The sequence below is a fragment of the Phenylobacterium sp. genome, assembly GCF_004299445.1.
GTDB lineage: Bacteria > Pseudomonadota > Alphaproteobacteria > Caulobacterales > Caulobacteraceae > Phenylobacterium.
Genome location: NZ_SCTC01000069.1, coordinates 108121 through 162125 on the forward strand (window position 1 = coordinate 108121; position 54005 = coordinate 162125).

Sequence of the window (54005 nt, forward strand, 5' to 3'; positions counted from 1 at the left end):
ACCTCGAGTCGGTCCCTAGGGGGAGCGAGCATCTGCTCGCCGGGCGCCAGACGGCTCTCGTCGTCTCAGCCGAGGAACACGCGGCCACAAACCCGCCGCGGCAGCGCCCGCGGGGTTGACCGGGTGGGCGACGTGCAGCACTCCCCGGCCATGGCGGTCTACACCGACATCACCGACGACGAGCTCGCGGCCCTGCTGGCCGATTTCGAGCTGGGCGAGGCGTTGTCGTTCAAGGGGATCGCCGAGGGCGTCTCGAACTCCAACTTCCTGCTGGAGACCGAGGGCGGGCGGTTCATCCTGACGGTGTACGAGGCGCGGACGAACCCCGACGACCTGCCGTTCTTCCTCGAACTGATGCGGTGGCTGGCCCGGCACGGCTATCCGTCGGCCGAGCCGATGGCCGACCGGGAGGGGCGGCTGATCAAGCATGTGCGCGGCAAGCCCTGCGCGATCACCGGGTTCCTGAACGGGCTGTCGGTGCGCCGCCCGACGGCGGCCCACTGCCGCGAGGCGGGCGGGGGGCTGGCGGCGCTGCACCTCGCCGGCCACGGCTTCCCGATGACCCGGGAGAACGACCTGGGCCAGGCGGCCTGGGCGGGAATGTTCCAAGGCCTCGAGGGCGCGGCCGATGGGCTGAAGCCGGGCCTGGCCAAGACCATCGCCGACGATCTGGCGCTGTTGGCCAGCCGCTGGCCCAAGGGTCTGCCGACCGGGGTCTGCCACGCGGACTTCTTCCCCGACAACGTGTTCTTCACCGGCGGTGAGTTCTCGGGCGCGATCGACTTCTATTTCGCCTGCACCGAGGCCTTCGCCTACGACGTGGCGGTGGCGCTGAACGCCTGGTGCTTCGAGGCCGACGGCAGCTTCAACATCACTTCGGCGCGGCAGCTGGTGGCGGGGTATGAGGCGGTGCGGCCGTTGTCGGACGCCGAGCGCTCGGCGCTGCCGATCCTGGCGCACGGGGCGGCGATGCGGTTCTTCCTGTCGCGCCTGCAGGACTGGGGCTCCACGCCGGCGGGCGCCCTGGTGAAGCCCAAGGATCCGCTGGAGTACGAGCGCAAGCTGGCGGTTCACCGCAGCTCGCCCGACCTGGTGCTGTTCGGGACGCCCGCCTCGAGATGACCCCGGGCGTGACGATCTACACGGACGGCGCGTGCTCGGGGAATCCCGGGCCCGGCGGCTGGGGCGCGATCCTGATGCACGGGACGACCGAGAAGGAGCTCTCGGGCGGCGAGCTTCAGACCACCAACAATCGCATGGAGCTGATGGCCGCCATCCAGGCGCTGGAAGCGCTGAAGAAGCCTTGCCAGGTGGAGCTGCACACCGACAGCCAGTACGTCCAGAAGGGCATCCATGAGTGGATCCACTCGTGGAAGCGGCGGGGCTGGAAGACCGCTGACGGCAAGCCCGTGAAGAACGATGATTTATGGCGGCGCCTTGACGAAGCCCGGGCGCGTCACGACGTGACGTGGCGGTGGGTGAAGGGCCACGCGGGCCACGAGCTGAACGAGCGGGCGGATGCGCTGGCGCGGAAAGGCTTGCGGGAGACCGTCGAGGCTGCGTCGAATTGATCATTCAACTTTGAACGTTCAAGGTTGAATGATTACGCTTCTCCTGCCTGAGTTGGAGGAGCTGGGCCCATGGCCGTCGTCATCGAGGAACATCCCGAAGTTCAGGTCTTCGACGAGATCAGCCTGATCGAGCACGGCGTGCGCATGGCGATCTCGCGGGCGCTGCCGGTGGGCCTGAGCTATCCCCAGTACGAGGTGCTGAACCTGATCGCGCGCCGCGGCGACGATCTGACGCCGGCGGCGATCTCGGAGGCGCTACGCATGACGCCGGGGGCGATCACCAATACCCTGCAGCGGCTGGAGGCCACGCAGCTGGTCTCGGTCGAGCCCTGCATGGCCGACCGGCGCAAGAAGCGCGTGCGGATGACCGACAAGGGCCGTGAGGCCTACAACCGCTCCATGGCCGCCATCCGGCCCAAGGTGGAGAAGCTGCGCGAGGGCTTCACCCAGAAGGAGTTCCGCGAGGCCCTGCCGTTCCTGCGGGCGCTTCGGGTCTGGATGAGCGACCTGCACTGATCGCCGAGCGCGCGGGGGTCAGAAGGCGCGCGTCAGGTTCACGCCGAACTGGCGATCGTCGTCGGCGTAACCGGCGCCGGTGGCCGTGTGGCGGCGTCGAAGGCCGCGTCCACCGACCAGCCCTTGCTGCGCCCCCAGGGGCAGAGACCTGAGCGGATCGGCCGGACGCGGACGCCCGGCCGACCGCAGCAGGTCAGTTCACGATCTTGAGGTTCTGCAGGAGGCGGCTGCTGATCAGCGTGGCGTACTCGCTCCGCTTGGCGCCGGCGGCCGCCGCCTTCTCCAGCGAGCCGTAGACGGCGATCGCCGTCTGATCCGCGCGCTCGAACGAGCGATCGTACGAGGCGAGGTCCTTGAAGGTGATGATCAGGTAGAGGTTGGGCTCACCCGGACGACGCGTGATCGGCTGGGACACCCCGTATCCGAGGATGCCGCCCACCTTCTTGCCGATCTCGAACGAGGCGCGCTGGTTGGTGGCGTAGTCCTGCATGAAAGTGTTGAACTTGCCGGGCGCGATTTGGAACTCCTGCACCAGGGTCACGGACTCCTTGTCGTAATTGCGGGGTGCGGGTTGGGCCATGGCGGACGCGGCCGTGAGCAGCATCGCGCCGAGCGCGATCACGAAGGATTTCATCATGTCTGAGGTCCCCGGAGCGCGGCGGCTCGGGTGAGCGCCCGCCTCCGCTCACACAACGCCGATACTTGCGGCCGGAGCGCCATGGACCTGCGATTGAGCGCGGCCCAACCTGCAGCCGCGCTCAGGCCCGGCCGGCGGCTTGCGGCGCGAGGCCTATTCGGCCAGCGGAGCGTAGCCGATGTAGCCGCGCTCGACCATGCGGCGCAGGCCGTCGTAGGCGGTGGCCAACTCGTCGTAGGTGGTTCGCAGGTGGGTGAGGCCGGCCACCTGTTCGCGGGTGGGCGCCGCCCCGGACTCGCTGATGGCCAGGGCCGCCACGACCCATCGCGTGCGGGCCAGCGCCGCGGCGGTCGCGAGCTTCTGCACCCGGTCGCCCTCGATGGCGCCCACCGCGCCCGACAGCAGCTTCTTGTTGGCGGCGTAGGCGGCGTAGTCGATCTGTTCCAGGTGGCCCCGCAAGGCGCGTTGCGCCTTGGGATCGACGTCGTCGTCAGGCTCGAAGTGGTCGCTGGAGGCGCGGCGCGTTCCGATCAGCTTGCCCATGGGAAGTCCTCTGCGGGCGAGCAGCTTCGGGTAAAACACCTAACATTCCATTCCGATCGAGCCCGAGAACGGCGATGGCGGCCGTGGGGATTCAGTGGAAGGCGCTGCGACGGCCCGTGGACTCCGGCGAGAGTTCGGGAAGGGATTCCGCCTCGCCGGGCGCGAGCTGGAGATGATCCCAGCAGCCGTGGCGCCGCAGCAAGGGTTCCAGGTCGGCCGCCCCCTCCGCGAGGGCGCGGGCGAGCGCCACCTTCAGCCAGCCCAGGCAGAGCTCTCGGTAACTGTTGGCGCGGGCTATCAGCGGCAGGCCGCGAAGCGTGATCTCGACCGTCGGACGATCGGCCCGCACGGCCGCGGCATTGGCGGTCATGTACGGCAGGAAGACCTGCCCGATCAGGGCGAGGAGGTTCTCGACCCCCGGTCCCAGGGCCTGGGAGGGCTCTCTCCAGGCTCCCTCGATCCCGGAGGCGTCGTACATGTCCTGCACCCACTGGAAGGTGCGGATGGCGTCGCGGCGCATGATTGCGGAGGCGGTGGGGTCGATGGCGAGCTGCGAGAGCTGGCCGAAGAGTCCGATGTCGCCGATGGACGGGCGTCCGCCGAACAGGAAGCGACTGACGCCCAGCTGGGCCTCGATGGCAGCCAGCACCTCGGGATAGGTCGAGCGCAAGAGGGGCCGGTTGACCTCGCGCTCGCCCATGCGGGACAGGACCCCCGTCTGGCGTTCCCGAAAGCGCGCGACGATCGCGTCGAACTCAGGTCCGGGCATGGCGCCCAGCCAGCCCGCCATCTGACGACGGGCGCAGAAGGCCTGGTCCGCCTCGGCGTCCCACCGGTAGTCGAACAGCGGCAGGACGAGCCATTCGTCAGCGAAGTCCTCGATCAACAAGGCGAGGAAGCGGTCGCTGGGATTGTCGGGCAGCAGGCTGCGCACGCCGGGGTGGCGCTGTTCCAGCGCCAGGATCATGGGCGTGGAGTCGCACCAGTAGCGGCCGTCCGGCAACTGCATGACCGGGATCATGCCCTTGTCGGCGGCCTTCAGTTCGCCGCCGTCGCCGAGGTAGCCCTGCGGGACGATCCAGTTGTGCGGGATGCGCCGGTAGCGGAGCGCGGCGCGCAGCTTCAGCGAATAGGGCGAGCCGGGTCCGCCCAGGATGCGGTACCGACCTTCGCCGCCGGCCACGTCATTCATTTCCAGATCCTCTCCTCAGCGCAGTCCGGCGCCGTCGGTGGGGCGCGTCTTCCGTCTGGCGCGGGCCCGGTCGCCTGAAGGCCCTAGAGGCCCTTTGCCTTCGCCAGATTGGGCTTTGGTATCGCGTGTTCGAAGGCCCCGCCCATCTTGGCCTTCTCGGACGCCGTGTCGGCCCAGGCGCTGACGAAGGCGGTCGGCGTCGGGGCCGTGGGATCCCCGACGGCGAGCGTCCAGGCGCGACCGTCGAGCGCCTTGGTCAGCGCCGCGCGCAGGTCCAGGTCGTCGGTCGGCGGGTCGGCCGGGGGCTTCAGCAAGGCGTGCAGGACCAGGGCGTCGGGGCGGGCCGCGACGACCGCGAGCGGCGCGCCCGCCGGCACATCCTTCAACGCGGAAAGGAACCCGGCCAGCGCCATGCGGGCGCGCGTCGTGCGGCGGTCGCCGCCGGCGCGGCCGACCGGCTCGGCGTCGGCCCGCACGAACGCCCAGCCGCCGTTGCGGTGGACGGCGTCGTGGCTGGCGGCGATCCAGATGCGGGTGGCGGCCACCTAGTCCTTCTGCTCGGCGTAGATCTTGACCAGGCGGTAGCTGAACTCGCGGGCCTCCATCAGCGACGAGACGCCGATGCGCTCGTTCAGGCCGTGCAGGCGGCCCAGGTCAGGGTCGTAGAAGAGGCCCGAGACGCCGTAGGTGGGGATGCCCACCGCGATCAGCGCCGGGGCGTCGGTGCCGCCGGCCTGCAGCACCGGCACGACCGGCACGCCGGGCCACATCGCCTGCGACACCTTCTCGATCGGGCCCACCACCGCGGGCGTCAGCGGCGGCGCGGCCTTGGGATCGACGCGGTCGATGGCCACGTTCGAGCCCACGGTGACCTTCGCGTCGCCGACGACCTTGGCCAGGGTGTCGCGCACCTGGGCCGGGGTCTCTCCCGGGAAGATCCGACAGTTGACGGTGACCGTCGCGCGCTGGGGCAGGGCGTTCTGGGCGTGGCCGCCCTGGATCATGGTCGGGATGCAGGTGGTGCCGAGGATGGCGTTGTTATTGGCGTCGCGGCTGAGGACGGCGCGGGCCGCCTTGTCGTTCGGGTTGGCCACGATGGCGGTCATGGCCGCGCCCTGCTCGCCGCCCACGATCGGCGCCATGCGGGTGAAGAAGGCCCGGGTGGTGTCGTTCATCTGCACCGGGAACTCGTAGGCCTGGACGCGGCCGATGGCCTTGGCGAGCTCATAGATCGCGTTGTCCGGCACGGGACGCGAGGAGTGGCCGCCGGGGTTGGTGGCTTCGATCTTGAAGCTGAACGAGCTCTTCTCGCCGGCCTGGATGGTGTGGGCGATGCGGTTGCCCTTGTCGTCGAGATTGCCGCCCGCGCCCTCGTTCAGGGCGAACGCGGCGTCGATCAGATCGCGCTTGTTCTGGGCCAGCCAGCGGGCGCCGTTGACGTGGCCGCCGCCTTCCTCGCCGCAGGTGAGCGCCACCTTGACTGTGCGGCGCGGCGTGTAGCCCTCGCGCTTGAAGCGGATGATCAGGTCGGTCCAGATCGAGGCCTGGGCTTTGTCGTCACTGGCGCCGCGGGCGTAGAAGTAGCCGTTCTCCTCGACCAGCTTGAAGGGGTCGCGCTCCCAGTCCTCGCGCTTGGCCTCGACCACGTCGATGTGGGCCAGCAGCAGGATGGCCTTGGCCTTGGGGTCCTTGCCGGGCAGCACGGCCACCAGGCCGCCGTCCTTCGGCCGGCCATCGGGGGCGAAGACGGTGAGCTGGCTGTCGGCGAAGCCCGCGGCCTTCAGCCGGTCGGCCATGCGCTGGGCCGCCAGGGTGCAGTCGCCCGCCGAGAAGGTGGTGTTGGTCTCGACCAGCTCCTTGTAGAGCGCCCGGAACTGGGCCTCGCCGGTGTCCTTGGGCGCTTTCTGGGCCAGCACGGGCGTGGCCACGAGCGACAGCGCCGTCAGCGCCGATACAAACCTGAACATCGATAACCTCCCCCGACGAAGGCGCGGACTATTCCACCGCCCCGCGCCGTCGGGCAAGGCATGGCGTCGTGTGCGGCGGCAACGCCCCCTCCACCACTTCGTGGTCCCCCTCCCCCGCAAGCGGGGGAGGAACTGAGGGCGATCGATCCGCTCTGGTTCCTCCCCCATTCATGGGGGAGGGGGACCGCGAAGCGGTGGAGGGGGCCCTTAGGCTCAGCTCGCCGCGGCGGCCGCGAAGACCTCCTGGCTGAGGCGGCCGCTCATGCCTTCGGTGGAGGTGTTGGTCATCAGCACGACGCTCTTCCTGCCAGCGGGATCGACAAACCAGCTGTGGCCGTAAACGCCGCCCCACATCCAGGCCCCGGCCGGGAGCGGCGAGCCCGAGGCGGCCGGGTCCAGCATCACCGCGCCGCCGAAGCCGAAGCCCCAGCCGGGGCCGCTGGTGACGATGGCGTGGCTGCCGGTCTGATTGGTCATCATCGCGCTGGCGGTCTCGGGCCCGACCACGCCGCCGCCGCCAGTGCGGATGGCTTCCAGGAAGGTGAGGAAGTCGGGCGCCGAGCAGACCATCCCCGCCCCGCCGGACGGGAACGATCCCGGGGTGAAGATGCGGTCCGGGGCGAACTTGATGCCCGAGAGCTCGGCGAACGGGACGGTGTGGGTCGCGCCCATCGGCTGGGGCGGCGGGCCGTCGGCATAGGGGCAGGCCAGCCGCGCCTTGTCAGAGACGGAGAAGCCGGTGTCGGCCATGCCCAGCTTGTCGGTGACGCGCTCGCGGACCACCTCGGGCAGCGACTTGCCCGTGGCCGCCTCGACGGCGGCGCCCAGGACATCCATGCCCACCGAGTAGAGCCACGCCACGCCGGGCGGAAAGAACAGGCCGGCTTCGGTGATGCGCTTCAGCTCCTCCGGGAAGCCCAGACCGGGCTGGTCCATGCCGTCGGACACGCCCAGCTGCAGGTAAGGGCCGTCGACCGGCTGCATGAAGCCGTAGGACAGGCCGGCGGTGTGGGTCATCAGGTGGCGCAGCGTGATGGTCAGGGGCTCGCCCTGCCAGCGGGGCTGGAACTCGGGCAGGTAGCGGATGACGGGATCGTCCAGGCCCACGACGCCGGCCTCGACCAGCGCCAGCACGGCGGCGGTGACCATCGGCTTGGTCAGCGACGAGGCGCGGAAGATCGCGTCCCGCGTCATGGGCCGGCCGGTCTCCAGATCGGCGTGGCCGGCGGCGCGGGCGTAGGCCAGCGCGCCGTCCTTGGCCACCAGCAGCACCGCGCCCGCCACGCGACCCTCGCTGAGGGCGGAGTCGACGATGGGATTCAGCGCGGCGGCGAGCGCAGTGTCGGGACGTTCCTTGATCTCGGCCATGACGATGATCCCCCTTTGGTGTTTTCGTTGGGTGCAGAGCTAGCCCTGCGACGCGGCGTCATTCAAACCGATCCTGCGCTCAGGTGTTAGAGGCCGGGAGGCATTCGATGACCGATCTGCTGCATGTGGTGTGTCCGCACTGCGACGCCAGGAACCGCCTGCCGGCCGCACGGCTGCGGGAAGCGCCGAAGTGCGGCCGCTGCCAGAAGGCGCTGTTCACCGGCGCGCCGCTGGCGCTGGACCAGGCGCGGTTCGACAAGCATCTGGCGGGCGGCGACCTGCCGCTGATCGTGGACTTCTGGGCCGAATGGTGCGGCCCGTGCCGGGCGATGGCCCCCATCTTCGCCCGTGCGGCGGCCGAGCTGGAGCCGCGCGCGCGGTTCATCAAGGTGGACGTCGATGCGAACCCGGCGCTGCAACAACGCTACCGCATCCAGGGCATCCCCGCGCTGATGTGCTTCGTCGGCGGCAAGGCGGCCGCGCAGCAGGCGGGCCTGAGCGACCCCGGCGTGTTCCGCCAGTGGGTGGACCGGTTCGCGCCTGCGACCACCTAGGCGTTGCCCTCCCTAGGGTAGCCGCCGGATAATGACGGGGCGGAAACCTGGGTGGGAGTGCGGGCGTGCGGGACGGAATCGAGCAGGGAACCTGGGAAAGCCACAGGCCGAAGCTGACCTACCCCTTCGATCATGCGCCTAAGGCGGGCGAGGCCGTCGACATCGCGCCCGGTGTGAAGTGGCTGCGGATGCCGCTGGGCGGGGCGCTGCAATGGATCAACGTCTGGGCGATCGAAGACGGCGACGGCTATGCGATCGTCGATACCGGCATCGGCGGCATGGAGACGCGCAACGCCTGGCGCGCGGCGCTGAAAGGGCCCCTGGGCGGCAAGCGGGTGACCCGGGTGTTCGTCACCCATATGCACCCCGACCACATCGGCATGTCGGGCTATCTCACTCGCAAGTTCGACGCGCGCCTGTGGATCACCCGCCTGGAGTACATCACCTGCCGCTCGCTGGCGGCCGACACGGGGCGCGAGGCTCCGCAGGACGCCATCGCCTTCTTCCGCGGCGCGGGCTGGGACGAGGAGGCGCTGGAGAACTACCGCGCCAAGTTCGGCGGCTTTGGCCGGGGGCTCTATGCGCTGCCCGACAGCTTCCATCGGCTGAACGACGGCGACGAGGTGCAGATCGGCGCGCACAGCTGGCGGGTGGTCGTGGGCTCGGGGCACAGCCCGGAGCACGCCTGCCTCTACTGCCCCGACCTGAAGCTGCTGATCTCGGGCGACCAGGTGCTGCCGAAGATCTCGTCGAACGTGTCCGTGTTCCCCACCGAGCCCGACGGCGACCCGCTGACCGACTGGCTGACCTCGCTGAAGCGGATCAAGACCCAGGTGCCCGACGACGTGCTGGTGCTGCCGGCGCACAATGACCCGTTCCACGGCCTGCACGCGCGGCTGGACCACCTGGTGAACGGCCACGAGCGGGGGCTGGAGCGGCTGCACAAGCTGCTAGCCGAGCCGAAGCGGGTGGTGGACGTGTTCGGCGTGCTGTTCCGGCGCAAGATCGACGAGTACCTGCTGGGCCTGGCGACGGGCGAAAGCCTGGCGCATCTCAACTGCCTGATCGCCCGCGGCCAGGCGGTGCGCGAGCGCGACCCGAACGGCGTCGACTGGTACCGCGCGGCGGCGTGAGGTTTCCGGGTTCGCAAAGTGGACGGTGTCGGGGGGCGGAATTGGTTCTGCCTCTTGCGCCCACAGGCCAGTAGCTTACGTCGTATCTCCAACGCTTGTTTGAAAGGCTCGAGGGAGGGCCGGCGATTCCATGACCGAACATGTGCTGATCGAGACGGCGAACGGCGTGCTGACGCTGACGCTGAATCGGCCCGAGAAGAAGAACGCCCTGACCCCCGAGATGTACGAGGCGCTGGGCGACGCGATCGACAACGCCGCGGACGATCCGAACGTGCGCTGCATCCTGATCCAGGCGAATGGCGACATGTTCACGTCGGGCAACGACCTGGCCACGTTCGCGGCGGTGAACGCAGGCGACAACTCGCGCAACGAGCGGCGCGGGGCCAGCGCCCTGATCCAGGCGTTGGGCCGGGCGAAGACGCCGGTGGTGGCGGCCGTGAACGGCCGCGCGGTGGGCGTGGGCACGACGATGCTGATGCATTGCGACCTGGTGTTCCTGGCCGAGGACGCGTTGCTGACCACCCCGTTCGTGAACCTGGCGCTGGTGCCCGAAGCCGCGTCGTCGATCACCCTGCCGGCTCGGATCGGGCATGCGCGGGCGTTCTCGATGTTCGTGCTGGGCGAGGCGGTCGATGCGAAGAAGGCCGAGGCCTGGGGCATCGCCAACGCTGTCGTGCCCCTGTCGGAGCTGCGGGCGACGGCGCGGAAGGCGGCCGAGGCCGTGGCGTCCAAGCCGCCGTCGGCCGTGGCGATCACCAAGGCGCTGATGCGCGAGCCCGAACGCTATCTGGCGCGCATGCAGGAAGAAGGCGTTCACTTCAGCGCCCAGTTGAAGACGGCCGAGGCGGCCGAAGCGTTTGCGGCCTTCCGCGAAAAGCGGGCGCCCGACTTTTCGAAGGTGAGCTGAGATGACCGACCGCATCACGTCGCCGTTCGGCATGCGCTCGACCGCGAAGGAGGTGGCCGCGGGCCATGACCTGACCGGCGTCAACGCCATCGTCACGGGCGCCGCCTCGGGCATCGGGGTGGAGACGGCCCGGGCGCTGGCCGAGGCCGGGGCCGACGTGCTGCTGGCCGTGCGCAACACCGACGCCGGGCAGGTGGTGGCCGACGACATCAATCGGGCGGGCAAGGGCGTCGCCACCGTCGGCAAGCTGGACCTGTCGGACCTGGCCTCGGTCGGATCGTTCGCGACGTCGTGGGGCGACCGGCCGCTCAACATCCTGATCAACAACGCCGGCGTCATGGCCTGCCCGCTGGGCTACACGGCGCAGGATCTGGAGACCCAGATCGGCACCAACCACTTCGGCCACTTCCTGCTCGGCGCGCTGCTGGCGCGGGCGCTGATGAACGGGGCCGACGAGGGCCGGGCGAGCCGGCTGGTCTCGTTGTCGTCGATCGGCCACCGCCGCGGCGGGGTGGTCTTCGAGGACATCCACTATCGCAACCGGCCCTACGACAAGTGGGAGTCCTACGGCCAGTCGAAGACCGCCAACGCCCTGTTCGCCGTGGGCTTCCACGCGCGGTTCGCCGACCTGGGGGTGACGGCCAACGCGGTCATGCCGGGCGGCATCCGCACGCCGCTGCAGCGCCACCTGACCGACGAGGAGATGCGCGCCTTCGGCTGGATCGACGAGCAGGGCCGCGTGAACGACCGCTTCAAGACCCCCGAACAGGGCGCCGCGACCAGCGTCTGGGCCGCGCTGGCCCCCGAGCTGGAGGGCGTGGGCGGCCTGTACCTCGAGAACTGCAACCAGGCCCTGCCCTGGAGCGAGGCCAATCCGTTCGAAGGCGTCCTGCCGCACGCGCTGGACCCCGAGGCGGCCGAGCGGCTTTGGACTGTGTCGGAGGAGACGACGGGCGCGCGGCTGTAGCGGTTGCGGCGGCAAGCGCCTAGAACTGTGACATGAGCGTGAACCTGGAAAAGCGGGTGAAGGTGCGGGTGGCGACGCCGGCGGACATTCCGCTGATCGTGTCGTTCGTTCGCGAGCTGGCCGAGTACGAGCGGCTGCTGCACGAGGTCGAGATGACCGAGGCGGACGCGCGCCGTGATCTCTTCGGAGAGAACCCGCGCTGCTTCTGCGACATCGCCGAACATGGGGGCAAACCCGTCGGCTTTGCGCTCTGGTTCTACAGCTACTCCACCTTCCGCGGGCGAGCCGGAATCTACCTGGAGGACCTGTTCGTGCGCGAGGAGGCCCGTGGGCTCGGGGCCGGAAAGGCGCTGTTGCAGCGGTTGGCCGAGCGCTGCGTCGACGCCGACCTGGGACGGCTGGAGTGGGCGGTGCTCAATTGGAACACCCCCTCGATCGAGTTCTACGACAGCCTGGGCGCCACACGGAAAGACGACTGGACGGTCCGGCGGCTGGACGGCGAGGCGCTGCGGCGTCTCGCGGGCGCTTGAGCGCCCCGCCGAAGACCGTCATCCACGCCTCGCCCGAGGCGGCCGAAGCCCTGCGCGAGAGGGTTCGCACCGTCGATGTCGCGACCCTGGGCCCGCATCGCGAGCGGGCCGAGATGAAGCATGTGCCGGGGCTGGTGAAGCTGCTGTCCGACCCGCGGGTGGCCGGGCCCATCTACGACCTTCCGCGGCCGATCACCGAGGACAGCGTCACCCGTTGGGTGGCCGAGAGCCAGGCCCAGGCGCTGGTCGGCGAGGCGCTGCTGATCGTCTCGCTGGACGAGGCGGGTGAGGTCGCCGGCTACTCCCGCATCACGGTGTGGCCCGAGCACTTGTCGGCAGAGCTTGCCGGGGCGGTTCGTGCCGACCTGCAGAACAGCGGGCGCGGCGGGGCGGGCATGGCGCACACTTTCGGCTGGATCTTCGAGACTCTGGGCGTCGAGCTGATGTGCCTGACCGCGGCGCTGGACAACGTCCGCGTCCAGAAGGGCATCGACGCGGCGGGCTTCGTCCGCATGGGCGAGCGCGACGCCGTCCGCGCCGACGGGACCATCCGCAAATCGGTCTATTGGGAGATGACGCGGAGCCAGTGGCGCCAGAGGCATCGGCTTTGACCCCGGCGTCGCGCGCGGAGCGGTCGGGGCGTCCCTAGACGCTGATGTCGATGACCATGGGCTTTGGTGGGCGGCCCTCGGCCTGCGCCGCCTTGGCCTCGCCGCTCAGCGCCTCCTGCATCACTTCCTGCACGCGCCTGGCGATCTCCTGCTCCAGCGAGGTGCGCTGATCGTCGCTCAGGGCGTCGACGCCGGCGGCGTCCAGGCCGCGCTCGGCCATGATCTGCTCGCGGATCTTCTCCTTGAGCTTCTCGAACCTGGTCTCCTGGGCCCACTGGTAGAGCCCCTTCTCCCGGACCTGGTCGAGGACCTGCTGCTGCTTGAGCTTGGACGCTCGGCGCGGTCCCTGGCCGCCTCGGCGGGGTCGCGCGGCTTGCCGATCGCCGTGACGTCGCCCATGGGCAGGGTCGGGGTGGGGGTTCCAACGGCGCCGATGGTCATCGGGAGGCTCCGGGCTGGTGCTTGCGTCAGATATAGTTAAGCAAAAACTGGACCACTCTCCGCCGCGGGGGCGGAACCGGATACGGTGCGGAGATCATGCGCTACGACCTAGCCATCTTCGACTTCGACGGCACGCTGGCCGACAGCTCGCGCTGGTTCGTCGCCGCCTTTAACGCGCTGGCCCCGCGACACGGCCTGCGGACGCTGGACGCGGCCGAGCTGGAGGATCTGCGTGGTCGGGGCAATCGCGAGGTCATGCGCCGTCTGGGCGTCTCGCCCTGGAAGCTGCCGGTGATCGCCAGGAGTCTCCGGTCTCGAATGGCGCAGGAGGCGTCGCAGATCGACCTCTTCGCCGGCATTGAGCCGGTCCTTCAGACCCTGCGCCAGGCGGACATCGCCTGCGCTGTCGTCAGCTCGAACTCGGAAGCCAATGTCCGGGCCATCCTGGGCCCCCAGGCGGCCGCTGCGATGGCGCACTTCGAATGCGGGGCCAGCGTATTCGGCAAGCCGCGGCTGTTCCGTCGGGTGATGAAGCGCGCCGGCGTTCCCCCCGAGCGCACGATCTGCATCGGGGACGAGCAACGCGACGTGGAGGCGGCCCGGGCCGTCGGCGCGGCGTCGGGCGCGGTGATGTGGGGCTACGCCAGCCCGGACCTGCTGGCCCGTTCGGGCGCGACGCTGCTGTTCGAGCGGCCGGCGGACATCGCGGCGCGCCTCGCGCCGGGTTAGGCCGCCCAGGCGGCGGCGAAGCGGCGCAGCAGGGCGAGCGCGGCGCTGTCAGCCATGCCCTGCGTGGCGGTGAGGCGCACAAAGAGGTGGCCGGCGGAGCGGCGGCCACGAGCCGGCAGGCCCTGGTCTTCCACGCGCACCAGACCGCGCTCGGCCGCCTTCCTGTCGATCCAGACGCTGCGGCGGCCGATGGGTGTCTCGAGGCTGATGCGGCCGCCCTTCTTCAGCACGGCCGGCGAGACCTTGACGGTCATCCAGAGGTCGTCGCCGCGCACGATCACGCCGTCCTGCGCGCGAATGTAGATGCAGAGCTCGCTGCCGCCGGCCCGGACCTTGTCGCCCGAGCGTAGGCCCGGCGGCAGAGTGATCCGGATCATCTTGCCGTCGGGCATCCGGTGGTCGACCTCGCCGCCCTCCAGCGCCAGCAGCGGCGAGATTTCGAGGTCGGGGTCGGGCGTCGGGCGAGGCCGCGCGGGCGCGGCGGTGAAGCGATCGTCCAGCGGGTCCTGCAGGCGATGGAAGGCGTCGACCACCTGGCGGAAGGCGCCCTCGTCGCCGCCGGCGTCCGGATGGGCGCGCTTGGCGGCCTCACGAAACGCCTGGCGGACCTCCGCGGGGGTGGCGGCGGAGGTCACGCCCAGCACCTCGCGGGCGTACTTCAGGCTCATTTCGGCGTTGGCCGGAGTCATGAGCCGGAACGTTATGGTGAACGCCGTCAACGCTCCGTTAAGGCGGCGAGGCGCGCCGCAGGCCGAGACATGAACCGCAGAGCGCGCCGAGATTCGCAGAGCGTCCGCGCCGCTGGAATCTCCCCGCCTCTCCGCGATCTCTGCGGTTTTCAAAGCGGGCGCTGACGCGCCCCCGTCCGCGGGCTATATGCCGAGCGTGACCGACCAGACCCCCATCCCCCCGTCGCCCAGCGAGGACGATTACGTCCGCCAGGTGGTGTCCGCCGAGCCGCCGCCGCTGCTCAGCGAAGCCGATCCGATCGCGCTGTTCCAGGAATGGTTCGCCGAGGCCGTGGCGAAGGAGCCCAACGACGCCAACGCCATGGCGCTGTCGACCGTCGACGCCGACGGGATGCCGGACGTGCGCATGGTGCTGCTGAAGGCGGCCGACGCGGACGGCTTCGTGTTCTACACGAACCTGGAAAGCGCCAAGGGCTGCGAGCTGGCCGCCAACCCGAGGGCGGCGCTGCTGTTCCACTGGAAGTCGCTGCGCCGGCAGGTGCGGGTGCGCGGCGTCGTGACCCGGACAACCGACGAGGAAGCCGACGCCTATTTCGCCACCCGCGCGCGCCCCGCGCAGATCGGGGCCTGGGCCAGCGCCCAGTCGCGGACGCTGCCCGACCGGCTGGCGCTCGAGAAGAAGATCGCCGAGGTGGGCCTGCGCTTCGGCCTGGGCAAGGTGACGCGGCCGCCGCACTGGTCGGGCTTCCGGGTCGTGCCGCAGTCGATCGAATTCTGGCGCGACCGGCCGTTCCGACTGCACGAACGCCTGCTGTTCGAAGCGGCCCAGGATGGGCGCGGGGGCGCGGGCTGGACCACGCGCAGGCTGTTTCCTTGAGTTGGAGCGCGCCCGCCGGTCTGGAGGCCGAGCTGATCGCGTGGTTCGCCGGCCGTTCGGAACGGACAATCGACACCGCCTGCGCGCACGTCTTCCTGGGGCCCGAGGCCGCTTGGAAGATCAAGCGCCACGCCGACCTGGGCTATGCCGACTTCTCGACCGTCGAGCGCCGAAAGTGGGCGCTGGATCGTGAGCTGGAGTTCAACAGGGCGGCGGCGCCCGACATCTATCGCGCCGTGCGCGCGGTGACGCGCGAGGCGGACGGCAGCCTGGCGATCGACGGCGCCGGTCCACCCGTCGAGCACGTGCTGGAGATGCGCCGCTTCGACGAGACCCAGGTGCTGTCCGCCCGGCCCGAAGCGGTCGATGGCGACGTGGCCGAGCAGCTGGGGCGCACGATCGCGGGGTTCCATGCCGCCGCGCCGCTGCGGCCTGCGGGCGGGCTCACGGCGCTGGCGTTCACGGTGGGCTCGAACGCGCAGTTGCTGCGCGAGACCTGCGAGGGCCTGGACCCGGAGCGCGTCGAGGTGATGATCGCCCTGACCGAGACCGAGCTGGAGCGGCAGTCGCCGCTCCTGGCGCACCGGGCGGCGAGCGGCTTTTCGCGCCGATGCCACGGGGACCTGCACCTGGGCAATATCCTGATGGAGGGCGGTCGCCCCATCCTCTTCGACTGCATCGAGTTCAACGACATCCTGTCGGACCTGGACGTGCAGTACGACCTGGCGTTCCTGCTGATGGACCTGGACTTCCGCGGCCGGCGCGACGCGGCCGTGCGGGCGCTGTCGGGCTACATGGACGAGGCTGCGCGCCGCTTCCCGGCCGAGATCTGGCATGGCCTGGCTTCGATGCCGCTCATGCTGTCGGTGCGGGCCGCTGTGCGCGCCCACGTGTCGGCCCACTCGGGCGATCCGGCGACCGCGCGGGCCTATGTCGAGGCGGCGATCACCCACCTGTCGCCGCCGCCGCCCGTTCTGGCGGCCGTGGGCGGGCTGTCGGGCTCGGGCAAGTCCAGGTTCTCGCGCGTCATCGCGCCGGCGCTGGGCGCATCGCCGGGCGCCGTGATCCTGCGGACGGACGAGGTGCGCAAGCGGCTGCTGGCGGTGGCGCCGACCGAGCGCCTGCCGCCCGAGGGCTATGCGCCGGAGGTCCATGCGCGGACCTACGACGCCCTGTTCGACAATGCCCGGACGATGCTGCAGGCGGGCCGCGCGGTGGTTCTGGACGCCACCTTCATCGACCCGGCGCTGCGGGCGCGCGCCGAGGCGCTGGCGGCGGAGTGCGCGGTCCCATTCCACGCCGCGTGGCTGGATGCGCCGCTGGAGGTGCTCGAAGCCCGGGTCGCCGGCCGTCAGGGCGACGCGTCGGATGCGACGGTGGCCGTGCTGCACGAACAGGCTGCGCGCATGAAGACCCAGACGCTCACCTGGCCGATGGTCAGCACCGAGGCGCCCAAGGAAGCGGCGGCCCGCGCGTGGCTGGCGGGGCTAAGTTGAGGCTTTCGTTGCGGAACCGCCATCCGCTGGCTAAGCGTGCGCGGTAAGTAACAAGCGATAAGACGGGAGCGGATACGCCATGCTTGGCCTGATGCAGAACTGGCCTCTGACGGTCGACAAGATCCTCGACCACGCCAAGGCCTGGCACGGGGACCGCGAGATCGTCAGCCGTTCGGTGGAAGGACCCATCGTGCGCTCGAGCTACGCGGCGGCGCATGAGCGCGCCAAGCGGCTGTCGAACGCCCTGAAGGGCCTGGGCGTCCAGACGGGCGACCGCATCGCGACCCTGGCCTGGAACACCGGCCGCCACCTCGAGGCCTGGTACGCCATCATGGGGATGGGAGCGGTCTGCCACACCCTGAACCCGCGGCTGTTCGCCGAGCAGCTCTGCTACATCATCAACCACGCCGAAGACCGGATCATCTTCACCGACCTGACGTTCGTCCCGATCCTGGCCGAGAACGCGCCCAACCTGCCGACCGTGAAGCACTATGTGGTCATGACCGACCGCGAGGGCATGAAGGGCGTGAACCTGCCGGGCGCCCTGTGCTTCGAGGACCTCGTCGAGAGTGGATCGCCCGATTTCGAGTGGGGCGGCTTCGACGAGAACACCGCCTCCAGCCTCTGCTACACCTCTGGGACGACGGGCAATCCGAAGGGCGTGCTGTACTCGCACCGCTCGAACTTCCTGCACACGCTGGTGACCCTGGGCGTCGATGTCATGGGCCTGTCGGCGACCGATACCGTGCTGCCGGTGGTGCCGATGTTCCACGCCAACGCCTGGGGCCTGGCGTTCAGCTGCGCGGCGGCCGGCTGCAAGCTGGTGATGCCGGGCGCGAAGCTGGACGGGCCCTCGGTGCACGAACTGCTGGAGAGCGAGGGCGTCACCTTCTCGGCCGCGGTGCCCACCGTCTGGCTGGGCCTGCTGCAGCACCTGCGCGCGACGAACGGCAAGCTGAGCACCCTGAAGCGCGTCGTGATCGGCGGCTCGGCGGTGCCCGAGGCCATCGTGCGCGGCTTCCGCGACGAGTTCGGCGTGGACGTCACGCACGCGTGGGGCATGACCGAGATGTCGCCCATGGGCTCGCTCTCGGCGCCGACGGCGCGCGTGGCGGCGATGGGGGCGGAAGACCAGCTGCGCTACAAGCTGAAGCAGGGCCGCCCGCCGCTGGGCGTGGAGATGAAGCTGGAGGACGACGCCAACAAGCGCCTGCCGCACGACGGGACCACCTTCGGCCGCCTGCTGGTGAGGGGCCCGGCTGTGGCTGGCGGCTATTTCAAGGGCGACGGCGGCCAGATCCTGGACGACGAGGGCTTCTTCGACACCGGCGACGTCGCGACCATCGACGAGCAGGGCTACATGCAGATCACCGACCGGGCGAAGGACGTGATCAAGTCCGGCGGGGAATGGATCTCGACCATCGAGATCGAGAACATCGCCGTGGGCCACGAGAAGGCCGCCAACGCCGCCGTCATCGGGGCCTATCACCCCAAGTGGGACGAGCGCCCGCTGCTCCTGGTTCAGCTGAAGCCCGGCGAGCAGGCGACCAAGGACGAGTTCCTGGCCTTCCTGGAGGGCAAGATCGCGAAGTGGTGGACCCCCGACGACGTGGTCTTCGTCGACGACATCCCGCTGGGGGCGACCGGCAAGATCGACAAGAAGCTGATCCGCGACCGGATGAAGGACTACGTGCTGCCGACCGCGCGGACGCCCGTCGGGGCCTGATGGCGCCCTGCTGATGTCCGAGTTCCGCGGGGCCCCGGCGGGTCCGCTTTGTGTCTACTTCCATGGCTGTCCGGGCGCGCCCGCGGAGTGCGCCTGGTTCGATGACGCCGCGCGCGAAGCGGGTGTCCGGCTGATCGGGATCGACCGGAACGCCGTCGCGCCGGGAGCCGCGGGCGGCGCCTACTTCGATGCGCTGGCGGCCGAGGTGGAGCGGCTGGCGGCCGGCGCGCCGGTGCGGCTTATGGGCTTCTCGCTCGGCGCCTTCGTCGCCGTGCAGGTGGCGATCCGGCTGAGGACCCCCGTCGCGGTCATCGACCTGGTCTCGCCCGCGGGCCCGCTGGATTCGGGCGACGTCCTGGACAGCATGGCCGGAGGCGCTGTCTTCCGGCTGGCGATGCGTTCGCCCGCCCTGTTCCGAGCGGTCACCTGGGCGCAGGGCGTGGCGGTCGGTCTCGCGCCGAGCGCGGTCTTGCGCGGGCTGTTCGCCAGCGTCCGCGGCGCCGAAGCGGAACGCGCCGCACGGCCCGACTTCCAGGCCGCGCTGGCGAGGTTCCTGACCTGGGCCTACGGGCCCGCCCGCGCGGGGTACATCCGGGACATCGCGGCCTACGTCCGACCCTGGGCCGCCGACCTCCAGCGCGTCTCCGCTTCGGTGCGCATCTGGCAGGGCGAGGACGACGGCTGGGCGCCGCCGGCTCTGGCCGCGAGCCTTGCCGCAGGGCTTCGCGAAACGCCGGACGTCACGCTGTTTTCCGGCCTCGGACACTATTCGACGCTGTTCGAGGCCGCGCCGATCGCCTTGCGCAGGGCTCCGGGCGGCTAGCCCGCGAACCCCTTGCGCCGGCCCCAGGCCAGGAAGAGTTCGAACCAGCGCGAGACGGGCATTTCCGGGGGCCGCCGGAGCGCGAAGCCGTGGCCGCCTTCCTCGAACAGCAGGGTCTCGACGGGCACGCCTCGGGCCTTGAGGGCGGCGGCCATCTCGGTCGCGTTCTCGAAGCTCACCCGCTCGTCGTCCATGGCCTGGACGATGAAGGCGGGCGGCGTCTGGGCGTTCACCGCGAGCGGGATCGGCAGGAAGGTGGGCGACGGCGGCGGGCGCGTGCCGTCCGGATTGCGCGGCTGCACCCCCAGCGAGGCGTAGACCAGCACCATGTAGTCGGGCCGGGCCGAGGCGTCGTCGGCGGTGTCGACCGCGCCATAGGTCGGGCGGGTGAAGTCGTTGCCGAGCCGGCCCACCATTTCGCCGCCGGCCGAGAAGCCCATGGCGCCCAGCTTCACGCGCGGGCCCACCGCGGCGCGCATCAGGCGCATGGCGCGCTGGATGTCCTGGCGCACGACGCCCAGGCCCATTTTCCAGTCCTCGGCGGGCAGGCGATAGGTCAGCACGCCGGCGACGAAGCCCTCGGCCGCCAGCCGTTCCGCCGGCTCGATCCCTTCCTTGTCGATCACCACCTGGCGGTAGCCGCCGCCGGGGACGATCAGCATGGCGCCCTTGACCGGGCCCGCGGGCCGCCAGATCTCCAGCACCGGGTCGGTGACGCCCACGATCCCGCGGTCGCTGCGGCCGCCCGGCATCTCCGTGAAGATGTTCTCCTGGCGCAGCCCCGCCGGCCGCTCGCCACCCGGCACGCCGCGCGGCCAGAGGCGGATCTTCTCCGTGGCCGGGGCCTGCGCGCGCGCGGTTCCGGCGACGGCGGCAAGCGCGCCGGCCAGGATCAGGTCGCGTTTGGTCGGCATCAGGCGAATCTCCCCGTGGCGGGAAGCTTTGCCGCCTGGCGCGGCGAGCGTCCATGCCTGGGCGGGCGAGGGGCATCCGCGACCGTTGCCAGCGCGCGCCGGATTGGGGCTTATGCGCCGCCATGATCGAACTGCGCGAAGCCGTCGAGGCCGAGTATCCCGACATCATCGCCCTGACCAACCGGGCTTTCCGCGAGCCGTCAGGCCAGGCGGCTTGGAAGGTCGAGACCCTGGTCGGCGGGCGGCGGATCACCGAGTCGCTGCTGCGCGAGGATCTGGCCGCGCCGGGCGCCCGGCTGCTGATCTGGCGCGACGTGGACGGCGGCCATCTGGGCCACGTGCGGCTGGACGCGGGGCCAGGCGGCGCCTGGTATCTGGCGATGCTGACCGTGCGGCCCGACCGGCAGGACGGCGGGCTGGGGCGGACACTTCTCGCGGCGGCCGAGGACTACGCCCGCGCCCGCGGCGGGCGGCGCATGCGGATGACCGTGGTGCACCAGCGGCCGGAACTGATCGCCTGGTACCAGCGGCGCGGCTACGCGCTGACCGGCGAGACGCAGCCCTTCCCCTATGGCGACGACCGCTTCGGCGCGCCGACCCGCGACGACCTGTACTTCGACGTCCTGGAGAAGGCGCTGGGTTAGGTCGAGCGCCGGTCCGAGACGCCGCGTCGGTCGTAGGTGAAGCCGCCTTCGCCGTGGCCGCCGATGGAGTCCCAGCGGGCCTCCTCGGCCTTGTGCAGGTACTGCTCGGCCACCAGCCAGGCCTTCACCGGTTGCAGCGTCGCCAGGGCGCCGCCGAACAGCGCCGGGAAGACGGTGGCGAACTGCAGCCAGATCGGCGGCTGGAAGGCGACGACCGACCAGGCCCAGACAGCCATCACCGCGATGCTGACGCCGCTCATCACGAAGAAGGCCGGGCCGTCAGCGGGATCGGCGAACCCGTAGTCCAGGCCGCAGCGATCGCAGTGATCGGCGATCTTCAGGAAGCTGCGGAACAGCTTGCCCTCGCCGCAGCGCGGACAACGGCAGCGGAGGCCCGCCTCCAGCGACGTGGGGTTCTCATACGGGTGGTGGCTGGCGGTCATCGACTTGCCTCCATACAATCTACATATTGTACGCATACAATTTGTATATAATGTATGCGTCTCGTCCGGGAATCGCAATGGCCGTCGTCCCAGAACAACCGACCGCGCGCTGGCTGGCGCGCCTGCCGACCCAGGGCGGGCCGCTCTACGTGCGGCTGGCCGACGCGCTGGCCGCGGCGGTGCGTGAGGGGGAACTGCAGGCCGGAGATCAGCTGCCGCCGCAGAGAACGGTGGCCGATCTGCTGGGCGTGGATCTCACAACCGTCACCCGCGCCTACGCCGCCGCGCGCGCCCGCGGCCTGATCGAGGGCGCGGTGGGCCGCGGCACTTTCGTCCGCTCAGCCGCCGCGGCCGACGAGGCGGGGCGGGTGGACCTGTCGATGCTGCTGCCGCCTCCGCCGCAGGGGATGTCGCTGGCCGGTCTGCTCAAGGAGACCACGGCGGCGATCCTGGACCGCACCGACGTCGCCCGGCTCATGGCCTATCACCCCGGCGGCGGCAGCCTGGGACAGCGGATCGCCGGCGCGGCGTGGCTGGCGCCTGTGCTGGGCGAGGTGGCGGCCGAGCGCGTGCTGGTGGCCCCGGGCGCCCAGGCCGCGCTGGCGGCGGTGCTGGCGCTCGCGCCCAGGGGCGGGGCGCTGGTGACCGAGCCGCTGGTCTATCCCGGTGTCCTGGCCCTCGCGCGGCAACTGGGCCTGCAGGTCGTCGCCTGTCCCGCCGACGCCGGGGGCATGGACCCAGAGGCCCTGGCGCGGCTGTGCGCGCAGGAGAGGCCGGCGGCGGTCTACCTGACGCCGACCACCCACAACCCCACCGCCGTGACCATGGGCGCCGAGCGCCGCCGGGCCCTGGCCGAGGCGGCCCGCGCCGCCGGAGTCTGGATCGTCGAGGACGACCCCTACGCGCGCCTGTTCGACGCGCCGCTGCCGGCCCTGGCCAGCCTCGCGCCCGAGCGGACCTTCCACATCGCCACCCTGTCGAAGTGCCTTTCGCCCGGCCTGCGCATCGCCTACCTGGTCCCGCCGAAAGGGCCGATGGCCGGGCCCACCGCCGAGAGCCTGCGCGCCGTAGGCCAGATGCCGGCGCCGCTGATGACCGCCGTCGTGACCGCCTGGATCCGCGAGGGCGCCGCCGAGAAGCTGCTGGCCGCCGTCCGCCGCGAAGCCCGCGCCCGCCGCGCGCTCGCCGCCGAGGTGCTGCCGGGGGCGAAGGGCGCCGCCGAGGGCGTCCATGTCTGGCTCGACCTGCCGCCGGCCTGGGACGCCGCCCGCGTCCACCGCCTGGCCCAGGAGCGCGGCCTGTCCCTCGTCACCGCCGACGCCTTCGCCGCGGGGCCGGACCACCCCAACGGCTTGCGCATCGCGCTGGGCGGTCCTGCCAAGCAGGCGGTGCTACGCGCGGCGCTGGAGGGCGTGGCGGGGCTGGTGGCGAGCTCCTCGACGCCGAGAGTGGTCATTTAGCCCACCCTTCTGAACGTCATGGCCGGGACAAGCCCGGCCATGACGTTCAGATGTGGGTGGCGGATTTACGCCAGCCGGTACGTCGCGTCCGGCCCATCGGTGTCGGCGGTGAGCTGGCCCTTGCGGACCAGGTGCTCCATGCCAGCCAGCATCGAGCGGGCGGCGGCAGGGTGCAGGCGCGAGTCCACATCGGCGTAGAGGCGGGGGACCAGCTCTCGAATCTTGGCGGGGCCCGACTTCAGCGCGCCCAGGATCTGGTCCAGGCGCTCCTGGCGGTGGTCGGCGTAGGCCTGGATGAAGGCGTCGACGTCGCGGATCGGCGGGCCGTGGGTGGGCCAGAGGACGTCAAACCTGCGGCCGCGGATGTCGTCGAGGCTGGCCAGGTAGTCGGTCATGTCGCCGTCGGGCGGGGTGATGACCGTGGTCGACCAGCCCATGATGTGGTCGCCCGAGAAGCAGGCGTTCTCCTCGCGCAGGGTGAAGCAGATGTGGTTGGAGGTGTGGCCGGGGGTGGCGATGGCCTCCATGGTCCAGCCGGGGCCGGAGATCACCTGGCCGCCGCCGCAGAGGCTGACGTCGGGCTGGAACGAGAGGTCGTGGCCCGCTTCCATCTTGACGCCGCCATCTTCCTCCTCATGCCCCGCCACCGCGCAGCCGTAGATCGTGGCCCCGGTGGCCGCCTTCAGCGCGCCGGCCAGCGGCGAGTGGTCGGAGTGGTGGTGGGTGATCAGGATGTGGGTGACGGTCTCGCCCGCCACCGCCTGCAGGATCGCCTGCAGGTGGACCGGATCGTCCGGACCCGGATCGATGACCGCGACCTCGCCCCTGCCCACGATGTAGGTGCCGGTGCCCTTGAACGTGAACGGGCCGGGATTGTTGGCCGTCACCCGCCGGATCAGCGGCGAGACCTGGTCGCAGCGGCCGTATTCGATCTCGATGTCGCGAACGTAGGGGATGCTCATCCGCCCAGCACTCCCGAGAGGTCGTAGCCGGCGGCGCGACCCAGGCCGATCAGCTCGTCGGGGGCCCTCGCGCCCGACGTGGCCTGAGCCAGCGACCAGGTGACGATCGAGCGCGTGCCCGAGCGGCAGAAGGCCAGGATGGGACCTTCGGCCGTGCTCAGCAGTTCGCGGGTCTGCTCCACCTGATCCGGCGTCGGGCCGCCGCGCACCGGGATGTGGTGGTAGGCGAGGCCCGCGGCCTTCGCGGCGGCTTCCATCTCGGCGCTGGACGGCTGGGCGGGGTCTTCCCCGTCGGGGCGGTTGTTGATCACCGTCCTGAAGCCCAGACGAGCGGCCTCGGCCACGTCGGCCAGGCTGATCTGCGGGGCCGTGGTGAACTCGTCGGTGACGCGTCGGAAGTCGCTCATGGGATACTCGCGAGGGGAGGAGGGGGCTTCGTTTGACATCATCGGGGGTGGGTGGAACCTTCGCAAGGTCCGGCCCGGCCTTCGCCGACGTCGGAGCCCGCATTCGGAGGCTGTTCCCGCGCCATGCTCCGCTTCATCGGCCGGCGCCTTCTGGTTGCGATCCCCACGCTCTTTCTGGTGATCACCGCCGCGTTCTTCATGATGCGCGCCGCCCCAGGCAGTCCGTTCGACGGCGACCGCAAGCTGCTGCCCGAGATCGAGGCCAATGTCCTGGCGCAGTACGGCATGGATAAGCCGCTGGTCGAGCAGTACGCCAACTACCTGGTCGGCGTGGCGCAGGGCGACCTGGGGCCGTCGCTGAAGTACCGCGACAAGACGGTGCTCGACATTCTCCAGGAGAACTACCGCGTCTCGCTGACCCTGGGCCTGTCGGCGATCGTCATCGCCTCGATCGTGGGCGTCAGCCTGGGGGTGATGGCGGCGCTGCGGCAGAATGGGACGACCGACCACGTGGTGATGGCGGTGGCGATCCTGGGCGTCTGCATCCCCACCTTCGTGACCGCGCCGCTGCTGGTGCTGGCCATCGCCTCCAAGCTGGGCTGGCTGCCGACGGCGGGCTGGAACGACGGGGCGTTGGCCAACATGGTGTTGCCGGTGACGGTGCTGGCGCTGCCGCAGATCGCGATCATCTCGCGGCTCACCCGGGCGGGCATGATCGAGGTGCTGCACGCCAACTATATCCGCACCGCCCGCGCCAAGGGGTTGCCCGAGGGATTGATCGTGCGCAAGCACGCCCTGCGCGCCGCCCTCCTGCCGCTGGTCAGCTATCTGGGCCCCGCCTGCGCCGGCCTGATCACCGGCTCGCTGGTGGTGGAGAAGATCTTCAACCTGCCGGGCCTCGGGAAGTTCTTCGTCATCAGCGCCCTGCAGCGCGACTACACCGTCGTGATGGGGATGGTGATCGTCTACGCCGCGCTGATCCTGGCGCTGAACCTGGTGGCCGACCTGCTGCTGGCGGCGATGGACCCGCGGGTGAGGCTGGCATGAGGGTGTCTGTGTCTCTTCTTCCTTTCCCACGCAGTGGGAGAGGGGGACCATCCGCCGAAGAGCGGATGGTGGAGAGGGCAGGCTTCAGGCTGGGCAAATCGACCATCCACCCTGTCTCACGGCGGATGCGGCAGGCTCAATGCCGGCTGCGCGCCCTCTCCACCACCCGCTCTTCCCCCGGTGCGAGGCCGGGGTCGGCGGGCGGTCCCCCTCTCCCACTTCGTGGGAAAGGCAGGGAGCCGCGCCCATGACCTTGCTCGCGCCCGACGCCAGCACGCGCATGAGCCTCGCGGCCGCAAAGGGCCGCAGCCTCTGGGATGACGCGGGCCGCCGGCTGCTGCGCAACAAGGCCGCCGTGGCCAGCATGGTCATCCTGGGCCTCCTGGTTCTGGCCGCCGTGGTCGGGCCCTTCCTGTTGCCGTTCGCCTACGATCAGGTGGACAAGGAAGACGTCTGGATGGCGCCGCTGAGCGCGGGCCATCTTCTGGGTTCGGACGCTCTGGGCCGCGACCTGCTGGTGCGGCTGCTGGTCGGCCTGCGGGTCTCGCTGGCCATCGGGTTTGTGGCCACGCTCGTCTCGCTGGTGATCGGGGTCGCCTGGGGCGCGGTCGCCGGCTACGTCGGCGGCAAGGTGGACGAGGTGATGATGCGCTTCGTCGACGTCCTCTACTCGCTGCCCTTCATCTTCTTCGTGATCCTGCTGACCGTGACGTTCGGGTCCAACATCGTGCTGATCTTCGTCGCCATCGGTGCGGTCGAATGGCTGACGATGAGCCGGATCGTGCGTGGACAGACGCTGGCGCTCAAGAACAAGGAGTTCATCGAGGCCGCCCGCGCCGCGGGGCTGGGGCGAGCGGCGATCATCGCGCGCCATATCGTTCCGAACCTGCTGGGGCCGGTGGTCGTCTACGTGACGCTGACGATACCGGCGGTCATTCTGGCCGAGAGCTTCCTGAGCTTCCTGGGGCTCGGGGTGCAGCCGCCGATGGCGTCGCTGGGCGCCCTCATCGCGGGCGGCGCGTCGGACATGGAGCTGGCGCCCTGGCTGCTCGTGTTTCCGTCGCTGGTGATGGTGTTGACGCTGATGTGCTTCAACTTCATCGGCGATGGGCTAAGAGACGCCATCGATCCGAAGGACAGATGATGACGGCCGGGGGGCTTCAGACATCGCCGGAGCAGCTCCTGGCCGACGCCGTCGCGGCGATGCGGCGCGGGGACACCCGAGCCGCGCTCGAGAGCGTGAAGCAGGCCGAGCTGGCGGCGCCGCACGATCCCCATGTCCGGATGCAGAAGGCGCTGGTCTATCGGGCCAGCGGCGCGCTGCCGGCGGCGCTGGCCGCGCTGGACGAGGCTTTGGCGCTCGACCCCTACAATTTCCTGGCCCTGCTCTCGAAGGGCGCGGTGGTCGAGAGGCTGTCGGGCGAGCGCGTGGCGGCGCGGATTTACGAGAACGCCCTGAAGCTGGCCCCCGCCGACGACAAGCTGCCGCCGAATCTACTGACCCCGCTCGCGCGCGCCCGCGCGGTCGTCGACAAGACCCGGCAGGCGCTGGCGGCGCACCTGGCGGCCCAGGTGGGCGATATCTCGGGCGCCGGGGGCGAGCTGGCGCAGCGGCGGCTGGAAGAGGCGATCGGCGTCTACGCGGGTGTCCGCAAGGTCTACCAGAACGAGCCGCTCCTGCTGCACTATCCGCGGCTGCCCGCCATTCCGTTCTATCCGCGCGAGCTGTTTCCGTGGCTGCCCGAACTGGAGGCCGCGACCCCGGCGATCCAGGCCGAGCTCGCCGCGCTGCTGGCCGCGCGAATGGACGACTTCGCGCCCTATATGCAGATCCCGGCCGAGTCGCCGGTGAACCAGTGGGAAGAGCTGAACCACTCCCGCCGGTGGAGCTCGCTGTTCCTCTGGAAGGACGGTGAGCGCCAGGACGCGGTCTGCGAGGCCTGCCCCCGCACCGCCGCGCTGCTGGACAGGCTGCCGATGGCCAACCAGCCGGGCTTTGCGCCGACCGCCATGTTCTCGGCGCTGGAGGCGCACACGCAGATCCCGCCGCACACCGGCTCGACCAACGTGCGCCTGCTCTGCCACCTGCCGCTGGTGCTGCCGGGCCCGGCGCGGTTCCGGGTGGGCAACGAGACGCGGGAGTGGAAGCTGGGTCAGGCCTGGGTTTTCGACGACACGATCGAGCATGAGGCCTGGAACGACGCCGACGAACTACGCGTGATCCTGATCTTCGACGTCTGGAACCCGTATCTGGAGCCGGGCGAGAAAGAGCGGATCAACGCCATGATGGCGGCGAGGAACGCGTTCTACTCGGGGTGAGTTCCCGACCTTACCTCCCGCCGCTTCGCGGGGGAGGTAAGGGTAGGCGCCTACTCCACGCGCCGCACGCGGAAGGCGCCGCCGTTGTTGATCGACATCAGGAAGCTGCCCATCGCCGCCTGGCGGATCTTCACGGGCATGCCGGGCTTGGGCGTGCGGTGCAGCTCGTTGTTGTCGATCTGGGTCCAGATCGCGCCGTCCTTCAGGCGGATCGTCCACTTGCCGGCCCCGTTGACGCTGGCCACGGCGACCTCGCCCGCGACGTTCTGCAGTTCCTCCTGCGTCTCGCCCTTCTCGAAGAGCGAGATCGACGGCATCGAGAAGCCGAAGGCCTGGCGGCGCACCTTGCGGGCCTGCTCGCGGTCGACGACCACGATGTCCCCCTTGGCCTCGGCCTGATCCAGGGTGGCGGCGGTCTTGTCGTAACAGGCGAGGCGCGCGGCGCCGTCGGCGATCTTCCGGCAGTCGGCCAGTTCCTGGAAGATCTGCGCGCGGCCCTCGGCCTTGGGCTGGGCCAGCGCGACGGGCGGCGCGATTGCGGCGAAAAGCAGGCTGAGTGCGAGAACGCTGCGCGGCATCATCATGGCGGGTCTCGGTGATCCAGGGGCGATTCCTTTCGCAGGCCGCTGCGCCCCGTGCAACGGCGACGAACGGCCTTTCCGAGGCCGCGGCGACTGCGCGGCGAGACGAAACAAGCGCAAGCGCTTTGCGACGAACGGCGCGGACGCTGTCACAATCCTTGACGAAACCTTGCCCGCTTTACCCCAGCGCCCGGCAATCTGTGACCAGAATGCGACAGGTGGGCGCCCGAAACATTGCGTAGAGCTAATGTGCGTTGACCGACCCTGGTTGTGGTTCGTAACTCCGCCGTAACCGAAAACCGACCGTTTTCGGGACCGATCTCTTTTTGTGGGGAGCGGCCGCCCCTCGAGGCAGGACCGCTGGAGGATCTAAACCGTGAAATTCAAGCCCATGCGGGAACGCCTGTTGGCGTCTTCTATGATTTGCGGCGTGGCCATGCTGGCCTCGACGCAAGCGCTGGCCCAGACCGCGACCGAGGAAGTCTCGGAAGTCGTCGTCACCGGTACGCGCATTCCGTCGCCGAACCTGGAGTCGGTGAGCCCGGTGACCGCGGTGACCGCCGCTGAAATCAAGGCGACCGGCGTCACGCGCGTCGAAGACATGATCAACAGCCTGCCGCAGGCCTTCGCGGCTCAGGGCTCGGCCCTGTCGAACGGCTCGACCGGTACGGCGACCATCAGCCTCCGTGGCCTGGGCGCGACCCGCACGCAGGTTCTGATCGACGGCCGTCGCCTGATGCCCGGCACGCCGAACACCCTCGGCGGCGCTCTGGCCGCCGACATCAACTTCATTCCTTCGGCCCTGATCCAGCGCGTTGACGTGCTGACGGGCGGCGCCTCGGCCGTGTACGGCGCCGACGCCGTGGGCGGCGTCGTGAACTTCATCATGATGCGCAACTTCGAAGGCGTGCGCGTCGATGCCCAGTACGGCATCTACCAGCACGACAACGGCAACGACGTCGCCGGCGCGGTGAGCGCTGCGCGGGCCCGCGCGTCGACCAAGGAATTCTTCAACCTGCCGAAGGACAACGTCCGCGACGGCGAATCCAGCCAGGTGACCCTGGTGATGGGCGTCAACTCGCCCGACGGCAAGGGCAACGTGACCGCCTACGCCGGCTACCGTCACGTCGAGCCCATCCTGCAGGGCAACCGCGACTTCTCGGCCTGTACGCTGAACTCGGGCGCCGACTTCCTGACGGCCGGCTGCGGCGGTTCGGGCACGGCCTTCCCGGCGCGCGTCGGCAGCTTCATCGTCGACTTCAACGGCGGCTCGGCGTTCATCCCGCGCGTCGCCTCGCGCGACATCTACAACTTCGGTCCGTCGAACTACTTCCAGCGGCCTGACGACCGCTACGTGCTGGGCGCCTTCGCCGAGTACGAAGTGACCGAGTGGGCCAAGGCGTACATGGACGTCATGTTCATGGACGACACCTCGACCTACCAGATCGCGCCGGGCGGCGTGTTCGCCGGCACCTTCTCGATCAACTGCGCCAACCCCTTCCTGTCGGCGGCCCAGCGCGGCCAGCTGACGGCCACGGCGGCTTCGGGCGGCGGCACCTGCGCCAGCAACCCGGCCGGCACGTTCACGGGCATCGTCGCCCGCCGGAACATCGAAGGCGGCGGCCGTCAGGGCCGGACGCAGCACCAGCAGTACCGCTACGTCGTCGGCGTGAAGGGCGATCTGAACGACAACTGGTCGTACGACTTCGCCATGCAGTACGGCCGCGTGTCGTTCAACCAGGTCCAGACCGGCTTCTTCCGGACCTCGGCCATCAACCAGGCCCTGAACGTCGTCTCCACCCCGACCGGTCCGCAGTGCGCCAATCCGTCCGGCGGCTGCGTGCCCTACAACATCTTCAGCCTGGGCGGCGTGACCCGCGCGGCGCTGGACTTCCTGGAAACCCCCTCCACGCAGAACGGCAACCTGTTCGAGCGCATCGTGAACTTCAACATCGGCGGTGACCTCACCGAGTACGGTGTGAAGACGCCTTGGGCCAACGACGGCGTGGGCGTCTCGATCGGCGCCGAATACCGTCGCGAGCAACTGGACTACGCGGCCGACTTCATCTCGTCCTCGGGCGACCTGAACGGCTCGGGCGGCGCCAACCCGCCGGTCAACGGCTCGTTCGACGTCTACGAAGTGTTCGCCGAAACCCGCATTCCGCTGGTCCAGGACGCGCCCTTCGCCAAGTCGCTGACCGCCGAACTGGCGTTCCGCTACTCGGACTACTCGACGGTCGGCACCACCGAGACCTACAAGATCGCCGGTGACTGGGAGCCGGTCGACGGCGTCCGCGTCCGCGGCGGCTACAACCGCGCCGTCCGCGCTCCGCACATCCTCGAGCTCTACTCGCCGCGGAACGTGACCCTGGACGGCACCCGTGACCCGTGCGCCGGCCTCACGGCCGCCAACCCGCTGGTCGCCCGCTGCGCCGCCCTGTTCAAGCTGACCACGGCGCAAGTCCTGGCCATCGAGGCGAACCCCGCCGCGCAGTACAACGGCCTGATCGGGGGCAACCCGAACCTGGATCCGGAAATCGCCGACACCTACACCGTCGGCGTGGTGCTGCAGCCGTCGTTCCTGCCCGGCCTGAACGTGTCGCTCGACTACTTCGACATCACGGTGAAGGGCTTCCTGGGCGGCTACGGCGCCGACAACATCATCGACCGCTGCGTCCAGAACCAGGACGCCTCGTTCTGCGCCCTCGTCCGCCGCGACGCCCAAGGCTCGCTGTGGCTGTCGCCGCAGGGCTACGTTGAAGACACCACCTTCAACACCGGCAAGCTCGCGACCACGGGCGTCGACATCAACGTCGGCTACCGCACGGACCTCGACTCGCTGGGCATGGAAGGCATGGGCAGCCTCTCGGGGAACTTCGTCGGCACCTGGCTCGACACCCTGAAGTTCGCGACCCTGCCGGGCGACCCGCTGACCGACTGCGCCGGCAAGTTCGGCACCGTCTGCTCGGCCACCGCCGGCCTGACCTCGCCGAACCCCGAATGGCGTCACAAGGCCCGCCTGACCTGGGCCACGCCGCTCGAGTATGGCGAGTGGCTCAAGGACCTCTCGGTGTCGCTGCAGTGGCGCTACTTCTCGAGCGTCGACCTCGACAACCCGGCGGGCGCCGCTTCGGACCTGAAGCTGGCTTCGCGCAGCTACTTCGACCTCACGGCGTCGTGGACGGTGCGCGACAACCTCAACTTCCGCGCCGGCGTGAACAACGTGTTCGACAAGGACCCGCCGCTGACCGGCCAGGGCAACTGCCCGACCGGCCCCTGCAACGGGAACACCTGGCCGCAAGTGTACGACGCCTTCGGCCGGTACCTGTTCATCGGCCTGACCGCCGACTTCTAAGTCGACGATCAGACAAGACGCTTAAGGCAAGGGCGGCGGAGCAATCCGCCGCCCTTTTCCTTTGCGCGGAGGGCGACGCCCGTTTCCCCGCCGCCTTGCTCCCGCTCGTCGATACGGGCGCGCGTTGCGCGGCCTCTGCTGCTAGGCTAACCGCCGGATTTTGCGGGTAGAGGGTCGGCGCGTTGAGCGAGTGGAAGGTCGGACAGATCAAGATCAAGTCGGGCTACACGCCCGCGCCGTCATCGCCGGCGCCGGCGGCCCGCGACCCCAACGCCGATCGTCAGACGCTGCAGGCCATCCAGGCCGCCGCTCAGTCGGGCGACTTCGTCCGCGCCGCCGACATGGCCGAGGCGGCGTTCAGGGGCGGACTCGAGCACCCGATGGTGCTGAACCTCACCGCGCTGAAGTTCGAGGAGGAGAATCGCTTCGAGGACGCGCTCGCGGTGCTGCAGCGGGCCATCCAGATCGCGCCGCAGGACCTTGGCGCCCGCAACGCCGCGGGCCTCGTGCTGACGCGCCTCGAGCGCTATCGCGAGGCGCTGGCGATGTTCGACAGCGTCGTCGAGATCATGCCCGAGTTCGCCGGCGCCCACTGCGCCCGGGGCGCCACCCTGGAGGCCCTGGGCCGCCTGAAGGAAGCCGAGGCGGCCCACCGCCGCGCCCTGGAGCTCGAGCCGGAAAACCTGGGCGCCATGCAGGGCTGCGCCAATCTGCTGAGCCGTCGAGGCGCCCATGCCGAGGCCCGGCCGCTGGCCGAGGCCGTGCTGCAGGCCGAACCGAACTTCCCGGACGCCGTGATGGTGCTGGCCGCCGCTGACGCCGCCGAGGGTCACGCGGGGCGCGCCCAGGCCCGCCTGGAGATGCTGGCGGGCGACGAGCGGCTGACGCCGCATCAGCGGGCCCTGGCCTATGGCCAACTGGGCGACGTGCTCGACAGCCAGGACCTCGTGCCTGAGGCGTTGAAGGCCTACGAGGCCTGCAATACGGGCCTCGCCCAGGCCTACGCGCCGCTCTACGCCCGCGGCGACAACGCGCTGCAGTTCGCCCGGGCCATGCTGGCCGAGATGGACGCCATCCCCGCCGCGGCCTGGAACACCGCGCCCGGTCCGGCCCCGGCGGATGGCCCCAGGACCCATGTGTTTCTGCTGGGCTTCCCCTGCTCGGGCACGACGCTGCTGGAGCAGGTGCTGGCCAGCCACCCTGACGTCGAGGCCCTGGAGGAGCGCGAGACGCTGTCCGAGGCCCAGCGCGCCTTCCAGATGAAGCCGGATGACGTCGCGCGCCTCGCCCAGGCCTCCGAGGCCGAGCTTGCCCCGCTGCGCGACGCCTACTGGGCTCGCGTGCGGGCCGAGGGCGGGGACCCGACGGGCAAGGTGTTCGTCGACAAGCACCCGCTGCACACCTTCCGGCTGCCCCTGATCCAGAAGCTGTTCCCCGACGCGAAGATCCTGTTCGCCCGCCGCGATCCCCGCGATGTGGTGCTGTCGTGCTATCGCCGCCGTTTCGCCATGAGCAACTCGGCCTACCAGCTGCTGACGCTGTCCGGCGCGGCGGCCTACTACGACGCCGCCATGAGCCTGGCCGAGGCGCTGCAGCCGGCCATGGCCGCCAACACCCTCGTCGTGCGCCACGAGGCCCTGATCGAGGACTTCGACAAGGCTGTGGGCGAGGTCTGCGGCTTCCTGGGCCTCGCGTGGTCGGACTCCCTGCGCAACTTCGCCGAAAAGGCCCGTGATCGTGCGGTGGCCACGCCCAGCGGCGCGCAGCTGTCGCGCGGCCTTTCGGCCGAGGGCGTCGGCGCCTGGCGGCGCTATGGCGACCAGTTGGCGGCCACGGCGCCGGCCCTGGCGCCCTGGGTGAAGAAGTTCGGATACGCCGCCGAATGACGCTGACGCGCCGCCACGCCGCGCAGGCGTTGCTTCTGGGCGGCCTGGCCACCGCCTGCGCGACGCCGCCGCGGCGCGAGCCGGTGATCTCGATCAACCTCGCCGACGCCCAGACGCCGCCCGATCCCGACACGACCCACCTGGAGACCGCCTTCGACGAGGCCAGGCGGATGACGGTGCCGGTGAAGCTAGGCGCCCGCGGTCCATTCCAGTTCGTGGTCGATACCGGCGCCAACCGCACGGTCATCGGCGTCGAGACGGCCGCGCTCTGCAGCCTGGCCGCCGACGGGACCACGCCGGTCCACGGGATCGTGGGAACCCAACCGGCGCCGCTGGTGAAGGTGCCGCGGCTGCGCGTGGGCCAGGTGCAGTCGTCCAACCTGAGCCTGCCGGTGCTGCCCAAGGCGAGCCTGGGCGCAGACGGCCTGTTGGGCATCGACGTGCTGAAGGGCCGGCGGATGCGGCTCTCTTTCGTCCGCAACACCTTCGAGATCGGCCCCTCCGGGTCGGGGGCGTCGGTCAACATGCTGGGCGGTGGGGGCGGCACACGCATTCCCAGGCGCACGGACGGCATCGTCGTGCCGGCTCAGTACCGCTCGGGGCAGTTGGTGATCTTCGATGCCGATGTCGACGGCATCCCGGTGCGCGCGTTCCTGGACTCGGGCGCGCAGATCACCTGCGGCAACGAGGCCCTGCGGGACGCCCTGATCCGCCAGCGTCCCGGCTACGACAAGCGCATGCGCGACACTCAGCTGATCAGCGCTACCGGCCAGACCTCGCCGGCCCGGCTGGCTGCGCTCCCGCGGCTGCGGCTGGGCGGGATGGGGCTGAACAACATCCGCGCCGCCTTCGCGCCGCTGCACATCTTCAACCTGTGGGATCTGAACGATCGGCCGTCCATGCTGGTGGGCGTGGACGTGCTCCGGAACTTCGACGAGGTGATCCTGGACTTCGGCCGCCGCGAGGTGACCTTCATCCACCAGCGGCGCCAGGCGCCGGCGTAGGGCTTAGCGGATCGGCATGGGCGCCAGCACCGTCGCCTTGCCCTCGCTGCGCATGCGCGCCTCGGCCAGCTGATCCAGCATCTGCTGTGCGCGCGGATCGCCGAACACCCAGGCGGCGGCGGCCAGCGTTCGGGCCGAGCTGGCCTGGACGCCCAGGGCCCGCTGCAGGCTCTCGAACGTCCCGGCCGCCGGGGTCATGCGGCGCAGGGGGATATCGCCCTCCAGCTTCGCCAGCTGCTTGGCCTTCTCCACTGCCTGATAGAAGCCGCCGACCTCGTCCACGAGGCCCAGCCCCTTGGCCTGGGCGCCGGTCCAGACGCGGCCCCTGGCGATCTCGGCCACCCGCTCGGGCGGCAGCTTGCGGCCGGTCGCCACGCGATTGAGGAAGTTGGCGTAGATGCGGTCCATCCAGCCGCCGAAGGCCGCGCGCTGGCTCTCCGAGAACGGCTGGCCCAGGCCGAACGCGCCGGCATAGTCGCCGCCGACGCCCGTGCCGCGCACGTCCACCCCCAGCTTGGCCAGCGCCGGTCCCACGGCGAACTTGCCGCCGTAGACCCCGATGGAGCCGGTCAGCGTCGTGGGTTGGGCCACGATCGCCGAGGCCTCGGACGAGATCCAGTAACCGCCCGAGGCGGCATAGGTGCTCATCGAGATCACCACCGGCTTGCCCTTGGACTTGGCGAACCGCACGGCGTCCAGGATCTGCTCCGAGGCGGTGTCCGAGCCGCCGGGCGAGTTCACCCGCAGCACGATGGCCTTCACGGAGTCGGCCTTGGCCGCGCGCAGGATCGCGTTGGACAGCTCGTCGGAATAGATGGTCGAGCCGCCGGTGAACGGATTGCCGCCGTGATCCTCGCCCGTGACGATGGGGCCCTCGGCCTCGATGACCGCGATCGTGTCGCCGGTGCGCGGTTGGTCGCGGCGCGGGTCGACATAGTCGTCGAAGTCGACGGTCTTGGCGTCCTTGCCGGCCTTGTCGAGCAGGGCCTGCTCGACCTCTCGCACCTGGCCCACCCGGTCGATCAGCCTCAGCCGCAGGGCGTCCTCGGCGACGTACGGGCCCGCCTCCAGCGCCTTGCGAAGGCCCGCGGCGTCGGCCTTCCGGTCGGCAGCCGCCGTGGCCAGATTGGACTGGTAGACCGAGCCCATCCACGACAGCGTCGCTTCCTTGTGGGGGGCGGTGTAGTCGCTGAAGAGGTAGCCGTTGACGGCGTTCTTGAACTCGCGCCGCTGCTCGTACTGCGGGACGACGCCGTACTTGTCGAAGAAGCGCTTGAAGAACAGATCCTCGGTGGCGACGCCGGTCACCTGCAGCGAGGCGCCGGGCTGCATCCAGAACTGGTCGGCGGCCGAGCCCAGCATATAGGTCGCGGTCACGAACCCGGCCGGATAGATGCCCTGGCTGTGGGCGTAGATCGGCTTGCCGGCGGCGCGGAAGTGCTTGAAGGCCTGCCGGAGCTCATCGGCCATGCCCGGCTCGACCCCGCCCTCGGGCAGCCGCACCAGCACGCCCTTGATCCGATCGTCGTCCTCGGCCCGGCGCAGGGTCTCGATGATCGACATCACCGAAGCGGAATTGCGCGCCAGGCCCCACAGCGGATTGTTCGGCGACTGGTCCGACAGCGGCGCGCGCAGGTCGAGCTCCAGCACGGTGTGGGACGGCATCGGCGTGGGCGCCGTCGCCGACAGCGCCATTCCGATCAGCAGCATCGGCACGCCGACCATGAAGATGACCAGCCCCGCAAAGACCCCGGCCGCGGTGATGAGGAACTGCTTCATGGTCTCCAGGGGTCGTGTGCGCCGCGCCGTCCGCGCGCTGTCGCATACATATGTGTCGGCGGCAAAGTCCGCGCACGGGGGCGGACGAAAAAGGTCGCAGGCGCCCGCCGCTCGCCCACGCGATCAGCGGCGATTAGGCCGCGGCAGGGATCTGGAACTCTCGGGAAAGGAAGATGGTCGGAGTGGCAGGATTTGAACCTGCGACCCCTGCGTCCCGAACGCAGTGCTCTACCAGACTGAGCCACACTCCGACTTGGAGGCGCGCTTATAGAGGAGGGTCCGCCGGGCTGCAAGCCGGCCATTTGCGGCGATTTATCAGAGGCGTTGCATCGCCCCGCGCGCTGCGCTATTTCCCCCGCTCCCGAGGGCACGGCCCCTCGGTAGCCGTTCCTGCTGGGGAATGGTGTAATGGTAACACTGCGGTTTTTGGTACCGTCATTCTAGGTTCGAGTCCTAGTTCCCCAGCCACGGAATTCCGCCCTGTTCGGGGCGGCGCCCCGCGGGGCGCGACGGGATTGCAGGACCACAACCCCCTGTTGCTGCGACAGCCTGTCACCCGGGAATCTACTTAAGCAATCGTCCCGAATTTCCCTGACCCGAATCAGTGTGGTTCTTGGGTGGCGTTAACCATAGTGAACGCCGGCTGAAGACGGCCTTCGGATGACTTCGGGACCTGGCGCTGGGGGCGCCGGGACGGCCTGAGATCGTCGACGGCCCCGCCTTGCCGGTGTTCTCCGAGAGAGTGGGGCGCGCGTGGGCGGCAAGGTGCTTATCATCGACGACGATCCGGCCCTGCTGCGGCTGATGTCGATGGCGTTCCAGCAGGCGGGGTTCAACACCGTCTCCGCCGACAACGGCCGCAGCGGCATCCGCATGGCCGGCGCCCACCGCCCGGACCTGGTGGTCACCGATATCGTCATGCCCGACATCGAAGGCATCGGCGCCATTCGCGTCATCAAGCAGTCCGCCCGCCCGCCGAAGGTGATCGCGATTTCGGGGGCTGGACGGGCCCGCGGCGCCGACTACCTGGGCTGGGCGCGGCATCTCGGCGCGGACGCCGTCCTCGCCAAGCCGTTCCGGATGTCCGAGCTCATGAAGATCTCGAAGTCCGTCATCACCAACGAAAACCAAGACGCCTTGGACCTGGGAGCCTGACCGATGCACATCCTTCTTGTCGAAGACAATCTCTCCACCGCCCGGAGCGTGCAGCTGAACCTGACGAGCGCGGGCCACAACGTGACCCACACGACGTCGGGCGAGGAGAGCGTCGAGCTGGTCGAGCTCTACGACTATGACGCCGTCCTGATGGACATCGACCTGGAAGACATCACCGGCATCGAGGCGCTGCGCGAGCTGCGCCTGAGGAAGAACGCCACGCCCGTGATCATCCTCTCGGGCACGACCGACGTCGAGGTGAAGATCCAGGCCCTGGCCGCCGGCGCCGACGACTACATGACCAAGCCCTTCCACAAGGAAGAGCTGATGGCCCGGATCACGGCCGTGGTGCGACGCTCGCGCGGCCACGTGGACTCGATCATCCGCACCGGCGCGATCGCGCTGAACCTGAACACCCGCAGCGCCGAGGTGGCGGGCCGGCAGATCCACCTGACGCCCAGCGAGTACAAGATGCTGGAACTGCTCTCGCTCAGGAAGAACACGGTCCTGACCAAGGAAGCCTGCCTGAACCACCTCTACAACGGCCTCTCCGAGCCCGAGCCCAAGATCATCGACGTCTTCATCTGCAAGCTGCGGAAGAAGATCGCCGGGGCCGCCGGCGGCGACAGCCAGATCGAGACCGTGTGGGGCGGCGGCTACATGCTGCGCGACGCCAAGACCGATCGGCTGGCAGCCTGATCCACCCTGCTGTTTCCACCTTTCCGAACGGCCGCGCGGGCTTCCGCGCGGCCGTCTCCGTGCGCGGGCTGGAACGGACAATTCGTCACTATGTAGAAGTCCTTAGGTGTTCGTCTCAGGGTGAACGCCACCCCCCGCGTGTGGTTCTCTCTGGACCACAATCTGGTCACGGTTGGGACGTGATGGCGATCAGGGCGAAATCGGCGGGAGAGCGTGCGGGCGAGGGTCAGCGCCAGGCTGCGCGTCGCAGGTCCCGCGCCCAGGTTCCGCTCCGCACGGCAGGCTCGGCCGAGGTCGAGCGCCGGCTTGACGCGGTGCATCGCCAGACGAGCGTCCTGGCACACGACTTCAACAACCTGCTGAACGTGATCATCGCCGCCAACGAGGCCCTGGCCGGGCGCCTGGATCCAGGCAGCGACGCCTTCGAGCTGGCCCAGGTGGGCCTTGACGCAGCCGAGAAGGGCGCCGAGCTTCTGGAGCGCATCCGGTCGCTGAGCGCGCCCATGGCGGCCGAGCCCGACCTGGTGGATGGCGCCGAGGCGCTGGTGGCCGTGACCCGTATGGCCAACGTCTCCACACCCGAGAACGTGACGGTGGTGGCCATGGCCATGCCCGCGCCGCTGGCCTGTCGCGCCGATCGGTCGGGGCTGGAATCGGCGCTGCTGAACCTCTGTATCAACGCGGGCCACGCCATGCCCGGCGGCGGCGCGATCCAGGTGTCAGCGACGGTGGCGCGCCTGGGCGCGAACGCCGCCGCCGAGTTGGGTCTGGAGCGGGGAGCCTACGCCGCCTTCGCCGTGAAGGACCCAGGCGTGGGCATGTCGCCGCAGACTCTGGCCCAGGCGACCCAGCCCTACTTCACGACGCGAAAGGAAAAGGGCGGCAGCGGCCTGGGACTGGCCGGCGCCAAGGCGTTCGCAGAGGCCGCGGGCGGCGCGCTGCGGCTCGTCTCCGCCGAAGGCCGCGGCACGACCGCGACGATCTATCTGCCGATCTAGGCCGCCCCCGCCGAGATGGTCGAGCGGATGAGGTCCGACAGGCTCTCGGCCCGCATCTTCGACATGACGTTGGCGCGGTAGATTTCGACCGTCCGCGGGCTGATCGCCAAGGTGGAGGCGATCACCTTGTTCGACGCTCCGCCGACGATCAGGTCCAGGACCTGGCGCTCACGGCCGGTCAGGCTCTCGAGGCGGCGCATCACGCGCGTGCGCGCGGCGTTGGCGTCAACCGCGGCGTCGTTCTCCTCTATGCAGCCGCGAACGGCGCGCAGCAGCTGCTCGGCCTCATAGGGCTTCTCGATGAAGTCGGTCGCCCCGGCCTTCATGGCGTCGACCGCGCGGCTGACGTCAGCATGGCCTGTAATGACAATCACCGGTAGCAGACAGCCCACGGCCTTGAGCTCGCGGATCAGCTCGATGCCATCCATGCTGGGCATGCGCAGATCGGTCACGACGCAGCCGCGCAGGACGGTGTCGAACTGAGCGAGGAAGTCGTGCGCCGAGGCGTATCCTCGGGTGTTCAGCCCATCCGACTTGAGCAGCATGACGAGCGAATCCCGCGCCGCGTCGTCGTCATCGACGACGAACACTGTTCGTTCGACCGCTGTCGCCACCATCATCACCCGCTCGCGCCAAAACAAAACTGAAGGCGGCGCCACCCAGGCGGCTGGGTTCGACCCAGATCCGTCCCTTGTGATTTTGGACTATAGCACTTGATATAGAGAGGCCTAGCCCCATGCCCTCGGGCTTTGTGCTGGCCAGGGGCTGAAAAAGCCTGTCTGTGACCGACGCGTCCACCCCGGGACCACTGTCCTCGACAATCGTCGCAAGTTGATCTTCGCCGACAAGTCGCGTGGATATGTTGATCTGGCGGTTCGGGTACTTGGTCACCGCTTCAATGGCGTTGCGGGCAAGGTTAACCACAAGCTGTTGAATCTGGATACGATCGGCGATCACGGTGTCGGGGCCCTTGAACAGGTCGTAGACAACACGTGCATTTGCCTCGCGGGCCATCAGCGAGATGATGAAGTCGACCTCGCCGATGATCGCCGACAGGCTCTCGGGCTTCTGCAGGGTTCCACCCCGCGTCGCTAGGTCGCGCATCGTACGGATGATTTCGCCGGCCCGCACCGCCTGGTCGCCCGCGCGCGCGACCGCATCGATCAGGTCGTCGTCGTCCAGCTCCATCCGAGCGATCAGGTTGCGGGCGGCGCGCAGGTAGTTGGCGACGGCGGACAACGGTTGGTTGAGCTCATGCGCGAGCACCGAGGCCATCTCGCCCATAGAGTTCGCCGCCCACACCTGGGTCAGCTGGGCGCGGAGTTCCTCCGACCGGCGCTCGGCCTCCTGAGCCGAGGTCAGGTCTCGGACCACCATGGTCAGCAGTCGCCGGCCCGCTACGACCACCTCGCCGACCCGCAGCTCCATGGGGAACGCCGCGCCGTCCTTGCGCAGGCCGGTGACCTGGCGATAGCTGCCGCTGACGTCCTCTGCCGTGGGCCCCGACAGCGCGACGTCCTCGCCCGGCGGCATCATGCGGCTGAACTTGGCGCCTACCACCTCGGCGGATGTCCAGCCGAACAGGCGCTCGGCGGCGTGGTTGAAACTCTGGATCGCGCCGTCGTCGTCGATCAGAACGAGGGCGTCGGCGACGATGCTGAGGCTGGCCTGCAGCAGCTCTTCCCGCTCGGCCTGGTCGGCGAGCAGTTCCGCGGCGGCGTTGCGTTCGCTGACCTGCCGGCGAAGGCCCCAGGCGGTGAGGCCCCCCAGCAGCAGGAACGCGGCCGTCGGGATCCCATCCTCAACGGCGCTGAAGCCGTCCAGGCCGTTCAGCGTGATCCCGCCCGCCGCCATGGCGAGCGTCGCGGTCAACGCCGCAGCCGGCCCGGCTGCGAGGCCGCAGACCAGCATCGCCGGCGCACAGAGCAGATAGACCGAGTGGCCGAGGATCGGGCGCAGAATGAACACCGCCGTCAGCAAGGCGGCGGACACGCCGATCGCCAGGAGCTGACCTCGAAGCACGCCGAGGCCAAAACCCAGATTCGCCACGCCGGTTGTGCGATTTCCCGTCCACAACCCAGGCATGTATTCTACATTCCCACCGGCCCCGAACCGGCGGCGAAGTTGTGCAGAACTTCTCCAACGCAAGCAATTACGTACAAACCCATAAGGGTGGCCGCCCCAGGGGAACTCACCTCTCGGGCGAAAGTCTGAACCCTCTTTCAACTGTCGGGGCGAAACCTTGGCTCACCCACCCGACAGCCGGACGCCCAGCGTATCGGGCGGGGTCTCATCTCCGCCGTTCAGCGCCTTCTGCATCCAGACGATGTCGACCCAGCGGCCGTGCTTGAAGCCGAAGCTCTTGCCGACGCCGGCGTCCACGAACCCCAGCGACCGGTGCAGCCCGATCGAGGCGGCGTTGCCGCTGTCGCCGATCACGGCCACGAGCTGCCGGACCCCGATCGCTTCACAGGCGGCGATCACCGCCGACAGCACGGCGCGGCCCACGCCTTTGCCGATGGCCTCGGGAGCGATGTAGACGCTGTCTTCCAGGGTGTAGCGATAGGCCTGCCGCGGCCGGAACGGACCCGCATAGGCGAAGCCCACGACCCTCCCGGCGTCCTCGGCGACGAGATAGGGCAGGCCGCGTGCGGCGACGGCCGCGCGACGGGTCTCCATCTCGGCGGGGGAGGGCGGCTCCTCCTCGAAGGTGCCCAAGCCGTGCCGCACGTGGTGGCCGTAGATCGCCGCCAGGGCCTCCGCGTCGTCCGCCGTCGCCGCCCGTACGATCATTTCGCCTTCCAGGTTCCTTCGATGGCCCAGACGGCGAAAGCGTAGTCGAGGGCGATCTCCTTCAGGAAGTCGAACCGGCCCGAAGCGCCGCCGTGGCCGGCCTCCATGTTGATCTTGAGCAGGATGGGGGCGTCGCCCGTAGTGCATTCGCGCAACTTGGCCACCCACTTCTGCGGCTCCCAGTAGGTGACGCGCGGGTCCGAAAGGCCCCCTGTGGCCAGGATCGGCGGGTAGGCCTTCGCGGCCACCTGATCGTAGGGGCTGTAGCTTTCGATCAGGTCGTAGGCGGCGGGATCTTCGATCGGGTTGCCCCACTCGGGCCATTCGGGCGGCGTCAGCGGCAACGACGTGTCGCTCATGGTGTTCAGCACGTCGACGAACGGCACCGCGGCGATGATCGCGCCCCAGAGGTCGGGCCGCAGGTTGGCCACCGCGCCCATCAGCATGCCGCCGGCCGAGCCGCCGTAGGCCGCGATTCGCCCCATCGAGGCATAACCCTCGGCGATCAGGTGCTCGGCGCAGGCGATGAAGTCGGTGAAGGTGTTGGGCTTCTTCTCCTTGCGGCCGTCGAGGAACCAGCCCCAGCCCTTGTCGGAACCGCCGCGGATGTGCGCCGTGGCCCAGATCCACCCACGGTCGACCAGGCTGAGATTGCGGATCGAGAAGCTGGGCTCCATCGCATGGCCATAGCTGCCATAGCCGTAGAGCAGCACCGGCGCCGACCCATCCTGAGGCGTCTCCTTCAGCATCAGCAGGGTGACCGGGACCTCCTGTCCGTCCGGCGCCTTTGCGAACAGGCGGCGCGCCACATAGCGCGACGGGTCGTGGCCCGACGGCACCTCCTGGGTCTTGCGCAGGGTCCGCTCGCGGGTGGCCATGTCGTAGTCGAAGGTCTGCCGGGGCGTGGTCGGCGACTGGTAGACGAACCGCGTGGTCGTCGTGTCGTACTCGTAGCCGCCCTCGAGGTTCAGCGCGTAGGCCTCCTCGTCGAACGAGACGATGTGCTCGACGCCGTCACGCGCCGTCACCACCAGGGTGTCCAGCGCGTTCACCCGCTCGGCGCGGACCAGATGGTTCGCAAAGGCGGCGAAGCCCGCGACGTAGTGGCCGGGACGATGCGCGATCCAGTCGCGCCAGGTCGAGCGGGCCGGAACCGCGGCCTCCGAGACGCACAGCTTGAAGTCCACGGCGTCGTCGGCGTTGGTGCGGATCACCCACCGGTCTGTCCAGTGTTCGATGGCGTACTTCACGCCCACCTGCCGCGGCTCGGCCACGACCGGCTGGGCGGTCGGGTCGGCGGCGGGGATCAGCCAGAGCTCGGTGGTCTCCTGGTTGCCCACATGGATCAGGATGTGGCTGTCGTCGGCGGTGACGCCCACGCCCAGGAACATGCCGTCGTCGGCCTCTTCATAGACCAGCACGTCGTCGGCGCCCCCATCGGCGCCTGGACGCGCCGCCCTGCGGAAGACCTTGGCGGGGCGGGCGTTCTCGTCGCGCCAGATCCAGAACAGCCACTGGCTGTCGGGCGAGAAGCAGAAGTCGCCGTAGGCGCTCTCGATGGGCGGTCCCACCTCCTGGCCGGTCGCCAGGTCCTTCACGCGCACCTGATAGTATTCCGAGCCCTGCTCGTCGGCGGCCCAGGCGTAGAGCTCGTGGTCCGGGCTGTGGTGCGCGCCGCCGACATTGAAGTAGGCCTTGCCCTTCGACAGCGCCTCCTCGTCCAGCAGCACCTCTTCGCCTTCGCTCGCGCCGCGCGGGCGGCGGGCATGCACCGGATGCTCGGCGCCGAGGTCGTAGCGGACATAGTAGTCGAACGGCCCGTCGGGGGCGGGGACCGAGGAGTCGTCCTCCTTGATGCGCCCCTTCATCTCGGCGAACATCTGGGCCTGCAGGGCCTCGGTCTCGGCCAACACGGCCTTGGTGTAGGCGTTCTCGGCGTCGAGATGCTCGCGGACGTCGGCGCGCAAGGCCTTCGGATCGCGCAGCACCTGCTGCCAGTTCTCGTCCTTCATCCAGGCGTAGTCGTCGGTTCGGACGCGGCCCAGTTGCTCGATGCGGCGGGGGATCTTCTGGGCGACGGGGGGCTTGGGCAGGGTCATGCCCGCTAGATGCGACGCCCGCCCGCCGGTGTCATCCCCACATCCCTGCGGCGCCCACGAAGGCGTGATCGGGCAGGCCGTTGTCGCCAGGCCCTTGGCCCGCGACTGTGTCGTCCGGGGCGCCCGGCGCGCGAAGGCCTGACGGCGAAGCTTTCCTGTTTGTTTTCCGACAGGTGCGCGCTTCCGCGCAGCGGCGTTCGGGCGCAGGGGATTATGGCGACTTGTAGGCAGGCGCAGTTCAGTGATTCACTCTTTATGCATCGAGATCGCGCATCAAAGTCGCGAAGGGTTTTTCGAGTTTAGGGGCCCGGCATGGTCATGGACCTTGCGGTTGAGCTGATCCACGCGACTGTCCAGCTGGAGCAACCGCTGGGCGACGGGACCCGCACGGTGGGGACCGGGTTCCTCATCTCGTCGCCCGGGCCCGACGGCAAGCCGCGCACGGTCCTCATCACCGCCAACCACGTCTTCGACAAGATGCAGCTGGCCGAGGCCCGCATCGGCTATCGCGTGGCCAATGCGGACGGCTCGTGGTCCTACGCGCCCAAGCCTCTCAAGATCCGCGACAAGGACGGCGCGGCGCTCTGGACCCACCATCCCACCCGCGACGTGGCGGCCATGACGATCAAGGCTCCGCCGGAGTTCGCCAAGGCGGCGATCCCGGTGGACTACCTCGCCAAGGACGACACCTTCGACGCCTATCAGGTGAACGCCGGCAACGAGATGATGGCGCTGGGCTTTCCGCGCGGCCTGTCGGCGAATTCGGCAGGCTTCCCGATCCTGCGCTCGGGCCGCGTGGCCAGCTACCCGCTTGGCCCGGCGGCGGCGTTCCCCACGTTCCTGCTCGATTTCTCGGTGTTCCCGGGCAACTCGGGCGGCCCGGTGTTCATCAGCCGCCAGCAGAATCCGACCACGCTGACGCCGGTCGGCGACAAGGCGCCTGAGCAGGGCTTCATCGCGGGTCTGCTGACCCAGCAGGTCGAGCTGAATTCCGAACGCCTGGAAATCGGCATCGTCACGCACGCTCGGTACATCCGCGAGACGATCGACCTGATGGGTTCGCCCCTGGCGGCCGCCACGGTGGCCGATGCCGATCGGCCGACGCCCCCGGCCGTCCAGGGCGCCCGCACGGCCGCGGCGGAAGAAGCGGCGCGGGACTAGCCGCGCCGCGCAACGTCTAGCCGCCGTAGACGACCGAAATCGTCTCGGCGATGCAGGCGGGCTTGGACTCGCCTTCGATCTCGATGGTGCACTCGTTCTTGATCTGCATGCCGCCGGCCTTGGGCTCGGCGCCGATCAGCTTCTGGCGCATGCGCACGCGCTTGCCGACGCGCACCATGTTGATGAAGCGCACCTTGTCCGAGCCGTAGTTGATGCCCCGGGTCACGCCCTTCACCGGCAACATCCCCGCGCCCAGGAACGGGATCAGGCTGAGCGTCAGATAGCCGTGGGCGATCGGGCCGCCGATCTCCTTGGTGGCGCGCTCGACGTCGACGTGGATCCACTGATGGTCGCCGGTCGCCTCGGCGAACTGGTTCACACGCTCCTGGGTGATTTCGACCCAGTCCGACACGCCCACTTCCTGGCCCACCATGCCGGGCAGGTCCTTGATCTCGACCGGGTTCATTCGTCTCGCTCCTCGCGCTTGAAACTGGAGCCTGTCGTCTAACATCTGTTTGGATCGGAGCAAGGCGGACGCGAGGTCAGATGGGCGAGGACATCACGATCCGCCGTGCGCGCGCGGACGAAGCCGGGGTGCTGACCGCGCTCGCGCTGCGGGCCAAGGCGTCATGGGGCTACGACGCGGCGTTCATGGAAGCCTGCCGCGAGGAGCTCACCCTGACGCCCGCGAAGATGGCCGCCTGGCAGGTGTGGGTGGCCGAAGCGGGCGGGCGGATCGCCGGCATGATCGCCCTCAACCTGGAGCGAGGCGCCCAGGTCGAGGACTTCTTCGTGGAACCTGCGTTCCAGGGCCGCGGCGTTGGCGGTGAGCTGATCGCGACCCTCCAGGAGGCCGCCCGCGCGGCGGGGGTCGGGGTGCTGGAGGTGGACGCCGATCCGAACGCCGAGGCGATCTACGCAAAGCTGGGATTCCAGACGTTCAGCCGCTCGCCCTCGGGCTCGATCCCCGGGCGGTGGCTCCCCCGCATGCGGTTGGCGCTCTGATTTCTCTGGACCGGTCTAGGCCGGCGCGCCGTCGAAGATCAACACCTCGCTGCGCGCGCGCTGGCGCAGGCTCAGCAGCGGCGGATACTCGGGCGATGCGTAGAAGGCCCGGAGCGTGGTCATGTCGGGAAAATCGAGCAGCACGGTGCGCCGCACCGCCCGATCGCCTCCAGGATCTTTGCCTCGCCGCCACGCGCAAGATAGCGTCCGCCGTACCGGGTGAGCAGCGCGGAAACGTCGCGCCGGTAGGCCTCGACGCCTTCCGGATCGATGACGTCGATCTCGGCAAGCAGATAGGCGGCCATGGCGGCGTCAGACGATCCGCGAGCCTTCCTTGCCCCAGTAGGCGTCCCGGATAAGGCGCTTGTAGAGCTTGCCGGTCGCGTGGCGCGGCAGCTCCTCCATGAAGTCCAACTTGCGCGGCGCCTTCACGTGGCTGAGACCGGCGCGGGCGAAGGCCATGAGCTCGTTGCGCAGCGCGTCGCCAGCTTCGGCCCAGTTGGCCGGCTGGATCACGGCCACCACCTGTTCGCCCATCTCCTCGTGCGGCGCGCCCACGACGGCGACGTCGGCGACCTTGGGATGGCCGATGAGCAGGTTCTCGATCTCCTGCGGATAGATGTTCACGCCGCCCGAGATGATCATGAAGCTCTTGCGGTCGGTCAGATAGAGGAAGCCCTCCTCGTCCACCCAGCCTACGTCGCCCAGGGTGGTCCAGCCGTGCTTGTTGGTGCCCTCGGCCACCTTCTCTGGGGCGTTGTGGTAGCTGAGCGGCGGGCCGTTGGCGAAGTGCACCACGCCCTCGCTGCGGGGCGGCAGCGCCTCGCCGTCCTCGCCGCAGATGCGCAGTTCGCCGATGACCGCGCGGCCGACCGAACCCTTGTGGGTCAGCCAGTCCTGCGCGGTGATGTAGCAGAAGCCGTTGCCCTCGGTGCCGGCGTAGTACTCGTAGATGGCGTTGCCCCACCAGGCGATCATCTGCTCCTTCACGGGGATGGGGCAGGGGGCCGCCGCGTGCACCGCCGACTTCATCGAAGAGACGTCGTACTTGGCGCGCACCTCTTCCGGCAGCTTCAGCATGCGCACGAAGTGGGTCGGCACGAACTGGCCGCAATCGCACCTGTACTTCTCGATGAGGGCCAGCGCGGCCTCAGGGTCGAACTTCTCCATCACCACCACGGTGCCGCCCGAGCGGTGCACGCCCATGGTCCAGCGCAGCGGCGCCGCGTGATAGAGGGGCGCCGGCGACAGGTAGACCGGCGTCTCGGGGAAGCCGAACAGCATCTGGGCGATGCTGCCCATGCCCGGGGTCTCGTCGATGGCGAGGCCGGTCAGAGGCGGCTTGATGCCTTTAGGCCGTCCGGTGGTGCCCGAGGAATAGAGCATGTCCGAGCCCGAGGTCTCATCGGCGATCGGCGTGGTGGGGAAGGCGGCCAGGGCCTCTTCCCAGCTGGCGTAGGGCGCCCGAGCCTCGCCGGTCATGTAGAGCTTCACATGCTTGGGCAGCACGCCCGGAAGCTCGTCGACCACGCTGCCGACGCCGGGCGAGGTGATCAGCACCTGCGCGCCGCAGTCGCCGATGATGTAGTCCACCTCGCCGGCGGTGAGCTTGGACGAGATGCAGGTGTAGTAGAGCCCGCTGCGCTGGGCGGCCCAGGCGATCTCGAAATAGCGCGGGTGGTTGTCCATGAAGATCGCGATCACGTCGCCGGTCTTCAGACCCAGCGAGCGGAACAGGTGCGCGCCCTGGTTCGAGCGCTCGTCCAGTTGCTTGTAGGTCACCGTCTCGCCCGACCCGGCCATGATGTAGGCGGCGCGGTCAGGATGGGTCTTGGCGTGGGTCGACGGATGCATGCTGTTCACTCCCGTGGACGGTCTGCGAGCCGCCCCTTTCACGGCGCGATAGCAGGCGGGTGACGTCGGGTGCGTCAAGCGGGGCCGGCGCCTGTCGTTCGGGCGAATTCACGTCAGCCTGCACGGACTTTCGACAAACGTGACGCATCCGTCACGGTGTGACGCGGCGGTCTCGCAACGCCGCCGGCCGCCGACCAAGGTTCCGCAACCGATCCCCCAGGAGGTTCCATGGTCGCCCTTCTCCTTGCCGCCCTCTTCCAGAGCGCGGCGCCCGCCGCCACCGTCGCCGCCACGCCCGCCGCGCCGCCCGCAAAAGCCGCGAGGCTGGCCTGCCGCAAGGAGACGGTGGTCGGCAGCACGATCAAGAAGAAGATCTGCCCCCGCAAAGTCGAAGTGGCCGCCCAGGGTGACTCCCCCGAGGCCGCCGAGATGGCCCAGGACAAGTAGCGCTCATCGCTGCGCCGAGGGCGGGGGTGATGCGCCCGCGCCGTCCGTTCTTCGGGTCGCGCCAAGCTTGACCGACCTACCGTGAGCCCTGCGCCAAAAGGCATGCTATTCGCTCGCGGACGGAGGCAACTTGATCGACTCGCTTCACCTGGCGCTGGCCAACCTTCTGGCTCCGGCTGTGCTGTTCTTCCTCCTGGGGTTCGGCGCCGGATGGCTGCGCTCCGACCTCACCGTGCCCGAGAGCGCCGCCAAGACGCTGGCCCTCGTGCTCATGCTCTGCATCGGTTTCAAGGGCGGCGTGGAGGCGTCCAAGGCGGGCCTCTCGCCCGACTTCCTCTCGGCGGCGGGCGCCGGCGTGGCGCTCAGCTTCCTGACGCCGGTGGTCGGGTTTTTCGCTCTGCGCGCGATAAGCAAACTGGATCGCGCCACCGCGGCCGCGACGGCGGCGCACTATGGCTCGGTCTCGATCGTGACGTTCGTGGCCGGCACTGAGTTTCTCAAGGCCGCCGGCCTGCCATTCGGGGGCTACATGGTCGCCGTGGTCGCCATGATGGAGACGCCCGCGATCCTCTCGGCGCTGCTGCTGGCCGGGGCCGGAGCCGCCGGTCGCCAGGGCCTGCGTGGCGAACTGGTCCGGGAAGTGGCCCTGAACGGCTCGGTGGTGGTGCTGATCGGCTCGTTCCTCATCGGCGCGGTCACGGGCACGGCGGGGATGGCGAAGCTGGATGTCTTTGTCGGACCGGTATTTCAGGGCGTGCTCGTGATCTTCCTGCTCGACATGGGATTGGTCGCTTCGCGGCGCCTGCGCGCGGCCCGCAGCCTGACCCTGCCCATCGTTGCGTTCGCCCTGATCATGCCGCTGGTGTCCTGCGGCATGGCGCTGCTGCTCTCGTACGGGCTGGGATTGAGCGCCGCCGATACGGCGATCCTGGCGATCCTGGCGGCCAGCGCATCGTACATCGCGGTCCCGGCCGCGATGCGCATCGCGATTCCGGAAGCGGATCCCGGCGTCTACCTCACGCTATCGCTGGCCATCACCTTCCCCTTCAATCTCGTCCTCGGCATTCCGCTGTACACAGCCGCGGCCAGGCTCGTCATGGGATGATCATGCAGACCACAGGACGCAAGAAGCTCGAGATCATCATAGAGGCCACGGTTCTTCGGCGGGTCGAGCAGTTCCTCGACGAGGCAGGGGTGCGCGGCTGGACCGTGCTGCCCAGCGTGGAGGGGCACGGCAGCGGCGGCGACTGGACGAGCGGGGATTTCACGCCGGGGCAGGAACGCCGGATGATCGTCGCGATCGCGGCGGACGACGTCGCCCGTCGGGCGCTGGAACGGCTGTCGGCGTTCTTCGCCGACTATCCCGGCATCGTCTTCATCTCGGACGTCGAGGTGATGCGGGGCGAGCGCTTCTAGCCGACGACCCGCGGGTCGACCTAGGGCGCCGGCGGCGGTCCGGGCGGTGGCGGGAAGGCCAACGGGTCAATCGCGGCGCCTGGCGATCCGGCCGTCACCGCCGCGTACAGGGCCGTGCCGACGGGGCTGTAGGTGATGGCCTCGATGAGCAGCGTCGAGCCGATCAGGACGCCCACCCCCCAGAACCAGGCCGGATGGATCCGTCCGTCGCGGCGCAGGTCGGCGATCATCCCGGCCAGCGGGAACAGCAGCACGGCGACCGTGGTGGCCTCCCAGGCCCATGGAATCAGCAGCGGCATCGGCAGGAGCCGCCCGAAGCCCGGACCCAGCAACAGCGCCATGCCGCAGAAGTGCAGCCGCCGGTGCCAGTCGGTCTGCTTGCGAAGTCGCACCGCGGCCCAGACCAGACCGGCGAAGGTGAAGAGCGACAGGGGGTCGAAGACCAGGAACTGCAACGGCCGGAAGAAGAACGGCACGCCGCCTCGACGCAGCATGGCCACCGTGACCACGCAGCCCAGCACGACCATCAGCACCACCCACCCGGCGGCGATCCAGCCAAGGCGCCGGTGGAGTTCGATCCGATCGGTCGCGGCGAGCACGTTCTGCGTGAGGAAGATGCCGACCCAGCCCATGAACACCACGGCGTGCGCGTGGACGTACCAGGGCGAGGCGAACGTCGAGCGGCCCATGGCCAGCTGGAGCGAGAAGCCCGCGACGATCACCAGGGTCATGGCGATCGCGCCGCCCAGGAAAAAGCCTTGGTCACGGCCGGATGAGGTCGGCGGCCTGTCAGCGATAGCAGTCATGTTCACACTCCCCCTGCGAACACGGTAACCCCAAGCGCGCCGTCGAGCCAGCCGAGCGTCTTCCGGTCAGGATCCGGCCTTCAGAAGACCCCGACGGCGAGCTGCGCCCAGAACAGTGTGAAGCCGCCCGCGAGCGCAAGGCCTGCCAGCGCGCGGTAGGCGGGCCGATCGGTCAGCCTGACGGCGAGCTCGAACGCTCCGCAGGCGGCGACCAGCATGGCCCCGAAGATCGCGAAGTCGGCCTCATCCCAGGCGACCTCGGGTGTGAACGTCATCGCGACCAGCGGAAGCAGCAGCAGGAGAGCCCCTGTGCCCCACATGGCGATCCGCCACCGGCCGCGCCCGCGTCGACCGATAGGTTCGTGTCGCGCCATGGTCCCGCACTCCTCCCGAACGTCTCCACCCTGCCACGACGGGCTCAAGGCTGTGATCTGGATGCTGTGGAGTTCCGATGCAGCCGCCCCTCTTGACCTACCATCCGTCAACCTCGCCGAACTGGGCCAACGCCATAACGAGGAAGACCCAAATGCCCACGTTCGAGACGCTGCTGTATTCGGTGGAGGACGGGATCGCGACGATCACGCTGAACCGGCCCGAGAAACTCAACGCCTTCAACACCAAGATGATGCAGGAGATGATCGCCGCGTTCGACGAGACCGACGCCGACGACAACGTTCGGGTGGTGATCGTGACCGGCGCGGGCCGGGCCTTTTGCGCCGGGGCCGACCTGTCGGCCGGCGCCGAGACCTTCAATTACGATGCGCGAGAGGCGGTGCACCGCGAAGCCCGCATGCGTGAGGGCGTCCAGCGCGACGGCGGCGGTCTACTGACCCTGCGGATCTTCGAGAGCCTCAAGCCGGTGATCTCGGCCTGCAACGGCGCGGCCGTGGGCGTGGGCGTCACCATGCAGCTGGCCATGGACATCCGGCTGGCGTCGGACACGGCCCGCTACGGCTTCGTCTTTGCTCGTCGCGGCCTGAACCCCGAGGCGGCGTCGTCCTGGTTCCTGCCGCATCTGGTAGGCGTCCAGACAGCGCTGGAGTGGTGCTACACCGGCCGCATCTTCCCGGCCTCGGAGGCGCATGAGCGCGGCCTGGTCCGCTCGGTCCACGCGCCCGACGATCTGCTGCCGGCCGCCAAGGCCATCGCGCGCGAGATCGCCGACAACACCGCGCCGGTGTCGGTGGCGCTCACCCGCCAGCTGATCTGGCGCATGGCCGGGGCCCGCCACCCGATGGAAGCCCACCAGGCCGACAGCCGCGGGATCCAGTCGCGGGGCAAGGCCGGCGACGCCCGCGAGGGCGTGACCTCGTTCCTGGAGAAGCGCCCGCCGAACTATCCTGACAAGGTCTCGAAGGACCTGCCCGACATCTGGGACCACTGGACGCCGCCCGCGTTCAGCTGAGCGTCGGCTCAATTACACTAGGACGGCGCCCTCCGCGGGCGCCGTTTTCGTTTGCGGGGGCGCCTTGCTTGTTGCGCTGCGCACACGAATAACAGGTACAAGCGCCGTCTTACTCGCACGGTGCGACGAGCGGTTGTTTAGGCGACATTCGACTTCTCACTCACGAATAGCCGATACCTCGTTGCTCTATTTCCCCGTTGTGCGCGTGAAGCGATCCCGATAATGACGGCGCACTGATCTTGTGAATCACTGGTCGCCATATCCGGCGCCGAACCTTCGGAACCAAAAGAAATGGACGAAAAGACGGAAGTCATCGAGATGACGGCGGACATTGTTTCCGCTTACGTGGGCAACAACACTGTCGCCGCCGCCGACCTGCCGAACCTGATCCAAAGCGTTCACCGCGCGCTCGCGGGCGTCTCGGCTGGCGTTGAGACCGTCGAAGCCGCTCCGAAGGAACCGGCCGTGCCGATCCGTCGCTCGATCACGCCGGACCACCTCGTCTGCCTGGAGGACGGCCGCAAGTTCAAGTCGCTGAAGCGGCACCTGCGCACCAAGTACAACATGAGCCCCGAGGAATACCGCGCCAAGTGGGGTCTTCCGAAGGACTACCCGATGGTCGCGCCGAACTACGCCAAGGCGCGCTCCGACCTCGCCAAGCAGATGGGCCTCGGCCAAGGCGGCCGCCAGGCGCCGAAGAAGAAGCGCTAGGTCTCAGACCGACCCGATCACAGAACGCCCGCCGGCCCTCCGGCGGGCGTTTTTGCTTGCGGCCTCTCCCGCGAAGCGGCGGGGACGCGAGCGTGCGGCAATCGGTGGATTAAGTCCCGCGTTAACCATTTTCGCCTTGCCGCCGATTCGCGGATCACGGCACATATGATTCGTCATGAATCCAAGCCGTTACGTGGGTATCTGAAGATGGCCGCGCAGATCGCGCCTCCGAATGTCGCGATCCGGGCGCACGAGGAGCTGTTCGCCTACTGGAGCAGCCTTCGCGCCGACGCCACCGTGCCGCCGCGCCGCCGGCTGGACCCGGGCGACATCAAGCGCCTGCTGCCGACCGTCAGCCTGATCGAGGTGCTGCCCGACGCCGACTACCGCGTGCGGCTGGCCGGAACCGGGCTCTACAACGTCTATGGCCGCGAGATCACCGGCTGCCGCCTGGGCGAGGTCTACAACACCGCCGCGGCCGACTACTGGCGGGACGAGCTGGGCCGCGTGGTGAAGAGCCGCAAGCCGGGAGCCGGCGTGCACAACCTGGCCTGGAAGGGCGCGTCGCACCTGTCGCTGATCTGGATCCGCCTGCCGCTGGTCACCCGCGGCGACGAGGTGGACATGATCCTGGGCTACGACGCCGTCGTGGGCCTGGGCCCCGTCCAGAGCGGAATTCGCCCCGCCTCCGCCTTGGTGGCGTAGGCGCGTCATGCGCCGTCGTGAGTTTCTCGCCGTCATGAATGAGTTCATCGCCCTCGACCACGTATCCGCGGTCGAAACGCCCTAAGGCTTTGCGGGCGCCGCAGGCGTCGCGGGCGGCGTCGGCTGGTTGCCCTGACGCGCCGCGGCCAGGATGCTGGTCAGCGAATAGTTCCCCTCGTGGCAGGCGTACTCGAACATGCGGCCGGGCGCCGGCCCGAAGACCACCTCGGCGCGCCAGGGCCGGCTGTAGGTGGCCGGATCGTCGACCGTGAAGATGTACGAGATCTCGCCGGGCCCCGTGCGGCGGAAGCGCTCGGTCACCTTGGCCTCGCCCGAGATGTAAAAGCCGTCGGACCGCAGCTGGTCGCCGGGGCGGAAGCGGGTAGTCTCGACGACCAGGGTGTCGCCCTCCCAGCGGCCGAAGGACTCGCCGTTCCAGCTCGCCGGCAGGTCGGGCGTCGCCGACCCGTTCAGCCGCACCACGCGGGCGTCGTGGTACTTCTCGCCCACGATCACGATGGCGTCCCGGGTCTGCACGATCTCGACGACGTTGGCGTCGGCCTCGGCGATCAGCGGCACCCCGCCCGTTCCCGCCGTCAGGCACCGCTCATTCTGCGGCCGCTCCTCGACGTTGTCGTAGCCGCGACGGCGACGGTGCTTGCCCATCCCCAGC

Annotated in this window: 56 protein-coding genes, 2 tRNA genes and 1 pseudogene (1 of these 59 running past the window's edge); 34 read left to right on the forward strand and 25 right to left on the reverse strand. The window is 69.4% G+C overall.

Going from position 1 to position 54005, the window contains the following annotated elements:
* The first annotated feature begins 150 nt into the window (after window positions 1-150).
* The 3 genes from thrB (at window position 151) to EPN98_RS19230 (ending at window position 2087) form a co-directional block, all read left to right on the forward strand.
* Window positions 151-1122, forward strand: coding sequence for a homoserine kinase (thrB, locus tag EPN98_RS19220; RefSeq protein ID WP_293364618.1), 972 nt, complete (start codon window positions 151-153; stop codon window positions 1120-1122).
* Window positions 1119-1571: a ribonuclease HI gene (gene rnhA / locus EPN98_RS19225; protein WP_293364538.1), complete on the forward strand. Its 453-nt coding sequence runs from the start codon at window positions 1119-1121 to the stop codon at window positions 1569-1571. The genes thrB and rnhA overlap by 4 nt, the downstream gene beginning before the upstream one ends.
* Before the next feature lie 69 nt (window positions 1572-1640).
* Window positions 1641-2087: a MarR family transcriptional regulator gene (locus EPN98_RS19230; protein WP_293364539.1), complete on the forward strand. Its 447-nt coding sequence runs from the start codon at window positions 1641-1643 to the stop codon at window positions 2085-2087.
* Between the two features lie 193 nt (window positions 2088-2280).
* Here the strand turns inward: EPN98_RS19230 and EPN98_RS19235 are convergent, their stop codons facing one another.
* The 6 genes from EPN98_RS19235 to EPN98_RS19260 all read right to left on the reverse strand — a co-directional run bounded on the left by EPN98_RS19235 (window position 2281) and on the right by EPN98_RS19260 (window position 7794).
* Window positions 2281-2724 carry a hypothetical protein gene (locus EPN98_RS19235; RefSeq protein WP_293364540.1) on the reverse strand — a complete coding sequence of 148 codons (444 nt, stop codon included), beginning with the start codon at window positions 2722-2724 and terminating at the stop codon, window positions 2281-2283.
* A 153-nt stretch (window positions 2725-2877) separates the two neighbouring features.
* Window positions 2878-3267: a hypothetical protein gene (locus EPN98_RS19240; protein WP_293364541.1), complete on the reverse strand. Its 390-nt coding sequence runs from the start codon at window positions 3265-3267 to the stop codon at window positions 2878-2880.
* A gap of 91 nt (window positions 3268-3358) precedes the next feature.
* The gene (locus EPN98_RS19245) at window positions 3359-4459 is read right to left on the reverse strand and encodes a glutathione S-transferase family protein (protein WP_293364542.1); all 1101 of its coding nucleotides are present in this window, start codon (window positions 4457-4459) and stop codon (window positions 3359-3361) included.
* 83 nt (window positions 4460-4542) lie between these two features.
* Window positions 4543-5004 (reverse strand): hypothetical protein, encoded by a 462-nt coding sequence (locus tag EPN98_RS19250; RefSeq protein WP_293364543.1) that lies wholly within the window; start codon window positions 5002-5004, stop codon window positions 4543-4545.
* Window positions 5005-6426 carry a M20/M25/M40 family metallo-hydrolase gene (locus EPN98_RS19255; protein WP_293364544.1) on the reverse strand — a complete coding sequence of 474 codons (1422 nt, stop codon included), beginning with the start codon at window positions 6424-6426 and terminating at the stop codon, window positions 5005-5007.
* A gap of 213 nt (window positions 6427-6639) precedes the next feature.
* Window positions 6640-7794 carry a serine hydrolase domain-containing protein gene (locus EPN98_RS19260; protein WP_293364545.1) on the reverse strand — a complete coding sequence of 385 codons (1155 nt, stop codon included), beginning with the start codon at window positions 7792-7794 and terminating at the stop codon, window positions 6640-6642.
* A 107-nt stretch (window positions 7795-7901) separates the two neighbouring features.
* Here EPN98_RS19260 and trxC point away from each other — a divergent pair, with 107 nt between their 5' ends.
* The 6 genes from trxC (at window position 7902) to EPN98_RS19290 (ending at window position 12496) form a co-directional block, all read left to right on the forward strand.
* Complete coding sequence (gene trxC, locus EPN98_RS19265) at window positions 7902-8348, forward strand: thioredoxin TrxC (RefSeq protein ID WP_293364546.1); 447 nt, start codon at window positions 7902-7904, stop codon at window positions 8346-8348.
* Between the two features lie 65 nt (window positions 8349-8413).
* Complete coding sequence (locus EPN98_RS19270; RefSeq protein WP_293364547.1) at window positions 8414-9481, forward strand: MBL fold metallo-hydrolase; 1068 nt, start codon at window positions 8414-8416, stop codon at window positions 9479-9481.
* 130 nt (window positions 9482-9611) lie between these two features.
* The gene (locus EPN98_RS19275; protein WP_293364548.1) at window positions 9612-10388 is read left to right on the forward strand and encodes an enoyl-CoA hydratase-related protein; all 777 of its coding nucleotides are present in this window, start codon (window positions 9612-9614) and stop codon (window positions 10386-10388) included.
* A gap of 1 nt (window position 10389) precedes the next feature.
* Window positions 10390-11355, forward strand: coding sequence for an oxidoreductase (locus EPN98_RS19280; protein ID WP_293364549.1), 966 nt, complete (start codon window positions 10390-10392; stop codon window positions 11353-11355).
* A 32-nt stretch (window positions 11356-11387) separates the two neighbouring features.
* Entirely contained in the window at window positions 11388-11885 is a 498-nt protein-coding gene (locus tag EPN98_RS19285) for a GNAT family N-acetyltransferase (protein WP_293364550.1), read from the forward strand.
* Window positions 11882-12496 (forward strand): GNAT family protein, encoded by a 615-nt coding sequence (locus EPN98_RS19290; RefSeq protein WP_293364551.1) that lies wholly within the window; start codon window positions 11882-11884, stop codon window positions 12494-12496. Before EPN98_RS19285 ends, EPN98_RS19290 begins: the two co-directional genes overlap by 4 nt.
* A gap of 34 nt (window positions 12497-12530) precedes the next feature.
* Here the strand turns inward: EPN98_RS19290 and EPN98_RS19295 are convergent, their stop codons facing one another.
* Complete coding sequence (locus tag EPN98_RS19295; RefSeq protein WP_293364552.1) at window positions 12531-12716, reverse strand: hypothetical protein; 186 nt, start codon at window positions 12714-12716, stop codon at window positions 12531-12533.
* Window positions 12717-13033: 317 nt separating this feature from the next.
* Here EPN98_RS19295 and EPN98_RS19300 point away from each other — a divergent pair, with 317 nt between their 5' ends.
* Window positions 13034-13666 carry an HAD hydrolase-like protein gene (locus tag EPN98_RS19300; protein ID WP_293364553.1) on the forward strand — a complete coding sequence of 211 codons (633 nt, stop codon included), beginning with the start codon at window positions 13034-13036 and terminating at the stop codon, window positions 13664-13666.
* On the opposite strand, the gene EPN98_RS19305 is transcribed toward EPN98_RS19300, so the two are convergent.
* The gene (locus EPN98_RS19305) at window positions 13663-14355 is read right to left on the reverse strand and encodes a DnaJ domain-containing protein (RefSeq protein ID WP_293364554.1); all 693 of its coding nucleotides are present in this window, start codon (window positions 14353-14355) and stop codon (window positions 13663-13665) included. The two genes, EPN98_RS19300 and EPN98_RS19305, sit on opposite strands and share 4 nt — an antisense overlap.
* 187 nt (window positions 14356-14542) lie before the next feature.
* On the opposite strand from EPN98_RS19305, the gene pdxH reads away from it, so the two are divergent.
* The 4 genes from pdxH to EPN98_RS19325 all read left to right on the forward strand — a co-directional run bounded on the left by pdxH (window position 14543) and on the right by EPN98_RS19325 (window position 19277).
* On the forward strand, window positions 14543-15232 hold the full coding sequence (pdxH, locus tag EPN98_RS19310; protein WP_293364555.1) for a pyridoxamine 5'-phosphate oxidase: 690 nt from the start codon (window positions 14543-14545) through the stop codon (window positions 15230-15232).
* On the forward strand, window positions 15229-16728 hold the full coding sequence (locus EPN98_RS19315; RefSeq protein WP_293364556.1) for a bifunctional aminoglycoside phosphotransferase/ATP-binding protein: 1500 nt from the start codon (window positions 15229-15231) through the stop codon (window positions 16726-16728). The genes pdxH and EPN98_RS19315 overlap by 4 nt, the downstream gene beginning before the upstream one ends.
* Window positions 16729-16807: 79 nt before the next feature.
* Window positions 16808-18454, forward strand: a complete 1647-nt coding sequence (locus tag EPN98_RS19320; protein WP_293364557.1) for a long-chain-fatty-acid--CoA ligase — start codon at window positions 16808-16810, stop codon at window positions 18452-18454.
* Between the two features lie 13 nt (window positions 18455-18467).
* On the forward strand, window positions 18468-19277 hold the full coding sequence (locus EPN98_RS19325; RefSeq protein ID WP_293364558.1) for an alpha/beta hydrolase: 810 nt from the start codon (window positions 18468-18470) through the stop codon (window positions 19275-19277).
* On the opposite strand, the gene EPN98_RS19330 is transcribed toward EPN98_RS19325, so the two are convergent.
* The gene (locus tag EPN98_RS19330) at window positions 19274-20191 is read right to left on the reverse strand and encodes an alpha/beta hydrolase (RefSeq protein WP_293364559.1); all 918 of its coding nucleotides are present in this window, start codon (window positions 20189-20191) and stop codon (window positions 19274-19276) included. The genes EPN98_RS19325 and EPN98_RS19330 overlap by 4 nt on opposite strands.
* 122 nt (window positions 20192-20313) lie before the next feature.
* Here EPN98_RS19330 and EPN98_RS19335 point away from each other — a divergent pair, with 122 nt between their 5' ends.
* Window positions 20314-20835, forward strand: coding sequence for a GNAT family N-acetyltransferase (locus EPN98_RS19335; RefSeq protein WP_293364560.1), 522 nt, complete (start codon window positions 20314-20316; stop codon window positions 20833-20835).
* Here EPN98_RS19335 and EPN98_RS19340 read toward each other — a convergent pair.
* Window positions 20832-21278, reverse strand: coding sequence for a DUF983 domain-containing protein (locus EPN98_RS19340; protein ID WP_293364561.1), 447 nt, complete (start codon window positions 21276-21278; stop codon window positions 20832-20834). The genes EPN98_RS19335 and EPN98_RS19340 overlap by 4 nt on opposite strands.
* A 77-nt stretch (window positions 21279-21355) precedes the next feature.
* Between EPN98_RS19340 and EPN98_RS19345 the strand changes: the two genes are divergently transcribed.
* A complete protein-coding gene (locus EPN98_RS19345; protein ID WP_293364562.1) occupies window positions 21356-22738 on the forward strand; it encodes a PLP-dependent aminotransferase family protein in 1383 nt (460 codons plus the stop codon).
* A 65-nt stretch (window positions 22739-22803) separates the two neighbouring features.
* Here EPN98_RS19345 and EPN98_RS19350 read toward each other — a convergent pair whose 3' ends face one another.
* Both EPN98_RS19350 and EPN98_RS19355 read right to left on the reverse strand, forming a co-directional pair.
* Window positions 22804-23700, reverse strand: coding sequence for an MBL fold metallo-hydrolase (locus EPN98_RS19350; protein ID WP_293364563.1), 897 nt, complete (start codon window positions 23698-23700; stop codon window positions 22804-22806).
* A complete protein-coding gene (locus tag EPN98_RS19355; RefSeq protein ID WP_293364564.1) occupies window positions 23697-24107 on the reverse strand; it encodes a TIGR01244 family sulfur transferase in 411 nt (136 codons plus the stop codon). Before EPN98_RS19355 ends, EPN98_RS19350 begins: the two co-directional genes overlap by 4 nt.
* A 123-nt stretch (window positions 24108-24230) precedes the next feature.
* Here EPN98_RS19355 and oppB point away from each other — a divergent pair, with 123 nt between their 5' ends.
* From oppB to EPN98_RS19370, 3 genes are all read left to right on the forward strand, one after another.
* Window positions 24231-25154: an oligopeptide ABC transporter permease OppB gene (oppB, locus tag EPN98_RS19360; RefSeq protein WP_293364565.1), complete on the forward strand. Its 924-nt coding sequence runs from the start codon at window positions 24231-24233 to the stop codon at window positions 25152-25154.
* Window positions 25155-25401: 247 nt separating this feature from the next.
* Window positions 25402-26298 (forward strand): ABC transporter permease subunit, encoded by an 897-nt coding sequence (locus EPN98_RS19365; RefSeq protein ID WP_293364566.1) that lies wholly within the window; start codon window positions 25402-25404, stop codon window positions 26296-26298.
* Window positions 26295-27473, forward strand: coding sequence for an aspartyl/asparaginyl beta-hydroxylase domain-containing protein (locus EPN98_RS19370; RefSeq protein WP_293364567.1), 1179 nt, complete (start codon window positions 26295-26297; stop codon window positions 27471-27473). The genes EPN98_RS19365 and EPN98_RS19370 overlap by 4 nt, the downstream gene beginning before the upstream one ends.
* 50 nt (window positions 27474-27523) lie before the next feature.
* On the opposite strand, the gene EPN98_RS19375 is transcribed toward EPN98_RS19370, so the two are convergent.
* A complete protein-coding gene (locus tag EPN98_RS19375) occupies window positions 27524-28057 on the reverse strand; it encodes a hypothetical protein (RefSeq protein ID WP_293364568.1) in 534 nt (177 codons plus the stop codon).
* Between the two features lie 373 nt (window positions 28058-28430).
* On the opposite strand from EPN98_RS19375, the gene EPN98_RS19380 reads away from it, so the two are divergent.
* From EPN98_RS19380 to EPN98_RS19390, 3 genes are all read left to right on the forward strand, one after another.
* Window positions 28431-31409 (forward strand): TonB-dependent receptor, encoded by a 2979-nt coding sequence (locus tag EPN98_RS19380; protein ID WP_293364569.1) that lies wholly within the window; start codon window positions 28431-28433, stop codon window positions 31407-31409.
* 182 nt (window positions 31410-31591) lie between these two features.
* The gene (locus EPN98_RS19385) at window positions 31592-33295 is read left to right on the forward strand and encodes a sulfotransferase (protein ID WP_293364570.1); all 1704 of its coding nucleotides are present in this window, start codon (window positions 31592-31594) and stop codon (window positions 33293-33295) included.
* Window positions 33292-34299 (forward strand): retroviral-like aspartic protease family protein, encoded by a 1008-nt coding sequence (locus EPN98_RS19390; RefSeq protein WP_293364571.1) that lies wholly within the window; start codon window positions 33292-33294, stop codon window positions 34297-34299. The genes EPN98_RS19385 and EPN98_RS19390 overlap by 4 nt, the downstream gene beginning before the upstream one ends.
* A 3-nt stretch (window positions 34300-34302) precedes the next feature.
* On the opposite strand, the gene sppA is transcribed toward EPN98_RS19390, so the two are convergent.
* A complete protein-coding gene (gene sppA / locus EPN98_RS19395) occupies window positions 34303-36078 on the reverse strand; it encodes a signal peptide peptidase SppA (RefSeq protein WP_293364572.1) in 1776 nt (591 codons plus the stop codon).
* A 174-nt stretch (window positions 36079-36252) separates the two neighbouring features.
* Window positions 36253-36329: transfer RNA gene (locus EPN98_RS19400), tRNA-Pro, on the reverse strand.
* 143 nt (window positions 36330-36472) lie between these two features.
* On the opposite strand from EPN98_RS19400, the gene EPN98_RS19405 reads away from it, so the two are divergent.
* From EPN98_RS19405 to EPN98_RS19420, 4 genes are all read left to right on the forward strand, one after another.
* Window positions 36473-36546: transfer RNA gene (locus EPN98_RS19405), tRNA-Gln, on the forward strand.
* 285 nt (window positions 36547-36831) lie between these two features.
* Window positions 36832-37233 carry a response regulator gene (locus EPN98_RS19410; protein ID WP_293364573.1) on the forward strand — a complete coding sequence of 134 codons (402 nt, stop codon included), beginning with the start codon at window positions 36832-36834 and terminating at the stop codon, window positions 37231-37233.
* A gap of 3 nt (window positions 37234-37236) precedes the next feature.
* Window positions 37237-37932, forward strand: a complete 696-nt coding sequence (locus tag EPN98_RS19415) for a response regulator transcription factor (RefSeq protein ID WP_293364574.1) — start codon at window positions 37237-37239, stop codon at window positions 37930-37932.
* Between the two features lie 182 nt (window positions 37933-38114).
* Entirely contained in the window at window positions 38115-38930 is an 816-nt protein-coding gene (locus EPN98_RS19420; protein WP_293364575.1) for an ATP-binding protein, read from the forward strand.
* Here the strand turns inward: EPN98_RS19420 and EPN98_RS19425 are convergent.
* Genes EPN98_RS19425 through EPN98_RS19440 form a run of 4 tightly spaced genes read right to left on the reverse strand, consistent with a single transcriptional unit; the run spans window position 38927 to window position 43822 of the window.
* Complete coding sequence (locus tag EPN98_RS19425; protein WP_293364576.1) at window positions 38927-39475, reverse strand: response regulator; 549 nt, start codon at window positions 39473-39475, stop codon at window positions 38927-38929. The genes EPN98_RS19420 and EPN98_RS19425 overlap by 4 nt on opposite strands.
* Before the next feature lie 28 nt (window positions 39476-39503).
* Window positions 39504-41156, reverse strand: coding sequence for a nitrogen regulation protein NR(II) (locus EPN98_RS19430; RefSeq protein WP_293364577.1), 1653 nt, complete (start codon window positions 41154-41156; stop codon window positions 39504-39506).
* 21 nt (window positions 41157-41177) lie between these two features.
* Complete coding sequence (locus tag EPN98_RS19435) at window positions 41178-41723, reverse strand: GNAT family N-acetyltransferase (protein ID WP_293364578.1); 546 nt, start codon at window positions 41721-41723, stop codon at window positions 41178-41180.
* A complete protein-coding gene (locus EPN98_RS19440) occupies window positions 41720-43822 on the reverse strand; it encodes a S9 family peptidase (RefSeq protein ID WP_293364579.1) in 2103 nt (700 codons plus the stop codon). The genes EPN98_RS19435 and EPN98_RS19440 overlap by 4 nt, the downstream gene beginning before the upstream one ends.
* A 312-nt stretch (window positions 43823-44134) precedes the next feature.
* On the opposite strand from EPN98_RS19440, the gene EPN98_RS19445 reads away from it, so the two are divergent.
* Complete coding sequence (locus EPN98_RS19445; RefSeq protein WP_293364580.1) at window positions 44135-44983, forward strand: serine protease; 849 nt, start codon at window positions 44135-44137, stop codon at window positions 44981-44983.
* A 16-nt stretch (window positions 44984-44999) separates the two neighbouring features.
* Here EPN98_RS19445 and EPN98_RS19450 read toward each other — a convergent pair whose 3' ends face one another.
* Complete coding sequence (locus tag EPN98_RS19450) at window positions 45000-45449, reverse strand: MaoC family dehydratase (protein ID WP_293364581.1); 450 nt, start codon at window positions 45447-45449, stop codon at window positions 45000-45002.
* A gap of 80 nt (window positions 45450-45529) precedes the next feature.
* Here EPN98_RS19450 and EPN98_RS19455 point away from each other — a divergent pair, with 80 nt between their 5' ends.
* The gene (locus EPN98_RS19455) at window positions 45530-45988 is read left to right on the forward strand and encodes a GNAT family N-acetyltransferase (RefSeq protein WP_293364582.1); all 459 of its coding nucleotides are present in this window, start codon (window positions 45530-45532) and stop codon (window positions 45986-45988) included.
* A gap of 15 nt (window positions 45989-46003) precedes the next feature.
* On the opposite strand, the pseudogene EPN98_RS24560 reads toward EPN98_RS19455, so the two are convergent.
* Both EPN98_RS24560 and EPN98_RS19470 read right to left on the reverse strand, forming a co-directional pair.
* A pseudogene (locus EPN98_RS24560) lies at window positions 46004-46293 on the reverse strand (DUF1330 domain-containing protein).
* A 7-nt stretch (window positions 46294-46300) separates the two neighbouring features.
* Window positions 46301-47842: an acyl-CoA synthetase gene (locus tag EPN98_RS19470; RefSeq protein ID WP_293364585.1), complete on the reverse strand. Its 1542-nt coding sequence runs from the start codon at window positions 47840-47842 to the stop codon at window positions 46301-46303.
* A gap of 228 nt (window positions 47843-48070) precedes the next feature.
* On the opposite strand from EPN98_RS19470, the gene EPN98_RS19475 reads away from it, so the two are divergent.
* The 3 genes from EPN98_RS19475 to EPN98_RS19485 all read left to right on the forward strand — a co-directional run bounded on the left by EPN98_RS19475 (window position 48071) and on the right by EPN98_RS19485 (window position 49705).
* A complete protein-coding gene (locus EPN98_RS19475) occupies window positions 48071-48289 on the forward strand; it encodes a hypothetical protein (RefSeq protein WP_293364586.1) in 219 nt (72 codons plus the stop codon).
* Between the two features lie 130 nt (window positions 48290-48419).
* The gene (locus EPN98_RS19480; RefSeq protein ID WP_293364587.1) at window positions 48420-49394 is read left to right on the forward strand and encodes a sodium-dependent bicarbonate transport family permease; all 975 of its coding nucleotides are present in this window, start codon (window positions 48420-48422) and stop codon (window positions 49392-49394) included.
* 2 nt (window positions 49395-49396) lie between these two features.
* On the forward strand, window positions 49397-49705 hold the full coding sequence (locus EPN98_RS19485; RefSeq protein ID WP_293364588.1) for a hypothetical protein: 309 nt from the start codon (window positions 49397-49399) through the stop codon (window positions 49703-49705).
* 20 nt (window positions 49706-49725) lie between these two features.
* Here the strand turns inward: EPN98_RS19485 and EPN98_RS19490 are convergent, their stop codons facing one another.
* Both EPN98_RS19490 and EPN98_RS19495 read right to left on the reverse strand, forming a co-directional pair.
* The gene (locus EPN98_RS19490) at window positions 49726-50511 is read right to left on the reverse strand and encodes a hypothetical protein (RefSeq protein WP_293364589.1); all 786 of its coding nucleotides are present in this window, start codon (window positions 50509-50511) and stop codon (window positions 49726-49728) included.
* An 80-nt stretch (window positions 50512-50591) separates the two neighbouring features.
* Complete coding sequence (locus EPN98_RS19495; protein ID WP_293364590.1) at window positions 50592-50885, reverse strand: hypothetical protein; 294 nt, start codon at window positions 50883-50885, stop codon at window positions 50592-50594.
* Between the two features lie 152 nt (window positions 50886-51037).
* Between EPN98_RS19495 and EPN98_RS19500 the strand changes: the two genes are divergently transcribed.
* The 3 genes from EPN98_RS19500 (at window position 51038) to EPN98_RS19510 (ending at window position 53332) form a co-directional block, all read left to right on the forward strand.
* Entirely contained in the window at window positions 51038-51916 is an 879-nt protein-coding gene (locus tag EPN98_RS19500; protein ID WP_293364591.1) for a crotonase/enoyl-CoA hydratase family protein, read from the forward strand.
* A gap of 291 nt (window positions 51917-52207) precedes the next feature.
* Entirely contained in the window at window positions 52208-52627 is a 420-nt protein-coding gene (locus EPN98_RS19505) for a MucR family transcriptional regulator (protein WP_293364592.1), read from the forward strand.
* Between the two features lie 207 nt (window positions 52628-52834).
* Window positions 52835-53332 carry a PAS domain-containing protein gene (locus tag EPN98_RS19510; RefSeq protein WP_293364593.1) on the forward strand — a complete coding sequence of 166 codons (498 nt, stop codon included), beginning with the start codon at window positions 52835-52837 and terminating at the stop codon, window positions 53330-53332.
* A gap of 81 nt (window positions 53333-53413) precedes the next feature.
* Here EPN98_RS19510 and EPN98_RS19515 read toward each other — a convergent pair whose 3' ends face one another.
* Window positions 53414-54005: the 3' portion of a hypothetical protein gene (locus tag EPN98_RS19515; RefSeq protein ID WP_293364594.1), read on the reverse strand. The gene runs 383 nt beyond the window's last position; only the last 592 of its 975 coding nucleotides appear in the window; its start codon lies beyond the right edge, outside the window; it ends in the stop codon at window positions 53414-53416.

Bases quoted from the DNA above. Each gene is read 5' to 3' on its own strand.
- EPN98_RS19275 (WP_293364548.1), top strand. From the start codon at position 9,612: ATGACCGAACATGTGCTGATCGAGACGGCGAACGGCGTGCTGACGCTG.
- EPN98_RS19425 (WP_293364576.1), bottom strand. From the start codon at position 39,475: ATGCTGCTCAAGTCGGATGGGCTGAACACCCGAGGATACGCCTCGGCG.
- EPN98_RS19505 (WP_293364592.1), top strand. From the start codon at position 52,208: ATGGACGAAAAGACGGAAGTCATCGAGATGACGGCGGACATTGTTTCC.
- pdxH (WP_293364555.1), top strand. From the start codon at position 14,543: ATGCCGAGCGTGACCGACCAGACCCCCATCCCCCCGTCGCCCAGCGAG.
- EPN98_RS19335 (WP_293364560.1), top strand. From the start codon at position 20,314: ATGATCGAACTGCGCGAAGCCGTCGAGGCCGAGTATCCCGACATCATC.
- EPN98_RS19495 (WP_293364590.1), bottom strand. From the start codon at position 50,885: ATGGCGCGACACGAACCTATCGGTCGACGCGGGCGCGGCCGGTGGCGG.
- EPN98_RS19420 (WP_293364575.1), top strand. From the start codon at position 38,115: ATGGCGATCAGGGCGAAATCGGCGGGAGAGCGTGCGGGCGAGGGTCAG.
- EPN98_RS19375 (WP_293364568.1), bottom strand. From the start codon at position 28,057: ATGATGATGCCGCGCAGCGTTCTCGCACTCAGCCTGCTTTTCGCCGCA.
- EPN98_RS19235 (WP_293364540.1), bottom strand. From the start codon at position 2,724: ATGATGAAATCCTTCGTGATCGCGCTCGGCGCGATGCTGCTCACGGCC.
- sppA (WP_293364572.1), bottom strand. From the start codon at position 36,078: ATGAAGCAGTTCCTCATCACCGCGGCCGGGGTCTTTGCGGGGCTGGTC.
- EPN98_RS19345 (WP_293364562.1), top strand. From the start codon at position 21,356: ATGGCCGTCGTCCCAGAACAACCGACCGCGCGCTGGCTGGCGCGCCTG.
- EPN98_RS19305 (WP_293364554.1), bottom strand. From the start codon at position 14,355: ATGACTCCGGCCAACGCCGAAATGAGCCTGAAGTACGCCCGCGAGGTG.
- EPN98_RS19320 (WP_293364557.1), top strand. From the start codon at position 16,808: ATGCTTGGCCTGATGCAGAACTGGCCTCTGACGGTCGACAAGATCCTC.
- EPN98_RS19415 (WP_293364574.1), top strand. From the start codon at position 37,237: ATGCACATCCTTCTTGTCGAAGACAATCTCTCCACCGCCCGGAGCGTG.
- EPN98_RS19500 (WP_293364591.1), top strand. From the start codon at position 51,038: ATGCCCACGTTCGAGACGCTGCTGTATTCGGTGGAGGACGGGATCGCG.
- EPN98_RS19325 (WP_293364558.1), top strand. From the start codon at position 18,468: ATGTCCGAGTTCCGCGGGGCCCCGGCGGGTCCGCTTTGTGTCTACTTC.
- EPN98_RS19435 (WP_293364578.1), bottom strand. From the start codon at position 41,723: ATGATCGTACGGGCGGCGACGGCGGACGACGCGGAGGCCCTGGCGGCG.
- EPN98_RS19230 (WP_293364539.1), top strand. From the start codon at position 1,641: ATGGCCGTCGTCATCGAGGAACATCCCGAAGTTCAGGTCTTCGACGAG.
- EPN98_RS19470 (WP_293364585.1), bottom strand. From the start codon at position 47,842: ATGCATCCGTCGACCCACGCCAAGACCCATCCTGACCGCGCCGCCTAC.
- EPN98_RS19485 (WP_293364588.1), top strand. From the start codon at position 49,397: ATGCAGACCACAGGACGCAAGAAGCTCGAGATCATCATAGAGGCCACG.
- EPN98_RS19445 (WP_293364580.1), top strand. From the start codon at position 44,135: ATGGTCATGGACCTTGCGGTTGAGCTGATCCACGCGACTGTCCAGCTG.
- EPN98_RS19245 (WP_293364542.1), bottom strand. From the start codon at position 4,459: ATGAATGACGTGGCCGGCGGCGAAGGTCGGTACCGCATCCTGGGCGGA.
- EPN98_RS19475 (WP_293364586.1), top strand. From the start codon at position 48,071: ATGGTCGCCCTTCTCCTTGCCGCCCTCTTCCAGAGCGCGGCGCCCGCC.
- EPN98_RS19280 (WP_293364549.1), top strand. From the start codon at position 10,390: ATGACCGACCGCATCACGTCGCCGTTCGGCATGCGCTCGACCGCGAAG.
- EPN98_RS19300 (WP_293364553.1), top strand. From the start codon at position 13,034: ATGCGCTACGACCTAGCCATCTTCGACTTCGACGGCACGCTGGCCGAC.
- EPN98_RS19455 (WP_293364582.1), top strand. From the start codon at position 45,530: ATGGGCGAGGACATCACGATCCGCCGTGCGCGCGCGGACGAAGCCGGG.
- trxC (WP_293364546.1), top strand. From the start codon at position 7,902: ATGACCGATCTGCTGCATGTGGTGTGTCCGCACTGCGACGCCAGGAAC.
- EPN98_RS19490 (WP_293364589.1), bottom strand. From the start codon at position 50,511: ATGACTGCTATCGCTGACAGGCCGCCGACCTCATCCGGCCGTGACCAA.
- EPN98_RS19440 (WP_293364579.1), bottom strand. From the start codon at position 43,822: ATGACCCTGCCCAAGCCCCCCGTCGCCCAGAAGATCCCCCGCCGCATC.
- EPN98_RS19510 (WP_293364593.1), top strand. From the start codon at position 52,835: ATGGCCGCGCAGATCGCGCCTCCGAATGTCGCGATCCGGGCGCACGAG.
- EPN98_RS19350 (WP_293364563.1), bottom strand. From the start codon at position 23,700: ATGAGCATCCCCTACGTTCGCGACATCGAGATCGAATACGGCCGCTGC.
- EPN98_RS19260 (WP_293364545.1), bottom strand. From the start codon at position 7,794: ATGGCCGAGATCAAGGAACGTCCCGACACTGCGCTCGCCGCCGCGCTG.
- EPN98_RS19390 (WP_293364571.1), top strand. From the start codon at position 33,292: ATGACGCTGACGCGCCGCCACGCCGCGCAGGCGTTGCTTCTGGGCGGC.
- EPN98_RS19340 (WP_293364561.1), bottom strand. From the start codon at position 21,278: ATGACCGCCAGCCACCACCCGTATGAGAACCCCACGTCGCTGGAGGCG.
- EPN98_RS19295 (WP_293364552.1), bottom strand. From the start codon at position 12,716: ATGGCCGAGCGCGGCCTGGACGCCGCCGGCGTCGACGCCCTGAGCGAC.
- EPN98_RS19285 (WP_293364550.1), top strand. From the start codon at position 11,388: ATGAGCGTGAACCTGGAAAAGCGGGTGAAGGTGCGGGTGGCGACGCCG.
- EPN98_RS19255 (WP_293364544.1), bottom strand. From the start codon at position 6,426: ATGTTCAGGTTTGTATCGGCGCTGACGGCGCTGTCGCTCGTGGCCACG.
- EPN98_RS19240 (WP_293364541.1), bottom strand. From the start codon at position 3,267: ATGGGCAAGCTGATCGGAACGCGCCGCGCCTCCAGCGACCACTTCGAG.
- oppB (WP_293364565.1), top strand. From the start codon at position 24,231: ATGCTCCGCTTCATCGGCCGGCGCCTTCTGGTTGCGATCCCCACGCTC.
- EPN98_RS19355 (WP_293364564.1), bottom strand. From the start codon at position 24,107: ATGAGCGACTTCCGACGCGTCACCGACGAGTTCACCACGGCCCCGCAG.
- EPN98_RS19370 (WP_293364567.1), top strand. From the start codon at position 26,295: ATGATGACGGCCGGGGGGCTTCAGACATCGCCGGAGCAGCTCCTGGCC.
- thrB (WP_293364618.1), top strand. From the start codon at position 151: ATGGCGGTCTACACCGACATCACCGACGACGAGCTCGCGGCCCTGCTG.
- EPN98_RS19450 (WP_293364581.1), bottom strand. From the start codon at position 45,449: ATGAACCCGGTCGAGATCAAGGACCTGCCCGGCATGGTGGGCCAGGAA.
- EPN98_RS19365 (WP_293364566.1), top strand. From the start codon at position 25,402: ATGACCTTGCTCGCGCCCGACGCCAGCACGCGCATGAGCCTCGCGGCC.
- EPN98_RS19330 (WP_293364559.1), bottom strand. From the start codon at position 20,191: ATGCCGACCAAACGCGACCTGATCCTGGCCGGCGCGCTTGCCGCCGTC.
- rnhA (WP_293364538.1), top strand. From the start codon at position 1,119: ATGACCCCGGGCGTGACGATCTACACGGACGGCGCGTGCTCGGGGAAT.